Source organism: Mariniphaga anaerophila (assembly GCF_900129025.1).
In the GTDB taxonomy this organism is placed as follows: domain Bacteria; phylum Bacteroidota; class Bacteroidia; order Bacteroidales; family Prolixibacteraceae; genus Mariniphaga; species Mariniphaga anaerophila.
This window is the reverse complement of the sequence record NZ_FQUM01000003.1, coordinates 288,357-346,027: the sequence shown is the minus strand read 5'-3', so window position 1 is coordinate 346,027 and position 57,671 is coordinate 288,357. Positions and strand designations below refer to the sequence as shown.

The following is a 57,671-nucleotide window of genomic DNA, read 5'->3' as shown; positions in this document are numbered from 1 at the left end:
GTTTTCGAAAAGTATAAAACTCCGATTGACATGATTTCCACTTCGGAAGTAGCTGTTTCGTTAACCATTGACAATACAGATCATCTGAAAAGGATTAAGCACGATCTCGACGAATTTGGAACGGTGGAAGTGGACGAAAATATGACCATTATTTGTATTGTGGGGAATATTATTGCAGAAGAACGGGGTTTTGCTTCCAAGGTTTTTCATGCGCTCGACGGAATTCCAATCCGCATGATTTCGTATGGCGGAAGCCGCTATAATATTTCTGTTTTGGTGCCCCATTCGCACAAGGAGATAACTCTTCGGGCATTAAGTGAAAACTTATTGAATAACGGAAATTAGAAAGTAGTTTGGTATTCAGGTAAGAAAAAAGGCCGTCGTTTTGCGACAGCCTTTTTTTGTTTTGGGTGGTAGATGGGATTTGAACCCACGACCCCTGGAACCACAATCCAGTGCTCTAACCAACTGAGCTACAACCACCATTTATTTTGAGCATGCAAATATAATATTTTATTCGTTTCAATTCTCAAATTGTGGAAATTTCTAAGGGAGATTTTTGGCGGAAAAGCCTATTTTTGGTGAAAGACTGAAAGTTATGGCAGAAGCAAAATTTAACACTATCGTTTGTTTTGGCGAAGTTCTGTGGGATATGCTGCCTGCCGGAGAAAAACCGGGCGGCGCTCCAATGAATGTTGCCATACATTTGAAGCGGCATGGAGTGAATCCTTTTATGATTAGTGCAGTTGGAAATGATGCCGAAGGACAAAAGCTCAGTCGGTTTTTAGCCCGTTCGGGATTGGATTTATCGTTTATTCAGTCCGACGAAATGTTGCCCACCAGCAAGGTGTTGGTGCATCTCGATTCGGAAAGAAATGCAACTTACGAAATTTGTCAGCCCGTTGCCTGGGACAACATTCAATACACCGATGAATTGGGCGAGCTTGCCGCAAAAACAGATTTAACCGTGTTTGGAACTCTGGCTTTGAGAAGCGAACCTACCAAAAAAACATTGCTGAAGTTTTTGGAACAGTCACCCGGAAAACGTTTTTTGGATGTAAATCTCCGCCCGCCTTTTGATAGTCGCGAAATTGTTGAAGAGATGTTGTACCTGACAGATTTTGCAAAACTGAATGACGAAGAACTGCGGAAAATTGCCGGTTGGAGAGGCGTAACAGGCGATGAACAAGAGCTGGCCGGATGGCTCTCGAATTTCTATAAATGCCCAATTGTTTGTGTAACCCGCGGTGCAAACGGAGCAGCGCTTTTTATTGATGATGTGTTTTTTGAGCACCCTGGTTTTGAAGTAACAGCCGTGGATACTGTTGGTGCCGGAGACTCCTTTCTGGCAGGTTTAATTGTTGGGCTGTCTGCCGGAAATTCGCCGGAGAAAGCCCTGGAATATGCCTGTGGCGTAGGAGCGTTTGTGGCATCGCAACACGGCGCCGTGCCTGAATACCTGCCCTGCGATGTTGAAAAAGCAATAGCGAAAAACAGCGGATCTAGAAGTTAAGAATGTCCTTCAGGTTTTTGTACCCGGTTTTGCTCACCTTCAGCTTTGTTTTGTCGTGCAGTATTACGATGTAAGACTCTTTTTCGTATTGTTGTATTTCCTGTATCTCTTCCACTTTTACAATGTACGAACGGTGTATCCTGACAAAGTTTTTGGGATCGAGTGTGTTTTCGAAATACTTCATTGTTTTTTGTTTCATGTAACGATTTTCGGGCGTGTAAATCATCACATAATCGTCCATCGATTCGATGTACCGCACCTGGTCAACCGGAATGATATGTATTTTGTAGCGGTCTTTTACCACAATTCTGTCTAGCGGTTCTTCCTTCGGATATTCACTTACTTTTTCGGCAATATCAGAGTCGGAGCCTTCTGTTTTTATGCGTTCTGCAACTTTCCCAATTGCTTCAACCAGCCGGTCTTTTGAATAGGGTTTTAGCAGGTAGTCGGCAGCGTTGTATTCAAATGCTTTTAACGCATATTGGTCGTATGCTGTGGCGAATATAATATGTGGTTTGTGGTCGAGCAGTTCCAGCAATTCAAAACCGGTAATTTTTGGCATTTGAATGTCCAGAAAAACCAGGTCGGGTTTCATTTCGTTTATTGCTTTTACTCCTTCAAACCCGTTTTCGCATTCGGCAATCAGTTCAATGTTGTCCACATCTTCCAGAAAAGACTTTAGCAGGTTGCGGGCAAGTTCTTCGTCTTCAACAATTATGGTACGTATTTTTTCTGTCATGGCAGTTTATTTTTGTGGAATAGCTAAAGTTACTTTAAATTCTTTTTTGTTGTCTTCAACTTTCATGAGCATCGGATTATTGTAAATGATTTGAAGCCGGTCGCGAATGTTGCGTAACCCGATTCCTTCGCCTTTTTTACTGATGGAGTTAGGATCGTAATTGTTTGTAATTACAATTTCCAATGCATTGTCTTTTAGTGTTGCTGTTGTAATAATGTCAACCGGTTCGGTTGCTTCGTAAACGCCGTATTTAATTGCGTTTTCATAGAGCGGCTGCAATATCATGTTCGGAATTAGGGCTTCCATACATTCCTTTTCGATGTTGAAAACCGGGTTCAGTTTTGTTCCGAACCTTACTTTTTCGATATGCAGGTAGAGCTTGTTATTGTTGAGCTCTTCGCTGAAGGGCACTTTGTCGATCTGATCGTGTTTAAGCGAATATCGCATCAACGAAGAAAGATTAATGACCATTTCCTGAGCCTTTGCCGGATCAGTCATGGTAAGCGATGAAATACTATTCAGGCTGTTAAATAAAAAATGCGGGTTGATTTGAGATTTCAGTGCGTGCAGTTCCGCTTCTTTTACCAGCGATTTCAGCTTTCCTTCGTTTCGTAATTTTTCTTTAAAACCCTGGTAATAATTCACTGCATAAAAGAAAATTACAAAAGTGAGATACAAAATGTATCCGGTAAAAATATTGGACGCCAGATTGTTGTCTATCCATTGTTCGGGGTAGGGGTGAAGAAGTTTTATAATAACCACCCCCAGATACATCCAGATAAAAACAATTATGGTTGCTGCAATAAGGTGCGAAATTATGATTCTTCCGGGAGAGTAGTTTTCCAGCGTGCTGTACCTGATGACGTACCAGATTGAAGCTCCGATAATGCCAAAAGTGAATGGTAACGCGAATGCCTCGATGACTGCCATTCCCGGATCGAATCCGTACGCAAGCCATTTAAGCAAAACGCTGCCAGCTATAAACAACAGCCAAATCAGAACATAGTAAATAGCTAGTCGAAAGTTGGAGATGAACGGGTGTTTGAAGTCCATTTTAGTGATATTTTACTTCCACTCCGCCAAAGGCACAGAATCCTTTAATTACAAGTGTTTTTGCCGGATCGCAACTTACGTCGTGCACCGAAGCGCTACGTTTGTCAGTGAAAGCACCGAAAATTGCGGTCACTTCATTTTTTACGGTCCAGTCGGGCGGTACTTTAAAACCACTCCCGCCAAAAATTGCAACGCAGTCAATAACTGCCCCGTTTTCCGAAAGGCTGGATTGCCGCAGATCGTATTCGGCGCCGCCAAAAATGGATGTTATTTTTCCTCCCAGCAAATTTCTTGAATTGACAAAAATTTCTTTTCCCCCAAATATTACAAAATCGTCGAAATAATCCATCCCACGGCCCGTTGATTCAACCTCAGGGGGTTGAAGCCCGCGCTGACGGTGTGTTATGAGCAGAGCTACACCAACACCAATTATTAGTATTGGCCAGCCGATTTGTCGCAACTGGTACGGAATTGGAACCAACTCGTCGATGAGGAAAAAGCCACCGATAAACATCAGTATTGTACCGGCCGTCCGGTTGCCGGCAATAAACGAGAATACGCCGATGCCAATCAACAGCATTTGCCACGATATTAATACATCGGTCCATATATTGGGAATAAGGTCCAGTTTAACCAGAATCCAGAAAATTCCAATAACGATTAGAAATGATCCGAATAACACCCGTTTGTTTGAAACTCCTTTGTTTTCCATCTTTTTTCTGTAATTAGAGAATCTGAAATCAGATTGATGAATTTGCTTGTATAGATTCTGTTATTCTTGTTAAATTAGTTTGGCAATAAGTGCAACTCCCGCCCCAATTAGTATTACAGGAAGAATAAATGTAAGCGAAATGTGTGGGAATGCAAGAATTTTTGGCGCCAAGAAAAGGCCGCCCAACACAATTAAAACCAGCCCCGAAGACCGTTTGCCTGCCAGTAAAACCAGCCCAACCAGAATTAATATCATTTGCCACGAGAAAATAAAACTTCCCCAGTTGACAAACAGACTTTTAAATGGTAAAATAAGATTTCTCAGGTGGAGTCCCATAACTTCGAAAACCGACCCGAGTTTATGCAGCAGCCAGAGCACCCCCAGAATGATTAGTACTACGGCAAGGGTTAACCGCGAATTTTCCTTTGTTTGTTCATTCTCCATTGTTGCTGTCTTTATAATTGATGAGAGCAAATATAATAATAACCCCGGGCTTGGTGTTTAACATTCGGTTAACATGGGGAATGAATCGGTGAATGGTTTTATATATTATAAAAAAAGCTGTTCATTTTAAACGGATGAACAGCTTTTCTTTTTGAGTTGTATTTTTATTTATTCTGCTGCGCTTTTGCCCACGAATCGCGCAATGGAACAGTGCGGTTGAATACCGGTTTTTCGGTTTTGGAATCGTAGTCGAGGCTAAAATATCCCAGTCGTTCAAACTGAAAATGATCCAGCGGTTTAGACGCTTTCACAAACGGTTCGACGTAGCAATCCGGTAAAATTTTTAATGAATCCGGATTCAGGAATTCTTTAAAATCAACGTCTTTGTGTCCTGAAGGATCTTCGTCGTTGAAAAGCCTGTCGTAAAGCCGAACTTCAGATTTTACTGCATGTTTTGCAGAAACCCAATGCAGCGTGGCTTTCACTTTTCGTCCGTCGGGCGAGTTGCCGCCTTTGGATGCCGGATCGTAAGTGCAATGCAGTTCTGTAATTTCGCCATTTTCATCTTTTACAACGTCGGTACAGGTAACAAAATAGGCGTAACGCAGCCTCACTTCGCGGCCCGGTGCCAGCCTGAAGAATTTTCTTGGCGGCTCTTCCATAAAATCGTCCCGTTCGATGTAAAGCTCTTTTGAAAACGGAACTTTCCGGGTTCCCATGCTTTCGTCTTCCGGGTTATTAATTGCATCCAGTTCTTCTTCCTGATTTTCGGGATAATTGGTAATTACAACCTTCAGCGGATTTAACACGCCCATTACCCGTTGTGCTGTTTTGTTTAAATGTTCGCGAACGCTGTATTCCAGCAACGATACATCAATCATTCCGTCAACTTTGGTAACTCCAATGCGTTCCGAAAAGTTGCGAATGGATTCCGGAGTATAGCCACGGCGGCGAAGCCCTGAAATAGTGGGCATGCGGGGATCGTCCCATCCGTTTACATAATTTTCTTTAACCAACTCCAGCAATTTTCTTTTGCTCATGATGGTGTATGTAAGGTTGAGGCGGGCAAATTCGATTTGTCGCGGGCGGTAATCCGAGTCTTTCAACTGATCAATGAACCAGTCGTAAAGCGGCCGGTGCACTTCAAACTCAAGGGTGCAGATGGAGTGTGTAATTCCTTCCCAGTAATCACACTGGCCGTGTGCAAAGTCATACATTGGGTAAACACACCATTTGTCGCCGGTTCTGTGATGGTGGGCTTTCATTATACGGTAAATAATCGGGTCACGCATGTGCATGTTTGGCGATGCCAGGTCTATTTTTGCACGCAGTACCCGCGAGCCTTCATCAAATTCGCCAAGAGTCATTCGCCGAAAGAGGTCGAGATTTTCTTCCACTGTACGATTTCGGAAAGGGCTTTCCTGTCCGGGACGGGTAGGCGTACCTTTTTGTTTACTGATGGTTTCTGCGTCCTGATCGTCCACGTAAGCTTTGCCCTCATTAATCAATTTGATGGCAAATTCATGCAGCTTTTCAAAATAGTTGGAAGCATAAAACATTCTGTCTTCCCAGTCAAATCCCAGCCACCGAACGTCCTTTTGAATCGATTCAACGTATTCCATCTCTTCTTTTGACGGGTTGGTGTCGTCAAACCTCAAATTGCATTTCCCGCCAAATTTTTCGGCAATGCCAAAGTTCAGACATATTGATTTTGCATGCCCGATGTGCAGATACCCGTTTGGTTCTGGGGGAAACCGGGTGTGTACGCGTCCGTCGTTTTTCCCTTCCTGCAAATCTTTCTCAATTTGCGAATGAATGAAGTTTGATTTTTTTACCGGTTCTTTGTTCTCGGAGTTGTCTATCATGGTGCTTAATTTTTTATCCGCTGGTTTTCAATGTTTGCAAAATTAAAAAAAGGTTTCTCAGAACGATTAACGACCCGGTAATTTCTTTGCTTTTGACAGTTATTTTTAATTTCGCTCAAAAAAGTAAATGGGAATTGTTGAAATTGAAGGAATGCGCTTTTACGCTTACCACGGTCATTTCGAGGCCGAGCGCATTGTTGGCAACGAGTTTTTGGTAGATGTGTCGCTCGAAGCGGATTGTTCTGCGGCTGCTGATTCCGACAATCTGGAAGATGCGTTGAATTACCAGGCTGTTTACGACCTGGTAAAAAGGGAGATGCAGGTGAAGTCGCACTTGCTTGAACATGTTGCCGGTCGCATTCTTGATGCCCTTTATATTCAGTTTCCGTCTATTGAAAAAGCCCGAATTAAGGTCTCAAAACTCAATCCGCCCATGGGAGGGCAAATAGAAAAAGCTAGTGTTACGCTTTTTAGATGAAAATTGTTTCATTAGAGTTTGTGGGATCAATACATTTTTTCCTACATTTGCAAACCCAAAAACAAAACAAGGTTCCTTGGCCGAGTGGCTAGGCAACGGTCTGCAAAACCGTGTACGGCGGTTCGAATCCGCCAGGGACCTCAATACATTTTTGAAAGCCTTTGTAAATTAATTTTACGGAGGCTTTTCTATTTCGGGCATAGGTTAATATGTCTGCCGGAACTTTTTCTTGTTTAGAAGAAAAGCACGCTTTAACCGTATTTTTTGCCGATGCGTGCTTGATACAGCTCCTGCTACTTTTAGAAAGTAATCCAGTGTCCCATCAATTTTAAAATGTAAGGAGAGAGAATAGCTGTAAATATTCCGTTTATAATGAGCCCAATGCTTGACATTGCTCCAAAATTCGGACTAATTTCCATCGATTTGGAAGTACCAACTGCATGGGCTGCATTCCCCATCGAAAGGCTTTGTGCAATGGGGTTTTTTACTTTAGTCAGTTTCATTATGCCATAGCCGAAAATGGCTCCAAAAATTCCTACCACAATAACAACCGAAGCGGTAAGAGGCGCAATGCCGCCGATTGTTTTCGATACTTCAATGGCAATGGGCGTGGTAACCGATTTTGGCGCAAGTGAAAATATTATTTCTTTGGATGCTCCCATCATTTTGGCAATCAATACAACCGAAACAATACCGACTAAACAGCCAATCAACTGAGAAATAATGATGTGTAGTGCCTGCTTTTTTATTTTTTCCAATTGTTGATAAAGTGGTACGCCAAGGGCAACCACTGCCGGTTTAAGAAAGAATTCGATGTATTTTCCGCCTTTATTATAAACTTCGTAATCGATATGAAATACTATTAGAAATGGAATGATAATGGCAATTGTGATCAAAATAGGATTGAGTACTACAATGCCTGTCTTCTTCTGAAGTTTTTGAGCTCCAAAGTATATGATTGCCGTAAAAGCAATAATAACCAGTTCGTTTTGAAATATCCAGTTCATCTTGCAATCAGTTTTTCTCTTTTTGAACGATTCTTTTTGGTTCTTACTCTTAAGTGTTGGTGTGTCCATCCTGTTACAACCAGAACAATGATGGTGCTCCCGAACGATGCAACCAGAATTTCCCAGAACGAAGCAAAAATTAAGTCGTAATACAGCATAACAGCCACTCCGGCGGGAACAAAAAAGAAAGGCAGTGCGTTTACCAGAAAATCAGCGATTCCTTTTATCCATTCCAGTTTTATCCATTCTAATTTTAGTAGCAGTGTAAGTAGCAGCATTCCAATTATGCTCGAAGGTAGGTTTATGGACGTGAAATGAACTATTAACTCCCCAATAGCCAAACATCCAAAAATAATAGCACATTGTCGTATCATTCCTTATTTTTAATAAGACGGCGCAAAAGTATCAAAATTGTGGCCGACCGGCATTCAAAAAGCTTGTCGCAAACAATGTTCTCCGGTAATAATAATATGCTCTTTTTTAAAATTTTGTTTTATAGCGTTTTAGCGAATTTGTCGGCAGGTTAGACTAATTTAACGTACTGGAAATTGGGATGAAGAGGAGCGTTCGTCGGCGCCCCAAATGATACTTTCTGTATTTTTTAATTAACTGACGATTACTACACAAAGTAATGTATATCAGGTTTCTGTAGCCTTGTGTTTTGATGGAAACAGAGTTTTCCAACCTTTCTCCTTTTTGTTAATGCTCATTTCCCTTTGGCTGCAGCAGTTCTTGTAGAAGGGATTTCTACCGTTCCGGTTCTGCATCAAAGCGTTCGATAAAATCGGTAGAAAGCACTCTAAACTCTGTACGCCGGTTAATGGCGCGGGCAATTTCCTGTTGCTCTTCCGGCAATTTCAAAATAAATTCTTCGGTAAGTTCATCTCCTCGTTTCAGAAAATCGTACTGCCGGGCCAGGCTGCGTGTTACCGTTTTGGGCCAGGTTTCGCCGTAGCCTTTTGCCACAAGTCGTTGCGAACTGATGCCTTTTTCAATGAGGTAATCTACCACGCTTTGTGCACGTTTTTGCGAAAGTTCAAAGTTGAACTGGTCGCTGCCAACATGGTCGGTGTGCGACATAATTTCTATGGTAATTGTCGGGTTCAGCATAAGCGTGGCCACCAGCGTGTCGAGCGATGTTTTTGATTCGGGCAGCAGTTCCCAGCTACCAAATTCGTAATTAATATTTTCCAGGTTCACCGGCGCGTCGGTTGGCGTCAGGAAAAGTTCAAACCTGAAGTCTTTACTCTCTTCAAGTCCGATGGTGTTTGCAGAAGCTTTATCGCGCAGGAACCCATCTTTAAACGCAGCAAAAATGTATTCTGTTTCGGGTTTTAAAGTCATCTGAAATTTCCCGTTTTGCGTGCGCAGGCGGAGGCTGGTTCCGTCGGTGCCTATAATTCTTACATTTGCGCCATCAATCCGGGTTCTGTTTTCTTTGTTGAAAACCTCGCCTTCGACTCTGAAAATTTTGGGTGGGACCATAAAATCATACAGGTCATCGCCGCGGGAACCTTTTCTGTTTGAAGTGAACATGCCTTTGTTCTGGCCTTCCACAAATGCAATCCCAAAATCGTCGGATGGCGAATTCATCGGATATCCCATGTTTTCGACAACCCAGTTTCCTTCTTCATCTTTTACAGCTCTGAATATATCGAGGCCGCCCATTCCGAGGTGGTAGTTGGACGAGAAATAGAGTTCGCCGTTGTCGCGAATAAACGGGAACATTTCGTCGCCGGGAGTGTTTATTGGCGCTCCCAAATTTTCGGGGTTGACAAACGAACCTCCGCTTTTTTCGGCTTTCCAAATGTCTTTTCCGCCCATTCCGCCCGGCATGTCCGAAACAAAATAAAGCACTGAGCCATCAATGCTAAGCGACGGATGTGCTGCCACCAGGCTGTCGCCAACCACTTGCAGTTTTATGGGCTCAGACCACGAACCGCGCGATTGCGATGTGGTGTACAACTCTGTCCCCAGCGATTTGGTTTTGTCGTAACGGCTGCGTGTAAAAATCATTTGCTCTCCTGTTGACGAGAGGGTTGCAGCACCGTCTTCGTCGCCTGAATTAATAATCAGGTTTTCGTCCAGCAACTGCGGCTGTTCCCATTTCTGACGCTGAACACTGAACGTTGCCCGAAACAGGTCGGTGTAGTCCTGTCCGGTAATCATACTTTTCTTTTTCCCGGTAGCGGCCTGACGCGACGACGTGAAAATTATTTCGTTATCGCGGCCACCTACAAATACCGGGGAATAGTCGCTTTCCCGGGAGTTTATTTCTTTTATCGGATTAATAATATGCCGTGTGGGATTGGCAACCCATTCCTGGGTTTGTCTGATTGCTTCGAGGCTTGTCCGTGCCCTGTCGTCGCCCGGAACAGAGTCGAGAAATGCCCGGTAGGTTTCAATCGCTTCTTCGTATTTCTGTGTAAAACGAAACATTTCGGCCAGGTTGAAAAGCGCCTCAGGGTCTTCGTATCCTCTCCGAATAGCATTCTGATAATACAAGGCAGCCCTTTCGTAATCGCCAATGTAGTGGTAACATTCGGCAATGGCGTATGCATATTCTCTGCGCTTTGTTCTGTCTTTTTCTTTTCGGCTTGCTTTGTGGTACTTTTCAATGGCTTTGTAATATTCGCCTATCTGGTGCGAGAGCAACGCGTCGCGCCCCAATTTGCTGGCGCCACATGATGCCAGAACAACTGTAATGATTGAAAAAATGATTAACCTGACGTATTTGTTCATTCCCATTGTTGCTTTCGGAAAGTAAAAGTATATTATTTTTTTTATCGACTGTAAAAATAACGGGTTTATGGCATTTAAAGTATAGAATGAAAAAAAAGAGGCCCTGCAATTATTCAGAGCCCCTGTTTTAAAGAGAGTAGTTTCTTTTTAATTATCTGATAAATAATAGCTCGCGGTATTTCGCAAGTGGCCATATTTCATTATCAACAATTAATTCCAGTTTGTCGATATGGTAACGAATTTCTTCCAGGTAAGGCCTGATTGTTTCGTCGTAAGCCCTGGCTCGTTCAATGGCATCTTCAATTACATTGGCTTTCTTCCTGGCCTCAATCAGCTCTTTACCTTTTGCTTTAATAAATGAAATGTGTCTGCCAACATCTTTTATGAGGTCTAACCTTGATCCTGCCAGCTCTGCAAATTCTTCGTCAGAAAAAACTTCTTTAAGTTTTTTTACATTGTCAAGCAGTCTCGATTGGTATTCTACGGCAGTCGGAACAATGTGGTTAATTGCCAAATCGCCAAGCACGCGCGCTTCAATCTGAACTTTCAGAATGAATTTTTCATACTCCACTTCAACCCTTCCATGAAGTTCTGATTTGTTGAGCACTCCCAGCTTTTCGAACATTTTTATGATTTCTGGACGGCTGTAAACCGAAAGAGCGCCCGGCACACTGCCTATATTGGTAAGTCCCCTTTTTGCTGCCTCTTTTACCCACTCATCGCTATACCCGTCGCCGTTAAACCGAATGGGTTTCGATTTGATGATAAGGCTTTTAAGTACCTGAAATATGGCTTCGTCCTTTTTTGTTCCTTTTTCAACCAGTTTGTCTACTTCAGCCTTGAATTTATTTAGCTGGTTGGCCACTAATGTGTTCAGAACGATTAGTGCCGATGCGCAGTTTGCTGAAGAACCCACTGCCCTGAATTCAAAACGGTTTCCGGTAAAGGCAAATGGAGAGGTTCTGTTACGGTCGGTATTGTCGAGAATAATTTCTGGAATGCGGCCGATATTTAATTTGAGGGCTGTTTTTTCGTCCGGAGTCATTTTGCGATCAACAACCGATTTTTCCATCAGGTCGAGCATTTTGGAAACTTCCGAGCCTAAAAATACCGATAGAATAGAAGGCGGAGCTTCGCTTGCGCCCAGTCGCAATGCATTAGAAGCAGTAATAATGCTGGCACGCAGCAAATCCTGCCCGTCGTAAACAGCCTGCAATGTGTTTACCACAAATGTTAAAAATTGCAGGTTCGATTTTGGGTTTTTGCCCGGTTTGTAAACATTCACTCCGGTGTCAGTCAGCATCGACCAGTTGTTGTGTTTTCCAGAACCGTTTATTCCTGAAAAGGGTTTTTCGTGAAAAAGTACCCTGAATTTATGCTTCTTCGAAATTTTTTGCATGATGTCCATCAGCAGCTGGTTGTGGTCGTTTGCCAGATTGGCTTCTTCGTACAGCGCTGCAAATTCGAACTGGTTGGGAGCTACTTCGTTATGGCGTGTTTTTATGGGGATTCCAAGTTTGTACGCCTCGTTTTCCACATCCTGCATAAAATAGTTGGCACGGGTAGGAATCGACGAAAAATAGTGGTCGCCCAGTTGCTGATCTTTTGGAGAAGCATGCCCCATTAGGGTTCTTCCGGTTAAGGTCAGGTCGGGACGAGACATGAAAAACGCTTCGTCAATCAGGAAAAACTCCTGTTCCCACCCGAGGTTCACCTGTACCGATGTTACTTTTTTATCGAACAGCTGGCACACGCCGGTTGCTGCTTTGTTTACCGATTGCAAGGTGCGCAACAGCGGGGTTTTGTAATCCAGTGCTTCGCCGGTTAATGCAACAAAAATGGTTGGAATGGTAAGCGTTGATTCGCTGATAAAAGCCGGAGAGGATGGGTCCCACGCCGTGTAACCCCGTGCTTCAAAGGTTTGCCTGATTCCTCCGCTGGGAAAAGAAGACGCGTCGGGTTCCTGCTGTGCAAGCAACTTTCCCGAAAAAGCTTCTATTACTCCTCCCGAGCCGTTGTGCTCTATAAAAGCGTCATGCTTTTCTGCGGTTGAGTCGGTAAGCGGCTGAAACCAGTGAGTATAATGTGTTGCCCCGTTTTCCATCGCCCAGGATTTTATTCCCTGTGCCACCTGGTCGGCCATTTTACGGTCTATTGTTGTGCCGTTTGCAATTGCTTCTGTAACTGCGCTATATGCTTCTTTCGACAAATACTTCTGCATCTTGTATTTATCGAAAACAAGTTTCCCGAAGTAATCCGAAATAAAGGCGTCTTCCCTTTCTGTTTCAACCGGTTTTCGGTTTAAAACCTCTTTCAGCGCTTCAAATCTGAATTGTCCCATATTGTTGAAGTTCAAATACGTTTTTATGTTTTGTCCAAAAATAGTATTTATCCCTCTTCTTTCTGAGGTTGCGCTGTTCTATTATTAAAAATGATGACATTATATTTAAAAACAAACCATTGTTTTTTCGCGGAAAATCCAGATCAGAAAAACATGTGTTAAATTTGTACCCGGTTCAATTACTTTGAGGGACAATACGTTTATAAAACTACTTGGATGAATAAATCAGAGATTCTGGATAGAGTTCAAAGCCTGGAAACGAAAAAAGTAAAAATTGCATTTTCGGATATCGATGGCATTTTGCGCGGAAAATATATTCATAAAGAAAAATTTTCGGATGCCGTAAAAAACGGCATCGGCTTTTGCGATGTGATTTTCGGGTGGGATTGTAACGATAAGTGTTACGATAACTCTGAAATAACAGGTTGGCATACCGGTTATCCCGATGCCAAAGCCAGCATCGATTTGGCAACCTTCAGGGAAATTCCGTGGGAAAACAACACCCCGTTTTTTCTGGGAGATTTTGCCGACGACGCAAAATACGAAGAAGCGGTTTGCTCCAGAAGTTTGCTGAAAAGGGTTGCCCGGAACTGCCACGAAATGGGTTTTAAACCGCTGTTTTCGCAGGAGTTCGAATGGTTTAATTTTTTGGGAACCCCCAACGAAATAGCTGCCGGGAACTTTGAAAACCTGGTGCCGGCTACTCCCGGAATGTTTGGTTATTCCATCCTCCGCACATCGTTAAACAGCGATTATTTTAATGACCTTTTTTCGCTGATGGGGAAATTTGGTGTTCCGCTGGAGGGGCTGCACACAGAAACCGGCCCCGGAGTTTTGGAGGCCACAGCAATTTACGACGAAGTGCTACATGCCGCCGACAAAGCCATTCTTTTTAAAACTGCGGTTAAAGAAATATCGTACCGGCACAATTTTGTTTCAACTTTTATGGCAAAATGGAACCCTGAACTGCCGGGCAGTGGCGGGCATATACATCAGAGTTTGTGGAACCTGGAGCAGACGAATAACCTTTTTTATTCTGATGCAGATTCGGATAAAATGAGTGGGCTAATGAAACACTACATTGCCGGCCAGCTTAAATGTCTGCCCGAAATTCTTCCCATGTTTGCTCCCAATCCGAACAGCTACCGGCGTTTGAGCGGTGGCGATTGGGCGCCGTCTACGTTAACCTGGGGCGTTGATAACCGCACTGCATCTATTCGTGCAATTCCCGGAACGCCGCGTTCCGCCAGAATTGAAACCCGTGTGCCCGGTGCAGATACCAACGCTTACCTTGTAATGGCGGCTGCTCTGGCTTCGGGATTGTACGGAATTAAGAAACGCCTGCTGCCCGGTGAGGCAACTTTGGGAAATGGGTACACCGACAAATCAAAAGGTGTGTTACCCACGAGCCTCGAAGAAGCAACCGAGAAAATGGCAAAATCGGAAATTGCAAACGAGCTGTTTGGTGACGCCTTCGTAAAACATTTTACTGCTACCCGCCGGTGGGAGTGCCGTCAGGCAGATTCCGGTGATCCAAAATGGGAGTTGAAAAGGTATTTTGAAATTATTTAGTTTATTTTGGAGCACAAAAAAAACTGAAACCGAAAGATGGAAAGACTGGACTATGTGCAGATTATAAAGCTGGCCTGGAAGGAATTTGATGGCGACAGGCACGAAATAAAAAGGGTTTTTGATGTAAGTGCAAAAGTCTCTACAAATCATGTTTACAAAATTTCTTTTTACGAACGCGAACCTGTTTTTGCCAAGCTGTCGGAATACGGGCAGTTCGAAGATTTCAGGGAAGACCACATCATTATAAATAATCTGGCCAATAATCTGGAATACCCGTACCAGATGTTTCTGGCGCAGTCGCTGGTAAAACGAAACGAGCTGTTTATTTACCGCTATCATGAACCCGACCGAAGTGCCTGGCTTGTTTTTTATAACCCCATATTGATACGTGAAAAAATGCCACGCCGCCTGAACGAAAAGCAAATTCGGAAGCTTGGCCGCGAGTTGGCGCGTTTTCATAAAGCGTGTACCAATGTGTCGAATCAGCTTCCGCTATCTTCAAAAAATGTTGTTGTAGATATTCAGCGGCTGAGGCGCTCTATCAATAAGAACGAAATAAAAATGTGCGATAAGCACCGGGAAACAATTCTTCGGCAAGCCGACTGTTTTCTGGAAAATACAGACCGGATTAACGCCACTAAAGAGGTGGAGGTAATTCCGGTTTTTGTGGATTGGAACATCGGTAATTTTTCGGTAACCGGCGACGGTAAATTTTATTCGCGATGGGACTACGACTGGTTTAGAATGTCATCGAGGGTAATGGATTTTTACTTTTTCAGCCGGGTTGTATCCGATGTTGGCGACCGCACTGTTTTTAGCTACCTGGTGGATACACTCATGGAAGATCGTTTTATGATGTTCCTGAAAGAATACCACCGGATTTTCCCGCTTACAGAGGCGGAAGTTCTTCTGATAAAAGAAACATACCGCTTTTTTATCCTGAATTATGTGATAAAAGACGGACCCTATTTTTTTAGAACTTACTATTCCAATAAGCTCATAAAAGAGGCTTACGATACTTATTTCCCGGCCATGGACGCCAATTATCGTGTAGAGAAAATAATGAAGACATTAAAAATGTAATCGGATGTTGCGAGTTAAAAGTTTTAGAAATGTTGTTAGAAATTATAAAGTAGTTTTTTTTGATGCTTTTGGCGTGCTGAAAAGTCATCGGGGACTGATTCCCAATATTAAAAGCACTTTTGAGTACCTTGAGCGAAAGGGAATTTTGTATTATGTGCTAACCAACGATTCGTCGAGAAGCCCGGAAGAACTTTCCCGTTGGTACGTGGGGCACGGACTGGAGTGTATCACCACCGATAAAATTTTATCGTCGGGAATGCTGGCCATGGAATTTTTTCAGACAAAATTGCACGACGGAAATGCTGTGGGATACCTCGGAACCAGGGCTTCGGCGCATTATCTTGAAACGGCCGGGTTGAAAACCGTATCTATTTGCGACATCGATCTGGATAATCTGGATCACATCGAATCATTCGCTTTTCTAGACGATGAGGGCTTCGACTGGAATGTGGATATCAACAAAACCATTAATCTGCTACGCAAAAAAAACATGAACGTGGTGGTTGCAAATACCGATAAAAATTATCCCATCAACAAAAACGATATTTCAGTTGCCATTGGGGGTTTGGCAGATCTTGTGGAGAAAATATTGGGTAAAAAATTCATTCGCTTTGGCAAGCCCGATGCGCAAATGTTTGCACTCGCTTACGAGCGTGCTCTCCAGGATATCGATATAAAAAGGAATGAAATACTGATGGTGGGCGACACGCTTTTTACCGACATCATCGGCGGAAACAAGTTCGGAATGGATACTGCGCTCGTGCTTTCGGGAAATACCCTGCCCGAAATGGCGGCTGTCCGCATAAAAAGCTCGGGAATTATTCCTACTTATGTTTGCGAATCGGCAGTTATTGAATCCTGAAAAGACAGTTCCCGGTTTTTGCAGGGCTTGGTTTGTTTCTTTGAATTAAAAAAATGTGGCACCCGGAAAAATGGAGTCCGGTTTGAAAATTGAGCCATGCACACAGATGTCAAAATTGATTTCGTTACTGCCCGTAAAACTATTGAAAAAACCGATGCGCTAGTTTGTTCCGGAGATTTCCAATACCACAATTTCAGACCGGCTGTTGGTTCGGATGGGTGGCCCCCATGTACCATAGCCGGAAGAAACGTAAAAATGGGTGTCGTTAATTTTTCCGTATCCTTTGCCTATTTCAAACAGGGAGCTGATGATGTAATTGAACGGCCACATCTGTCCGTTGTGCGTGTGCCCCGAAACCTGCAAATCAACATTGTGTTCAGCAACTTCTGCAAGTTTGTAAGGCTGGTGGTCGAGTAACAAAAACGGCTTTTTTGCATCGGCGCTGGCAAGCAATTCGTTCAGTGTTTTTCGGGGTTTCCCGTACATTTTTTTTGCGGTAATGTCTTCGCGCCCGGCAATGGCAATTCCGTTGGGCAAAAATGCAACGCTATCCCTGAGCACGGTAATGTTGTGATTCTCCAGATACGTTTGGGCAGCAACTGCATTTCCGTAAAACTCGTGGTTTCCCAAAACAGCAAAAACACCGTATTTTGTGTTGAAGTTTTTCAGCAGGTCGCCCATGTTGTTTTGAATTACCGGACCAAGGTCTTCATCAAAAACATCACCGGCGAGCAGCACCACGTCTGCATTTTGGTTGTTAATCAGTCGAACCAGTCGCTCAAGCCGTCCGTTGGAAATCATCATCCCAAGGTGAATGTCCGAAGCCAGAACAACTTTCAGTTTGCCATCGGGGATTGCTTTGTTTATTTGAAAAGAAACCTTTTTTATGGTCGGAGTTTTTGCGTTAATGTAACCGCCAATCAGAATAACAGAAGAAAGAAGGTAAACAATAAAAGCAGCTGTTTTGCCTTTCTCTCCGGCCCAGCTGAACCGGAAAAACTCACTTATATTGAAAAGACCGTTTATCCCACGGAGCAGGTCTGCCAAAAGAAAAAGCAGGGTGAGGTACACCATTGCACCTAACCACCAGGAGCCGATTTTTATAAAGGGTTCGGCAATTGCCATTGCACCGGAACGCTCGGCAAAACGTCCGATAAAATAGGCAAAAGCAATCACCCAGAAAAGTATTGTAAAAATCCACCAGCTTGCATTTCCCGACGTAAAAATGGTGCTTGTTCTCGAAAAAATATAGAAGTTAACCAAAAGGTTGATGAAAAATACGATGACAAAAAACAGCATAAAATTTCTTCTTTCGTTCATTTAAAATTTGTTTGATAAATAAACCGGAAATTACAACAAAAGTTTATTTTTTCGGTATACGACCGGGTTTTTGAAATGAAACAACTCTGCATCGCATTTTTGTGCTGAAAGCGTTTTGTGGAAGCTTTCCCCGGGAGCCGCAATTTTTTTCTCGGCATAAAATGTACTTTTTAGAATGCAAATGTTCTGTTTCGAATTTTTGAATTGAAAGTTTTAGAAATGGCAGTTGCTTTGTCATTTGTCAGATTTACAAATCAAAACATGAAAATATTTTCGGATTTTTTGCTGCTGTTTTTTATGGTTTTAAAATATTTTCCCATTTTGCCGGCCGTTTGATTAAAACATTGAAAAACTGTAAAATATCGTTTTATGGCCGGACAACGTGAAAAATCAGGGAGCGAATTGCAATCAAAAAGTACAGGTGTACTCAGGTGGATAGAAATGCTTGGTAACAAACTGCCTCATCCGTTTTGGTTGTTTGTGTGGATAATCGGGCTAATAATTGTTTTAAGCGCAATTGCAGCATTTGCCGGAATAAGTGCGATTGATCCGGGTACCGGCGAGGTAGTCACCCCGCAAAACCTGATTTCGGGATGGGGGCTGCGGCGTTTTTTGCAGGAGATGGTAACCAATTTTGCCCATTTTGCGCCCTTTGGCCTGGTGCTCGTTATGTTAATGGGCGTTTCTGTAGCCGAACGTAGCGGGCTGCTAACCATTATTTTGCGCACCATGGCTTTTGCTGTTCCGCGAAAAATTGTTCTACCGGTTATTTTTATAATAGGGGCATGTGGAAATATTGGTTCCGATGCTGGTGTGGTGATTGTTCCGCCCATTGCAGCGCTCATTTTTTCGCAAATGGGATTGCACCCCATTGCCGGACTAATTGCAGGTTACGCCGGAGCAACTGCCGGTTTTACCGCAAATTTTTTTATTGCGGGCACCGACGTTCTTTTGGCCGGAATTAGCACTGAAGTGGTGCAGCAAATAGATCCTTCCATTGAAGTGAGTGCAACTGCCAACTGGTATTTCATGATTATTTCAACTCTGTTATTAGGAGTGGGCGGAGCATTTGTGGCTTCCCGTTTTACGATACCACGCACCAGAGCATTTGCCTGGGGAGATGTTTCTGTGGAGTCGTACAGCGAAGCGCCAAAACTTACCGCAACCGAAAAGAAAGGTTTGCGCTATGCCGGATTGGTTACTTTGGTTTACGTGGCAATAATCGCTCTGCTGGTTGTGCCGGCTAACGGGCCGTTGCGTAATCAGGAAACCGGAGGAATTGTTCCTTCTCCGTTTTTACGCGGATTGGTGCCCATTCTCTTCTTCTTTTTTGCTCTTCCGGGATATGTTTACGGGAAAATAACCGGCAGCATTAAAAAGCCCGACGACCTGTTGCAATTCATGGAGCAGGGGATGAAAGATTTGTCGGGATACATTGTACTGATGCTGGTTGTGGCGCAATTTATTAATTTGTTTAGCTGGAGCCGGCTGGACACAATTCTGGCAATTAACGGGGCCGAATTTCTGCAATCAACCGGGTTAACCGGGCCGTTAATGTTTACGTTGTACATGACTTTGGTGGCTTTTCTGAATATTTTTATTGGAAGCGGTTCTGCCAAATGGGCCATTTTTGCACCCATTTTCATTCCCATGCTTTCGCAATTGGGGTACAGTGCCGCGTTTATACAGCTGATGTACCGAGTTGGCGATTCCATTACCAATTCAATCAGTCCGTTGTATGTTTACTTTCCGCTTCTTATTGGTTGGGTACGAAAATACGACAAGAACGTGGGCATTGGCACTATTCTTTCGTTGCTTGTCCCTTATGCCGTGGTGCTTTTTATCATGTGGGTTGTACTGCTGTTTGTATGGTTCTGGCTCGATTTGCCCATTGGAGTGGGAGAGGGGATTTTTCAGTAAAAGTTTATTTTTTTGCAATTACCAGCATTTCGTAATCTTCGGTAGTTAAAGCATCGTTGCGGGAAAAAGCGCCAAGTTTTGCCCCGTAAATATCAATTTTTTTGAAGTTGAGAGATTTCAATAACCAGGTAATTTCGCTGGGAACATAATACCTTTCGTTGCAATCCAGCGTCTTTTTGTTGCCGGCGTCGTCCTCAAATTCAGTATTGTTGTGGTCGCGGAAAGTCATTAAATTGAAAGTGTTGCTTCGGTATGTCGCATTTCCTTCTTCCGAGTTTGAACTGCAAAATTCCTCCACCGAATGATACAGTGGAAACAGCCCGTTTAGCGTGGTGAAAATAAATTTGCAACTGCTTTTTAACGAGTGAGATACATTTTTCAGAATTTCAAAATTCATTTCATCGGTTTCCATAAGCGGAAAGCCGCCTTCACAAAGCATAATTGCTACGTCAAATTCATTTTTAAAAGGAAGGTTGCGTGCATCCTGCTGTTGAAAGTCGATGGAAAATCCCTGTTGCGCGGCTTTTTCTTTGGCGCGGGCAAGCTGCGATTCGGATAAATCAATGCCGGTAACAGAATAGCCCCGTTTTGTGAGTTCAATGGAATGCCGTCCTGTTCCGCAGCCCACATCCAGTATTTTTAGTGATTTATTGAACTCAAACTCTTGCTCCAGAAAATCACATTCACCAGTTGTGCCTTGCGTAAAATTTTCCTGGTCGTATTTTTTTGCATAGTTTTCAAACAGCGATTCGTACCATTTTTGCTTTTCCATCTTTTATTGCTTTAGGTAAATATTGCGCAGCGAAGCTGTGGTTGTCCACGAGCAAATGCCAAATGGCCTGGATAAATCCACCTCCGGGCGGATGGAGAGTTTCCTGCCTTTGTAACTAAAATCGACCAGTTGTTCGTCATCGATCAACACTTCAATTTTTGTTTGCGAAACTTTCAGGTGAATGTTATACCAGGTGTTGTGGTCGAATTTTTTGAGTGTTCGGGTTTCGTTTTCTGAAGCATCAAGCCCGTCGATACAACTTAATCCCACAACCGGGCCGCCCCAGCCACCGGCAATAAAAGAGCAAAAGGAATCGCCCACCGGAAAAGTCATTCCGCAGAAAAAGTCGTTGCCCGTTACTTTCTTTGCTTCCAGTTTTACTTCGTAATTCATTCTGGGGAAACTGTCCTGCCATGTGATTCCCGAACAGCCGTCGCCCATTCCCAAAACAATACTTCCTTCGGAAACCTGCACCGGGCCTTGCGTTCCAAACTGGGTAACTTCCCATCCGTCGAGCGTTTTTCCATCAAAAAGAGAAATCCACCCAGGTTCTGCATTTTTAGTTTGTGCCGCCTGGCTCTGCTGTTTCTGCGGGCGGGAAGTACATCCTTCCAAAATTAAAGTCAGAGCGAGAGCAATTACAAAAAAGTGTCTTGGATTTTTTAACAACGTTGCGGCCATGGTACTCGTTATTTGGAATTTTGTATGCAGGCAAGTTAGGCCTTCTTTTCAAAAATTACAACGGATTACGCTTTTTGATGCTCCTTTTTTCTGCACTTTTTGACCAGTGTTCAAACTGAGTCAAAATTAAAAACCGAGGTGGTAGTCGGTTTATAGTGACAAAACATTACTCTTTGGTGAATGCGTGACACAATTGCGTGACAATATTTCTATATCCGTTTTCGAAGTAATGCCGGTTCTTAAATTGCTCTGAAAAATGAGTGCTGTTTATGTTGTTGATTCATAGTGGATATTGAGCTGGTTTCTGGTAAATGAAAATTTTATTCAGCATCGAATAAACATTTAGTATTGAATTGTGTTTAAATGAGAATAATTCTTGTTTAGAGTTTATTGATATGAAAAGCAGTATCGAAATAAGGGATTTGATTTCAGGAAAAGGGCTGAAAGTTACGCCACAGAGGATGAGGGTTATGGAGGCAATTTACAAGTTGAATAATCATCCTACGGCAGATAATATTATTGCTTACATCCGAAAAAACGATCCCAATGTTGGTTCGGGAACTGTGTATAAAGTTTTGGAAACTCTGGTGGAGAATAAGCTGATTAAGAAAGTAAAAACGGAAAGAGATATAATGCGTTATGATGGCATTCTTGAAAATCACCATCATCTGTATTGCATTCAGTGCGATTATATTGAGGACTATAAAAATGAGAAATTAGATAAGCTTTTGAAAGATTTTTTTGTGGAGAATGAGATTGAAAATTTTGTGATTGAAGATGTGAAACTAAGTATCAATGGCAATTTTATTATTCATAAAAATCAGGAACATAATTAATAAACATAAAAATCAACAATTATGGCATGCGCAAATGGTGTAAAGCCGCTAAAGAAAAAACAGAACAAAGAAATTTTAGTAGAAAATTTTAAACAGGAGGAAAAAACAATGAGTACAACAATGGTAAGACAGGAAATGCCTGAATTCGAAATGGGCGCTTTTGATGCAAAAACAGGGCATTTTAAAACAGTATCCAGCAAAGACTATAAAGATAAATGGACAGTAGTTTGTTTCTATCCTGCCGATTTTACTTTTGTGTGTCCAACCGAAATAGCCGCAATGAATGCTCATTACGACGAATTTCAGGAACTGGGGGTAGATATTTTGGCCGTTTCTGTGGATTCAAAATTTTCGCATAAAAGATTTGTAGAAACAGAACCTATTTTGAAGGGACTTAAATTGACAATAGGTGCTGATACCACAATGGAAGTAAGCCGTGCATTTGGAATTTTGGTTGAAGAAGAAGGTGTTGCATTGAGGGGTCGTTTCCTTTTTAACCCTGATGGAGTTTGTGTTGCCCAGGAAGTTCAGGCAGATTCTGTTGGCAGAAACGTTAAAGAATTTCTGCGCCAGGTTAAAGCATGGCAGCATGCTAGCAAAACAGGCGAGGTTTGTCCTGCCGGCTGGAGGCCCGGAAAGAAAACGCTTCCGGTAAATACCGATATGGAAAAAATGACAGGAAGAGTAGGCGACTACATTACTTTGGATGAAATTTTGAGCTAGAAAAAACCACTAGCTTTTAAATCGTAAGATGAATACCGGGCACTCCCCGGTATTTTTTTTGCCTTTTGGGCAACATTGGCCGGAATGCCAAAATGTAGATCAGTTCAGCGTTGCAATAGTTTTTTTGATGGTGAATTTCTGAGTCCAAATTTGTCAAAATCATTACTCCCGGAATGTGGTATGGAAGGAGCCTGTTTTGTAGATTTTTATTCACTAAAAAGAAGAGAAAAATCGAGCTTAGTTGCAGGTTTTCTGTTAATTGGTCGGAAAAAAGATTAGATTTGAAAATGGCTGATGAATTGATTCCGAACAGGACACTTCCCCTGGTATTTCGATTTGTCGAATGGGGGTTCGGAAAGCAATATATCACGCAGAGGATACACGAGTTTTTGAATACAACGTGCCATTATGAACGAATACTTAAACAGGCAACTGGATCAGATTAGCAAACTCATTTCGGATCTGAAGGGAAGTAACATCGAAATGGACAGAATGATTGAACTCGATCGTTCGCTTGAGATGTTGAGCCACCGCATAAAAACGGCCCGGCTTACAGAAAAGGGAGGCCTTTCGGACGTGGTAAACAAAGGGTTGAAACAGGATGCGGCATTCTATTTCAACCGGCAGTTTCAGGTAATAAGGTTTGTGGGTTCTTACGAGAATATTATTGGAACCCGGAATCCGGATGAGCTGCCCGGTGTTAAATCATTTTTTAATCCTGCCGAATTTGAAGAACTGGTGCGAAAAACAGATTTGTTGCTCGAAACCGGAGAACCACAGTCGTTTTATTCTGATATTATTTCGAAAAACGGGTTGTTGCTGCCGGTGCATTTCCTGCTCGAAAAAATTTCTTTTGGCGCAAATACCAACGTTGTCGCGGCAGGAATGACATTCTATCTGCAAACACCTTCCGAGCTCGAAGACTACCGCGATATTTTGCTCGAAAACCTTCCCGGGGTGGATGTTTATCTTTTTGATAATCAATTCAGACATGTGTTGGCAGGCGGTCGCGAAAAAGAATATCTGGGGCTTTCCAATGCCGATTTTACCGGGAAAACGCTGTTTGAGGTATTTAACAAAAAAACACAGAAACGCCTCCTGCCTTTTTATACTGACGCACTCAACGGGGAAATTTCTGAGGGCGAGGTGCAAATAAAAGCACGAATTTACTACGTTAGCGCAACACCTGTTCAGGGCGTTGACAAGCAGGTGGTTGGAGGAGCGCTTATTCTTCAGGACATCACTAAAGAAAAGGAGATTGAAAAGAAGCTTGTTCAGGCAAAGCAACACGCGGAGGAAGCCGACAGAGCCAAATCGGTTTTTCTGGCCAGTATGAGCCACGAAATCAGAACGCCGCTGAATGCCATAATTGGTTTCACCGGATTGCTGAATAAAACAGATTTGTCGCCCAAACAGAAAAAATTCAGTTATTTAATTCAGCAGTCATCGGAGCACCTGCTCGCACTGGTAAACGACGTGCTGTTCCTTTTTAAGCTGGAAATGAGCCGTGTTTATATCGAAGAGGTTCCGTTTAATATTTACGATTTAGTAAAGAATGTGCACGAATCGCTGCTGTTTCGTGCCAACGAAAATCTGCTCGATTTTAAATATTCCATCGGTAAGACTGTGCCCGAAGTTCTGGTTGGAGACCCTTTTCGTGTTAAGCAAATTTTGATGAATCTGACCGGCAATGCCATTAAATTTACCGACGAAGGCCGGGTTGTTATTGATGTTTCCGTTGAAAAAGACAAGTCAAAAAAGATTAATCTTCGGTTTGAAGTAGAGGACACCGGGATTGGAATTGAAAAGGAAGAATTGGATAAGATTTTTGGCGAATTTTCGCAGTTGGGAAACGAAAAGAAACGAAAAGGAGCAGGGCTGGGGCTGACCATCGTGCAGAAACTGGTTGATTTGCTTAACGGGAAAATTCATGTTGAGAGTACCCCCGGCAGCGGTTCCAAATTTTCGGTTGTCATTCCTTTTGAAAAAACCGACGCAGCAGACGGTATTCAGAAAGAGAAAGATTACAGGGGTGATTTTGATTTGTTGAAAGGGAAACGCGTTTTATATGCAGATGACGACGAGCACAATATTTTGCTGGGCGAATCAATACTGAAAGACTGGAATGTTTCGTTTGAACTGGCCGGCGACGGAAAAGAGGCGCTGGAGTTGTTGAGTGATAAGAAATTTGATATTGTTTTGCTCGATATTCAAATGCCGGGTTTATCGGGAGTTGAGGTGGTGCAACGGGTGCGGGAAGATGCCAAAAATCCTAACAGGCAAACCAGAATTTTGGCCGTTACTGCCAATATCATGGAAAACGATATTCGGAAATATATGAAAATCGGTTTTGACGGTTACATTCTGAAGCCTTTCAGCGAAGAAGGACTGTACAACAAAATTTGTAATCTTTTGAATATTGAATATCCGGGGTTGGAAAAGCGCACAATTTCTGAGTCTCCCGGCCGAAAAGCAGATGAAACAGTTGTTTTTGAGACTTCGCTTTTAATGAAAACAGCAGGAGGCGACCTGGCCTTTTTTAATCAGATGATTGATACTTTTATTGATGGCGCGAAAGATACATCCGCCACATTCAGATTGGCTGCCAAAAATAAAAGCTGGAAAGAAATCGGGAAAAAAGCGCACAAGTCAATTCCCTCTTTTCGGTACTTCGGACTGGTAAAATTGGTAAACAAGCTCGTGCAACTGGAAAAGCTGACACTTCATGAAAAAAGTTTTGACCAGGTTGCCGGCATTGCACTTAGTGCATCAAAAGAAATTGACAACGTGATTCGGTTGGCAGAGAATGCCAAAATTCCGGGAGAAGGAAAATGATTGTCTAAAGTTTTACTTAGCTTTGTTAAAACAGCATCAGTTTATGGCAGGAATTTTAATTATCGACGACGATACTTTTATTTGCAAAACTATTCAGAAACAACTTGTGAATAAGGGATTTCAAGCTGATGTGGCATTCAGCGGGAATGCCGGGATTAAGTTGTTGAAAGAACGCCGTTACGATCTTGTTTTGTGCGATTTCAGACTGCCCGATAAGGATGGGCTGGAGATTTTGCACGAAGTAAAACGGATGAATATTCAGAGCCCCGTGGTAATTATTACTGCGTATGCCGATGTTCGAATGGCTGTTAAACTGATGAAACACGGCGCGCGCGATTACATGACCAAGCCTTTGCAGCAGGAAGAAATCGTGAGTCTTGCCCAAAAATTGTCAACGCAGAGCCGGAAAACGAAGGATTTTGAATCTCCCGGTGATTTTCTGATGGGAGAGACCCCGGCATTTAAACAATCCGTAAAGTATGCATCCAAAGTAGCGCCAACAAATATGTCGGTGCTCATTGAAGGTGAAACCGGAACCGGTAAAGAATATGTGGCGCGGTTTATTCACGACAAAAGTAATAGAAATAATAAACCATTTGTAGCTGTAGATTGTGGCGCTATTCCCAAAGAGCTGGCAGGTAGCGAGTTGTTTGGGCACGTGAAAGGTTCGTTTACGGGAGCGCTGGAAAACAAAACCGGCGTTTTTCAGCAGGCAAACGGCGGCACGCTTTTTCTCGATGAAATTGGGAACCTGAGTTACGAAGTGCAGATTCAACTTCTTCGGTCGCTACAGGAAAGAACAATTACCCGAATTGGTGAAAATAAACCACAAAAAGTTGACGTGCGCGTAATTACGGCAACTAACGAGAATCTGGTTCGCGAGGTTGCGGACGGCCATTTTAGAGAAGATTTGTTGCATCGAATCAACGAATTTAAAATAGTGTTGCCGCCTTTACGTCAGCGGCCGGAAGACATCCTGTTTTTTGCCAATCATTTTAGAAAAATGGCCAATCAGGAGCTGAATGCAGATGTAAAAGGTTTTTCAGATGAAGTGAATGAAATATTGATTCGGTACGAATGGCCAGGCAATATCAGGGAGTTGAAAAATGTAATTAAACGAGCGGTTCTGCTTTGTTCGGAGGCCGTGCTTTCCGCAGAAACACTTCCCGAAGAGATTGTTCAGTTCCCGGAAAAAACTGTTGCTCGTGATTCTGAACACAGGGGGACAAAGGCTTTTGTGAGTTTGAAAAATGCAGCATCCGGAGCCGAAAAGGAACTAATAATAAGGGCAATTGAAGAGGCCGGATATAATAAATCGAAAGCCGCAAGAAATCTGCAGATTGACAGAAAAACCCTTTACAATAAAATAAAGCAATACGGGATTGATATTTAGTCGGCACACAGAGTTTTGTCCTTCAGAGTTTCGTTTCATTGGCGCGTGCAAAACCAGTTTCCGTTTGTGGAAAGCATCCGGCTTCAATCCACACGTTGTAGAAAAAAATCCGCATAAAAATTATTCGTCTTTTTCTGGATTAGATTTGTATCTGCCTGAAAATTAGTAGATGTTTTCTGTTTCGGTTTCGAAGTTGAAAAGTGGAACGCTTTTCTCTTTCTTTTAATCATAGCAAACATAATTATTAACAATTAAAATAGAATGTCATGAATAAAGGAACAAGAAACGCATTGTTGGGATTTATTGCAGGAGCCGCAGCCGGGGCTTTGGCCGGTGTGTTATTCGCCCCCGAAAAAGGGGCAAAAACCCGTAAAGAGATTTCTAAAAAAGTTAAAAATGTTTCGAAAGATATTACCGAGACGTTGAGCGAGAAGGTTGATCATCTGAAAGAGCAGGTTAACGAAGTGGTTAATGAAATGCGGGAAAAAGCAAAGGAGGCCGAAACAAAAGTAAAAGATAAGGTGAAAGAAAAAACTTCAGCCGAAACGGTCTGATGCCGCTCTCTTTTAACAATGTATTAACTTATTAATCATCAGATAATGAGCAAAGATTTGACAAAGAATCTGGATGAATTAAATGATTCGGTAAAGAATTATGTACAGGTGAAAATCGATTTGGTGAAACTCCGTTTTCTGGAAAAAACCACGAAGTTTACTGCCTACTTCTTTACTTTTCTGGTTCTCCTGATGTTTTCGATGCTGATTATTGGTTTTGGCGCCACTGCTTTTGTTGTTTGGTACGGCCATACGTACGGCAGTTATGTGGAAGGGTTGCTCATTGCCGGGGGGGCGCTCATAGTGCTGGCTTTGGTTTTTGTTCTGACCAGGGAGCAGGTAATAACCAAATCGGTTTTACGAAATTTTTCGAAAATATTGTTTGAAGAGAACGAAGAAAAACAACGTTAGAATGAAAGCACTAAAAAGCATGGGTGAGCTGCAGTTGATGAAACAGAAGCTGGAATATCAGAAAAAATTACACGAAAAGGAAATAACGGGTTCCGTTGCAGATGTTGTTGAAAACCTGACGGATAGATTGCGCGATACGTTGTTTCAATTCGGCTCGCACCTGGTATTTCAGTTTTTTAGCAAAAAGCAGAAATGAGATATTCCGAAACCTGTAGAATTGAAAATAAGGCTATGTTAAAATGAAAACAAATTTATTGCTGCTCGATTCGTATAGAAATATTGAAGACCTGATTGCATACGCCTTCTCGTTTAGTTGCCGGTCGAAAAGAAGTTTGAAAATTGTTTATGTTTTTGACTTCAACTGGATGCGGCAGTCTTTTATGGCGGGAGTCGCCGGGCCGGCAGATCCGGCTTTGGTTGCTGTTGAGAAAAACGCTGAGAAAGAGTTCGAAGTAGCCGAAACAAAAATACGTGACGTGGCAAATGACTACATGAAGAAACATGTGGTGAAAGTGCCTTTCGAATTAAAAATTACAGAAGTAAACCGTATTGATGTGGCAGAGGATGAGTTGGAACGATCACCCGATTTAATTTTGTTAATCAGTAATCACCAGAGTTATTCCGAAGCATCAGGAGGGTTGGTTGGTTATCCGAATTTGGCAGAGCATGCCAGTTGTCCGGTGTTTGTTATCCCGGAGAATTCGCGTCATGCCGTAATGAAAGAAGTTGTGTTTGCAACAAGTTTCCACCGGGAGGATATTGAATTGTTAAAGCATTTGCTTGGGCTGTTTCAGGATTTTGGCGGCACCAGGGTGACTGTTTTGCACAACGAAAAAGAGTTTGGTTTTGAAGAGAAACTGAAATGGCTGGGGTTTGGTGAATTGGTAAAGCAGGAGATTGACAATGGAAATTTTGCTTTTCGCCTGAAAACAAAGAAGGATATTGTTGCTGCAATTGAGGAACTTTCAAAAGAAATTGACCCAGATCTGCTGGTTCTGCTTAAAGAAAAGCGGGGTTTTTTCGAAGAAGTCTTTTCGGCCAGCGAAACAAAAAATGTATTAACGCATTTCCATAAACCGGTATTAATTTATCACCAAAATTAGAGGTTAGTATTTATCGTTTTTTCGAAACAGGTCTGGCACCAAAAAAGCACAGACCGTTTTTTTTGCAAAAAAGCACTTTGAACGAAAAAAGATTTTGGTAATGAGAAAACAATTAATACATTTGCACGCACGAAAAACAGACGTTCTTAAAGAGACTGACAAGTTGAAGAGGCCGTATTTTCTTAGAAGGAAATTGTTTGGCAACTTCTCCAAAAAATATTTCAGGTGAGGTGGGTGAGTGGCTGAAACCAGCAGTTTGCTAAACTGCCGTACGGGTAACCGTACCGGGGGTTCGAATCCCCCCCTCACCGCATTAGAAAAAAACAACTCGGGGTATAGCGCAGTCCGGTTAGCGCACCTGCTTTGGGAGCAGGGGGTCGCAGGTTCGAATCCTGCTACCCCGACAAAACAAAAGCTTGGCAATGTTGTCAAGCTTTTTTTCGTTTTAAATACTTCTAATAAAAACCGTACTTCCCGGTCACTTGCAGTGCAAATTTCAGCCACGCTAAGCAGCCGCAAACTTCACCTTTATTGCCAATGTTATTACATAAATGGCACTGCGATGAACGGTCCTGTAATTTTATTTTGAAAAGTTATTTTGTGAAAAAAAACACATGAGATAAAACAGGTAATGCCTTGGCCTTTTGTATTATCGCCTTAGAAATACTTGTCCCCGATCAGCCGTTGTTTCGTTTGCTCCTTTCGTTGATTAAAGGTGAATGACGCCCCGATTTCCACGATCTGTCCTTCATAATCGTACACCCAGTCGCGTTGAAATACATCCATGCCATTGGCCGTAGCACCGGTATATCCACCTGCCTGGTTGGTGCCGATAATATCCAGCATTTTGGCGTAGAAGTTCCAGCCCTGAAGTTGTTTGGGTGTAAAGTTCAGAGCAGCGTTCATCATCTGAAACTTCAGGTCTTTGCCCTGCGGAGTAACCGTTCCGGATTTGTAGGAGTAATCGATGGTAAATTTCAACGGTGCAAGAATTGTCCAGCTCAGGTTCGATTTAGCATCCCAGTTTACACTATTGCTGCTACTTTGGTCGCCCAATAGTGTTTTATTCGATTCTACTGAAAACTGGTAAAGTGAGCCACCGAGAAACAGTTTTGCTTTACTCGAAATATCAAAATTTAATCCCAGTTCACCACCTGCAGCTACGTGTGTTCCTGCATTGGTAAAACTACGAAGCAATACCCCTCCTTTGTTGGCAAGGCCATAATCCAAACGGTTCACCCGGTAAATGGCATTGGTAGTTGAACGCACAAAGCCGGTAAGCGACAGGCTGTGTTTGCCCAGTAAACGACGATAAGTCAGGTCGGCATTCCAGCTGTATTCAGGCTCCAAAAGAGGGTCGCCCATTTCGAAAATCTCCTGGTGTCGACGATATAAGAAAGGAGCCATGTCTTTGGCCGGCGGACGGTTAACCCGGTGACTCGCTGCAAGTGAAATTACATCAGCTTCGGTGGCCTGATACCTTAAATGAAGCGTTGGGAAAATATCAAATTGATTTTGTTTGAATTTAGTCTCGTTAAAATCACGGCCAATTTCACCAAACACATCGTAAACCTCTTCAAAATACCTGGTGCTGCTTACATTCATTTGCTGAACGAGATATTCAAAACGCACGCCCAAAATATATTGCAGCTTATTTGCTGTTCCCGAATATTCAATAAAAGCAGCATAAATATCGCGGTTTAAATCAATGGTATTATTAAAGTAATCATAGCCTGCAAAATTACCGGTGCTTATATTTATCGTATCGTATTCATAAATTCCGTCCAAACGCACCAACTCCGATACAGCCCCAAGATTAAGCGAATTTCCGTTATCAAAATCTTTCTGATAATTCATTTCAAAACGATAAGCATCCAGTGGCGTTTCGTCGCGCTGATACGAATGAAAAACCGGATTACCGTCATCGTTGGAATTGTAGTCGTAATATTGCTGTTCGCCTGTATATGCAAACTCCTTATTATCGATGGTTTGCTCCAGGTTTGAGTCTTCGTAAAGGAACGAGATATTTAAGGCTGAGTTGTTGTTGCTTTCCCAAAAATAGTCCACCCCAATATTTTGGAAATGACCTCTCCGGTGGATTTCGTTTGGGTTATACAATTCATACAGGGTTTCATCAATGGGAGCACCAGAGGTAGTATTGCTGAAAAACGTATCATATTTATAGTGTGCAGCACGTCCGGTATGTCGCTTTGAATAAAGATAATTGGCCGATAGTTGCGAATTGCTACCCAGCTTATAATCCATTCCGATATTGGTATACAGGTTTTCATCCCACTTGGGGCGTGCTCCCAGTCCGTCGAGGATGTAATAGTTGCCTTGATAGGGTTGTGTTTCGTCCTGGTAAATATAGGTGTAAATGTCGCCAATTCCTTTGTTGTGCCGGTTGGTATAATTCACTGCTCCGTGCAGGCTGAGCTTGTCCATGTTGTAATTCAGACTTAGGCCACCGTTTCCCCTGTTGTTGTCAATATCGTGATTACTGAACACGTCGGTTGCATTTTCCCAGGGTGTTCCTCCCAGCATTCCGGTGGCCATAACAGTGAGGCCGCTATTGGTGTTGCGTTTTGTGGTGATGTTAATAATACCACCTTTCCCCTGTGCATTATACCTGGAAGAGGGCACGGTAATGATGTCGATGTTCTTTATATTTTCGCTGGGAATTTGTCCCAGCAGCACAGAAGCGGAGGTGTTGGCAGGTTTCCCGTTTAGGTATACAACAAAATCAGACGATCCGCGCACCGAAATCTCGTTTTCACTGCTCACAGATACCGAGGGAAGCTTGCTCAGCACGTCGATAGCTGTTCCTCCTCTTGCAGTTTCAAAATCAGAAGCCTGGTAGGTTTTTCGGTCTATTTTGTTTGTCGATGTTCTCGATGCAGCAACCACGTCCACGGCTTCAATACCAATAAGGTCAGGCTCAAGAGCAATTGTTCCCATGTCGATATTTTTGTTGCCGGAGGTAATTGTAATTCCCGGTAATTCCTGTGACTTGTAGCCGATAAAGGAGACCGACAGTTTATAAGATCCGTAAGGAATATCTTCAATAATAAAATGTCCATTTTTGGTTGAAACACTTCCCGCATATGCATTTTCCTCACCTGCTTTAATAAGAGCAACGGTGGCAAACGGTATATTTTCGTTTGTTGCTTTATCGCTTATCACGCCACTGAGCGAGCCCTTTTGGGCGAAACCGACAAAAGCTACCAATAAGAAAGTACATATAAGTAATATTGTCTTTTTCATGAAAATTCGTTGTTAATTTCTATAAAAGATATGCATGTCTTTAATTGGCGGCAAAAATAGTAAAATATCGTTAGGAGAGGGAAATAGCTATGGGTTATGGACAATTTTAACTTTTAATAATTAAACCCTACGATTTGCAGTAAATCAATCTGTGTGGATTAGCGGATTTATTCAGAAATTATATGAAACGAACATGAATCTTCTTCATTCAAATTTGCACTTCATTTTCAGATTGTCAGAAGCCACTATTCTGGGATTAAAAAAACAACTATTCCGTTTTTTTGCGACAAAAAAAAGAGCTAGATTTTCATCTAACTCTTCAATTTTTTATTGCTGTGGGAACTACTGGATTCGAACCAGTGACCCCCTGCTTGTAAGGCAGGTGCTCTGAACCAGCTGAGCTAAGCTCCCTATTTTTTCTTTGAACTCACCCTCGTTTTTCAGAAAGGCGCTGCAAATATAAAACCTATTTTTAGTTCTGCAAAAATATTTCACAAAATTTCTGCAACAATAAATGTGCTTCCGCCCACAAAAACCATATCATTTTTACCTGCATTGCCACGAGCAGCATCGAAAGCCTTTGAAACAGAAGAAGATGTAGAACCATGTAACCCAAAACCAGCGGCAATCCTGGCCAATTCTTTTTCTTCCATGGCACGCGGAATTCCGGCTCTTGTAAAGTAATATTCGGCATCAGTGGGCATCAGGCTCAATAATCTTTCGGGATTTTTGTCTTTCACCACGCCCAAAACGATGTGCAATTTTTCGTAAGGAGTCTGGCTCATCTGGTAAACCACCTCTTTCATTCCTTCGGCGTTGTGTCCGGTATCGCATACCAACAGAGGATTGTAACCCAACACCTGCCAGCGCCCCATCAAATTAGTCATCTTCCGGGCGCTTGCCAGGCCGCGCAACATATTCTCTTCCGAAATATCCCACCCCATGTCACGCAGCAACTCTACGGTTTTCAAAACGGGCGGCAAATTCAGCTTCTGATACATTCCTTTCAAATCCAGCTTAAGCTGATTATACAGCTTTTTCCCGTCTTTTCTGACCGACAGCAGCTGGTTCCCATCCAAATCGGTCATGCCATACATCACTTCGTATTCCTGGTCCGCAAAAAATATCGGAGCCAGTTTTAGTGCGGCAACCTCATCAAACACTTTTTTGGTTTCAACCTGGGTAGTACCAATTACCACCGGAATGCCCGCTTTTATAATACCAGCCTTTTCCTGGGCAATTTTTTCCAGCGAGTCTCCCAAAAGCGAAATATGATCCATCCCAATATTGGTAATGACACTCACTTCGGGCGTAATAATATTTGTAGAATCGAGCCGGCCTCCCAGCCCTACTTCCACAACTGCAACATCAACTTTCTCCCGCGCAAAGTAATCGAAAGCCATGGAAACGGTTAGCTCAAAAAACGACGGATCGATATTTAACAATTCATTGTTGGCACGGTACTTCTCTGTCCACGCCACTACTTCATCGGTAGAAATCATTTCTCCGTTTATTCTGATTCTTTCCCTGAAATCTTTTAAGTGGGGCGAAGTATAGAGTCCTGTTTTATATCCTGCTGCTTGCAACACCGCTGCCAGCATGTGCGAAACCGAGCCTTTGCCGTTGGTTCCTGCTACGTGTATGGTTTTGAATTTACGGGATGGATTGCCAAAAAAGTCATCCAACTTTACCGTATTATCGAGGTTATCCTTATATGCGGCCGGCCCGATCCTTTGGAACATGGGCAACCGCGAGAATAAAAATTCGAGAGTATCTGAATAGTCCAATTTTTAAAATAAATTTATTAACCGCTGCAAGTTTATTAAAAATTGAAATACGTAAGAATAAATCCTGTTAATTTATATACATTTCGGAAACATCAATAATACTACCATGTTAAGCAAAACCAGCAAAAGCAAAATTTTCATCCTCGACACGAATGTAATTTTGCACGACTACACCTGTATTTACCAGTTTCAGGATAATGATATTATCCTTCCGATAACCGTGCTGGAGGAACTGGATAAATTTAAAAGGGGGAATGATCTAATCAACTATCAGGCCCGGGAATTTGTGCGTGTACTGGACGAAATTGTGGGCGACGAACTTTTTAACGGGGGCAAGTCTCTTGGAAAAGGAAAAGGGAAACTGCGGATTGAAACAGGAAAACCTTTTTCGGAACAAATGAAAGAGTCGTTCCGGGAAGATATTCCCGACCACCGTATTCTGGCTATTGCAGACTACATGACCAAAACTTATCCGAAACGGAAATCGATTTTGGTGAGCAAGGACATTAACCTGCGCATGAAGGCCAAATCGCTGGGAATTTCGGCAGAAGATTACAAAACAGATCAAGTTACCGATGAAAATGTTCTGGACAAAACGCTAAAAACGATTGAAAATTTTGATGATAATTTAATAAGCCTGCTTTACGAGCAAAGCTCAGTTGAATCAAATCAACTAAAGCTCAATTTTGAGCCCGAAGCCAATGAATGTTTTATTCTGAAGGGAAATAATTCCAGCGTACTGGCGAGGTTCGATTCAAAAAATAACCGCGTTTTACGGGTTGAAAAAAAGCCTGCCTACGGAATTAAGCCGCGCAATGCAGAACAAACATTCAGCTTAAATGTATTAATGGATCCCGACATACAACTGGTTGCTCTCACAGGGAAAGCCGGAACCGGAAAAACACTGTTGGCGCTGGCTGCAGCCATTGAGCTGAACAAATCGTTCGATCAGATTCTGCTGGCGCGCCCCATTGTTGCATTGAGCAATCGCGATTTGGGCTACCTGCCGGGCGATGCTTCGGAAAAAATTAATCCGTACATGCAACCGCTTTTCGATAACCTTTCGGTCATAAAACATGCATTTAACCCCAGGAGCCAGGAATACCAACGGATAGAAGAACTGCAGAAGGACGAAAAACTCGTTATCACACCGTTGGCATACATACGTGGGCGCAGTTTGTCCAATTCGTTTTTTATCATTGACGAAGCTCAAAACCTTACTCCGCACGAAATAAAAACCATTATTACGCGCGCCGGAGAAGGTACAAAAATGGTATTTACCGGCGACTTGCAACAGATTGACTCGCCCTACCTGGACATGAAATCCAACGGACTGGCCTACATGACCGACCGGATGCAGAACCAGGATCTGTTTGCGCACATCAATTTGGTGAAAGGAGAACGCAGTTACCTGGCCGAAATGGCAAGTAACCTGCTGTAATTTGTTTCGCCATCAGCGCCTTTTTTCTATTTTTGCATTTTATTTAGAATGATTTTAAATGGATTATAAAGGGAAAAAGGCCGCGTTCTACACTTTGGGGTGCAAACTCAACTTCTCTGAAACATCTACCATTGCCGGGGAGTTTACAGAAGTGGGGTTTGAGCGGGTAGATTTTGAAGAGAAAGCCGATGTTTATGTTATTAATACCTGCTCGGTAACGAACCAGGGCGACAAAGCCAGTCGGCACATAGTAAGGCAGGCGGTTAAAAGAAATCCCAACGCCATGGTAATTGTTGTGGGCTGCTATTCTCAGCTCAAGCCAGAGGAAGTAGGTCATATAGAAGGCGTGGACTTGGTTTTGGGAACACAGGAAAAATTCAATATTCCAGCCCATTTGGGAAATCTTGAAAAGCGCAAAACAACCGAGATAAAAACAACCCGGCTTGCCAACATAAAAAGCTACCACAAGGCATTTTCGTGGGGCGACCGCACCCGCAGCTTCCTAAAAATACAGGATGGGTGCGACTATTATTGCTCTTTCTGCACAATTCCTTACGCCCGCGGGAGGAGCCGCAACGACAGCATTGAGAATACCGTAAATGAAGCCCGGAAAGCAGTAGCAAAGGGATACAAAGAAGTTGTGCTAACCGGCGTAAATATCGGGGATTTCGGAAAAACAACCGGCGAAAACTTTCTCGATCTGCTAAAAGCGCTGGAGAATGTTGAAGGACTGCACCGTTTGAGGCTGGGGTCTATCGAACCGAATTTGCTGAAAGACGAAATTATTGAACTGGCTGCCGGCTCCAAAGTAATTATGCCCCATTTTCATATTCCGCTGCAATCGGGTTCAGACGAGGTGCTTTCCCTGATGAAACGAAGATACTCTACCGGACTGTTTGCCAAACGCATTTGTAAAATCCGCGAAGTGGTTCCGCACGCTTTTATTGGAGTTGATGTAATTGCAGGAACCAACGGCGAAACAGAAGAGCTTTTTCAGGAATCGTACGATTTTATTAACAGCATGGATATTTCGCAACTGCACGCTTTTACTTACTCGGAACGAAGCGGCACCCAGGCGCTGAAAATCCCGTGGAAAGTTGATGTGGAAGATCGGAAACACCGCACAAACATGTACATCAACCTTTCAGAAAAAAAGCTAAGGGCATTTTACGAAAAGCATTTGGGAACAAAGCAAACAGTGCTGTTCGAATCGCAAAAAAAAGGCGAAAACATGAGTGGGTTCACCGAGAATTACATCAAAGTGGACACACCTTTCCGGGAAGAATTAATAAACGAACTGGGAACAGTAGAATTAACCTCTATTCTTCCTGACGGGCATGTATCCATAAAATTCTAAAATTATTGTCCGCGCCACTGCATAAAAACAATCAAAATAAAAAAGATGACACCAGCAACCGACTACCACTCCATTTGTAACGAAGTTCAGAAAATAGCCCGCGAAGCCGGAAGCTTTATTCGGGGCGAACGCGAGAAAGTTTCAGAAAAAGATGTTCAGCTAAAAAGTGTTGCCAGCCTGGTTACCTACGTTGACAAAACTGCTGAAGCCCGCATTGTGGAAGCATTGGGGGAATTAATTCCGGGCAGCGGTTTTATCACCGAAGAAGGAACTGCATCGTATTCCGGAGAAAAATACAAATGGATTGTGGACCCGTTGGACGGCACTACAAATTTCATTCACGGCATTGCGCCACACTCGGTCAGCATTGCGCTAATGGAAGATGAAAAGGCGGTTGTAGGAGTGGTGTTTGAAATCGGACAAAACGAAATGTTTTATGCATGGAAGGGCGGCCCGGCATTTTTAAACGATCGGGAAATAAAAGTATCCACGGCAAGCAATCTGGCCGACACGCTCATCGGGACAGGATTCCCTTATTATGCATTCGAACGCGTGGACAACTACATTGGTGCCATAAAAGAACTGATGCAGCAAACACGCGGATTGCGACGGTTTGGCTCTGCTGCCGTAGATTTGGCGTACGTTGCGGCAGGCCGTTTCGATGCGTTTTTCGAACACGCGCTACATGCGTGGGATGTTGCAGCCGGGGCGTTCATCCTTCAGCAGGCAGGCGGCAGAGTTTCAGACTTTAACGGAGCCGACAACTGGCTGTATGGAGGAGAAATAGTGGCTTGCAGCGAGGCTATTTACCCCGATTTTTATTCCATCGTCAACAAATATTTGGGGCACTCCTGATTTATTTACTTCTGTTTCGGGCCATTTTTAGGTATATTGCCAGCCAATTCTACGTTAATTTGTAAATTGCATCAAAACAATATTTCAAATGGCTGATAAAGAAATTGCTTTGTTGAAAGAACAGGTAGAACGCCTTTACGACAAGAAATTCGACCTGGAGGCTTGGAAAAACCGGACGGAAATTTTTCTGGAACGCATTTTCGGAAAAGACAGTTCAAAACTGAAAATGATTCAGAATTTGCATTACGACTATTCCAGCTGGAGTTTGCGCGACACATCGGCAGGTGGATCGGCCAAAGACAAGGATCCTGTTAAGATGCAAGCCAAAGAAATTCTGGAAGCTATTATTACCGAATTGGAAACGCTGGGGCTTCCGCACGCAAAAAAAGAACAGCAAAAATTAAAGGAACTGCTGGCAGACGAGCTTACAGGAAAACAGGTAAAAGAAATCGACAATCTTTTAAACACTGAGGATCCGGAGAAAACTGAAAAATTAGCTCAGATTCTGGAACCGATTTCAAAAGAGAGCCTGGCTGCAGTCATCTCCAAACTACTTATTACTTAACCATACTCATGCCCGAAAACAACAAAATTGCCATTGTAATTCTCAACTGGAACGGGGAAAAACTGTTCCCAAAATTTCTGCCCTCGGTTATTCGCAACTCAAAATCTGCTGACACCCAAATTTACGTTGCTGACAACGGCTCTACCGACAATTCGGTAAAAGTTATAAAAGAAAAATTTCCCGAAGTCAGTGTTATCGAACTTCAAAACAATTACGGTTTTGCCGAAGGTTACAACCAGGCACTTAAAAATATTGATGCAACATTTTTTATTCTGCTGAACTCAGATGTGGAAGTTACCCCAAACTGGATAACTCCCTGCATAAAAATGCTGGAAGAAGATGAATATCTGGCCGCTATTCAGCCAAAAATCCTCAGTTACGAAAAACCGCACCAACTGGAATATGCCGGAGCTGCCGGTGGTTTTATCGACATGTTTGGCTACCCGTTTTGCCGTGGCCGGATTCTAAACCAAATGGAGGCCGATTTGGGCCAATACAATACTTCTACTCCCATTTTCTGGGCAAGCGGAGCTTGCATGTTCATAAAGGCGGATGTGTTTAAAAAAGCAGGTGGTTTCGATGGCGATTTTTGGGCACACATGGAAGAAATTGACCTTTGCTGGCGATTGAAAAATCAGGGTTTCAAAATTGCGTACCAGCCCGAGAGTGTTGTTTTTCATCTGGGCGGAGGAACATTGTCGTACGACAGCCCTCAAAAAGTTTACCTGAACTTCAGGAACAACCTGTTCGTGCTTTTCAAAAACCTTCCCCGCAGCTACTTTTTCCGCATCTTTTTTGCCCGGATGGTTCTGGATGGCGTTGCAGCCGTAAACTTTTTAGTCAGGCTCTATTTCCATGGCTCGTGGGCGGTGTTAAAAGCTCACGTTTCGTTTTACCGTAATCTGGGCAAACTTATCAAAAAAAGAAAAAGCTTACTTCCGCTTGCAGTGGCAAAACATCACCCCGAGGTGTACCGAAAAAGTATTATGTGGAATTTTTTCATTCAGCGGAAAAGCAAATTTTCAGAATTGAATTTTAATCCCGAAAAATGAAAGAGAAATTAGTTTTCGAAGAAAAAATCTATACTTATCATATCGATTTTGTAGGACACGTTAACAACATTATTTACATACAGTGGCTCGAAAACGGCCGCGTAAAACTGCTTGAAGCGGCGGGACTGCCTGCTTTTGATTTGGCTGCTTCCGAAGGCATTTTGCCCGTTATTACCGAAACACACATCCGGTATAAAAAACCGCTTTACCTAAACAACACAGTTACCATTGAAATCTGGGTTTCGCAAATGTTTAACGCTTCGCTTATTCTGGATTTCCGTTTTTTAAACGAAAAAGGCGAAGTGTGCACTGTCGCCCAACAAAAAGGTTTGTTTGTCGATAAAAAAACAATGAAGCCGGCCAGGATTAAAGAAGAATACAAAAAAGCAATCGAGAAATTTTTCGTTAAGGAATAGGGGTGTAGTATATAAGTCAAATTTGTCTTTTTCAAATATTTTCTACCTTTGCCGCCGATATTTATGCAATGGGGGTGCCTTAACATTAAGGGCTGAGATTATACCCACAGAACCTGATCCGGGTAATGCCGGCGAAGGGAGGGCAAAAGGGATGCGTCCCACTCCATTGGTTAGTTTAATAACCAAATTTTCTAAAAATGAAACGTTTAAGTTTTTGGCTGCTTTTGCAGCTGATGGTTATTGCCGCTATGGGGCAATACAATTTGAAAGGGACTATTAAAGGCGACGGAGAACCGCTTCCCGGCGCAAGTGTAATGGTTGAAAACACTTTTTTAGGGGTGTCGGCACAAAGCGATGGCAGCTTCGAATTTAGTAATCTGAAAAAAGGTAAGTACACGCTAAAAGCATCGTTTGTTGGTTTCGAAACCCAGGAGCTGACTGTAAATGTTCCTGAAGAACAAGTATCCAACTTCAATCTGGAGCCGGCTTCTGTTATGACCGGCGAAGTGCTGGTTTCGGCCACCCGGGCCAAAGACAAAACACCGGTTGCGTACACCAACATTACCGGCGAAGAAATAGCAGAACGCAACATGGGGCAGGATATTCCTTATTTGTTGCAGCTAACCCCGTCGTTTGTCCCTACATCCGACGCCGGTGCGGGCGTGGGTTATACGAACTTTCGCATTCGCGGAACCGACCTGAACCGCATAAATGTTACGGTAAACGGAATCCCGCTGAACGATGCCGAATCGCACGGAACATGGTTTGTAGACCAGCCCGACCTGGCTTCCTCTCTGGAAAATGTGCAGATACAGCGCGGGGTGGGAACATCGACAAACGGGGCTGCGGCATTTGGAGCCACCATCAACCTGCAAACCAACACCCTGAAAAAAGAGCCTTATGCTGAATATAAAACAGCAGGAGGTTCGTTTAATACGTTCAAAAACACAGTGTCGGCAGGCTCCGGGCTGCTGAACGGAAAATTTACGCTGGACGCTCGGCTTTCGAAAGTAAATTCCGATGGCTTTATTGACCGCGCCTCTTCCGATTTAAAATCGTTTTTTGTTTCTGGTGGCTACTATTCGGGAAACACCGTTTTAAAAGCAAATATTTTTTCAGGCGTTGAAACAACTTACCAATCGTGGAATGGCGTTCCGTCTGTTCGTTTGAATAACGATTTGGAAGGAATGCAGCGATATGGAGACCACTGGCTTTATTCGGCCAAGCAAACCGAGGAGATGATAAATTCCGACAGCCGGACATACAACCTGTACACCTACGAAAACCAGGTGGATTTCTACCAGCAGGATCATTACCAGTTGCATTTTTCGCACAAATTCAGCCAGGAGTTGAACCTGAATGCATCGGGCTTTTACACCAGGGGAAAAGGTTATTATGAAAACTTTAAAGAAGACGACAAACTGAAAAAATATCAGATTCCGGAGATAATTTATGGCACTGACACCATCAGAAAAAGTGATTTGATTAACAGGAAATGGCTGGATAACCATTTTTACGGACTCACATTTTCGTTAAACTTTCAAAACGAAAAAAACGATTTTACTTTTGGCGGTGGATGGAATACTTACGACGGCGACCATTACGGGAATGTGCTTTGGTCGAAGGTTTCAAAAAACACAACATATAACCACGAGTGGTATAACAACAACGGACTAAAAAAGGATTTCAACCTGTTTGCGAAATATAACTACCAACTGGCTGAAATGCTGAACCTGTTTGCCGATGTACAATACCGCCGTATTGATTATACCATCGACGGAATTGACGACGACTTGCGCGACATTTCGCAGGAACATGAATTCAATTTTTTCAACCCGAAACTGGGAATTTTCTACCAACCGGCCAACAACCAGAATTTGTACCTTTCGTTTGCCACAGCCAACCGCGAGCCCAACCGCTCTGCATACATTGACAACCGGCAAGGCGACGAACCTCCTGTTTTTGAAACATTGTACGATTGGGAATTGGGATATGGAATAAAAACATCCGGCTTTTCAGGCGACTTAAATTTTTATTTCATGAATTACAAAAACCAGTTGGTACTTACCGGAGAAATCAACGACGTTGGCAATGCCATTACCGCAAACGTAGATGAAAGCTACCGCGCCGGCATGGAAATTCAACTTGGGGCTGTTATTGCGCACAATTTGCAATGGATGGGGAATGCCACTTTTAGCCGGAATAAAATTAAAAACTTTACGGAATACGTGGAAAGCTGGGACACCGGAGGACACGAAAAATTTGAACTGGGAACAACAAACATTGCTTTTTCTCCTAACGTAGTTGCAAACAGCCAAGTGGCTTACGAACCGGTAAAAAACCTCAATTTTAGTTTTATTTCTTCTTTTGTGGGGAAACAGTACATCGATAATTCTTCGAACAACGACCGAAGCCTGGATGCTTACTTTGTTAACAACCTGAAAGTGGACTATTCATTCAAAACAAATTTGTTTGAAGAGGTAGCGCTTCACTTTATGGTAAACAACCTTTTTAACGAAGAGTACGAAAGTAATGCCTGGGTATATTCGTACATTTTTGGCGGCGAACGCTACAAAATGGATGGGTATTTTCCCCAGGCCGGCCGCCATTTTATGGTAGGAGTTGATTTAAAGTTTTAATCTTGATTTATGCCACAAACAAAAAGTCCGGTGAGTAAGGCTCATCGGACTTTTTGCGTTTATGTGGTTAGTAAGAAATTATTGGAAGTATCGAATGAAGCTTTATTCCTTTCATCTTGTTGCCTGAAATTGTCGCTACCCTATTTTTGCTTGTAACTAATTTCCAAATCATTATCTCTAACTTCCTCCAATTTCTCTCGCAATTTTGCTTGAAATTCTTTTACCACATGCTGGAATTTAGGGTTGTACGCCAAATTATTATACTGTTTCGAATCATACTCCATATTGAACAATTCCATCCCAGCACTGGCGTCTTCATCATACTGTATATAAGCCCACTTACGGGTTCGCAACAAAAAGGCCGTTTCGTCTCCGCGAACCGATATAGAAAATGCCATGTCTCTCACCTTTTTCGATGGATTGTCCAGCGTTTTAACCAGACTCTTGCCCTGGAGGTGGGGTGATGCGTTGAGCCCAGCTAAATCGGCAACAGTTGGATACAAATCCAATAATTCCGCAAAGGAATGGCAAACGCCCGGAGCCTTTCCCGGCACTTTTATAATTAGCGGAACCCGAACTGATTCTTCGTGCAGGCTTACCTTCATCCAGAAGCGATGCTCTCCCAGATGAAAGCCATGATCTGATGTAAAAACTACAATTGTATTTTCCTCTAAACCTTCTTCTTCGAGCGTTCTCAGCACTTTACCAACCTGGGCGTCCATGAACGAAACAGAAGCATAATATCCTGCAACAGCCTTTTTTTCCTGTTCTTCTGACATTTTTGCGTTAACGCTGGTAACATAATTAATCCCTCTTTCAGGAATATCGTCCCAGTCATTCTCTACCATTGGAGGCAAAACCATTTGCTCATGAGGGTAAGGTTCAAAATAAGACCGCGGAGCAACAAAAGGTACATGTGGCCGCACAAAACCCACAGCAAGAAAAAAAGGGTCATTTTTATGGTTCCGAATCAGCTCACAAGCTTTTGCTGCCGTTTTTCCATCAGAATGGGCAAGGTCATCTCCATCGGCTTTTACAATGGTCATCACGTTTCCTCCTCGCCTTGGTTTGCTGCCATAAGGATTGTTTTGCACCAATTCGCCTTCACCTTCGGCTTTCCACTCCGGCCCTGGGCTGTTAAAACGTTCTGTCCAGGATGCTTCGTCGTCTGTCCCATTCGAACCTTTTTCAATATCCCCGGGCACTCCCATGTGATAAATTTTGCTCACTCGGGAAGTATAATAACCGTTCTCTTTAAAGAGTTCAGCCCAGGAGTATCTTTCGGTGCCTACATTTTTTCGCCCGCTAACATACCCGTATGTTTCGGTAGCATTAGGATAGTACCCAAACATCATTGATGCCCGCGACGGACCGCAAACCGGAAATTGACTATACGCATGGGTATAAACCATTCCTTCAGCAGCCAAGCGGTCAATATGCGGTGTCTGACACGTGGTATTTTCATATGCAGATAAAGCTGTAGTGGTTAAATCGTCTGAAATAATAAATAGTACATTCATTTTTTCTGCGGGTTGCCCTTTTAATGTAAAAACATTTAAAAGACATACCAAAAGAACAACGAATATGTTCTGAAGGAGCATTGGTTTTTGTAAAGAAATTAGATAATGTTTCATCTCATTAAAATTGTACGTTTTCAAATGCATTTATCTCATTCTATCATCTATATCAAAGGCATTCGATAGAATTTGCAAGTTTATTTATATGGAACTATAGTTTAAATTATTCTTGTTTGTGAAACATAGCTACATGTTAGTTTCATCTGTTTTGTTTTTGAGTTAGTCATCAGGTCTTTTCTGCTAATCGTTTTCTAATTTGGAGTCACCTTTATTTATTGCCATGCCGGAAAGGTTGTATCACCATACTGTTCCTGTAACTTTTTCAGTTCTTTTTTCAGGCGGGCAACTGTAGCAACATGCTGTTCAGAGTGAATCAGATTATTCATTTCGTCGGGATCAGTTTCCAGATCATATAACTCCCACTCATCAATATCGTCATAAAAGTGAATCAACTTGTAGCGTTCGGTCCGGATGCCATAATGTTTTTTCACCATGTGTTCATTGGGAAAGTCATAATAATGATAGTACACTGCATCACGCCATGCAGACGCCTTATTTCCTTGCAATAGTTCCTTTAATGATTTTCCTTGAACCTCTCCTGGAACTTCAACTCCGGCCATATCAAGAAATGTAGGAGCATAATCAATATTTTGTACTAACTCCTGTATTTCACCTTTTTGTTCATATCCTTTCGGAAGATGCATTAGCAGGGGTGTACGCAACGACTGCTCGTACATAAATCTTTTATCAAACCACCCATGTTCGCCCATGTAAAATCCCTGATCGGAAGTATACACAACCAGTGTATTATCCAGCAATCCATTTTTTTCTAAGTAATTCAACACACGTCCTACATTTTCATCAACAGAACGGATGCAGGCAAGATAGTCCCTCATGTAGCGCTGATACTTCCACAGGCTCAATTCGTCTCCTTCTGGTTTGTTCTCCAAAAAATTCTTTTTAATGGGATCGTAATACGCTTCCCATGCTTTTTTTTGTGACTCATTCATTCGCGCGATATGGTTCATTTCAGGAAAATGAGAGTTAATTTGCTCATCTTGCATCTTTAAGTCGTAACGAATATCCATATCGTTGGTTCTGATACTCATATGTTGCGCTGCTGCCGCGCTGCGCCCGGGGTAATCATCGAAAAAATTCTCGGGAACAGGGTATGTTTTATCTTTAAACTCTTCAAAATAAATGGCATTTGGTTGCCACGTACGATGCGGCGCTTTGTGGTGTAACAACAGGCAAAAAGGCTTGTCTTCATCTCTATTACCCAGCCAGTTTAAAGCCAGTTCTGTGGTAATATCAGTACAGTATCCGTCATACTTTTTTTCTCTCCCATCTCAATGAAGTCCGGATTATAATACTCCCCCTGCCCCGGCAATACATTCCAATAGTCGAATCCGGTTGGAGAACTCCGCAAATGCCATTTTCCAACCAACGCAGTTTGATAACCTGCATCTTTCAGCAACTTTGGAAATGTAACCTGGGTTCCGTCAAATGTATTGCTGTTAGTCATTTGTCCGTTTTTATGACTATGCTTACCGGTTAGCATGGTTGCCCTACTGGGAGCACAAATTGAATTACCAACAAAACTGTTTGCGAAAATGACGCCGTCTTCGGCAATGCGGTCAAGATTCGGAGTTTCAATCAACGAATTATCGTAAGCACTAATGGTCTGGTAAGAATGATCGTCGGTCATAATAAAAAGAATATTCGGTCTTTCCGATGGCTCTTCTTTTTGTTTACAACTAAGTTGAAATATTAACATACTCAACAACATGAGCCCTACTTTGCTGTTCATTCCAAAACAGCCCAAAAAATTGCGATGTAACATATTTTTCAAATTTCAATACAATGTAGTCCGCATCCTTTTAAAAACGCCAAAATTCGGGGGATATAGGTTGATAGCATTCTTTCTTGGAGCCTGATGTCTTTTTGGAAACGAAAACATAACACTTTAAAGGGGCACCACGCGGCACCCCTTTTTATAACTAACCAGAGAATTACCAACCCGGATTTTGTTCCAAATTCGGGTTCAGCGTAATTTCCGTTGTTGGAATCGGAGACAAATAATCTCGTGTCTCTTTAAACTTAAACCCATTAGGCAATGAATTTTTGTACCTGTCGATATAACGATCTTCATCTACCAGAATATCGCTAATTTGATTTTCGATACCAGGGAAAGATTTCCCTAAAATAAACCTTGCTCCTTTCAGGCGTTTTCCTTTTATCAGACTGGTGGCAGCCCAGCGCATTAAATCGTCGTGCCGATAGCCTTCAAATGCAAACTCAACCCGGCGTTCTCTTCTTATTTCGTTAATAATCGGGCTCAACTCCGGAAATTCCCAATTAGGATCAGTATATCCGACTTTCAGGTCTAACCCGGGCATTCCAACCCGCGCTCGTATCAGGTTGACAGATTTATCTAAATCCTCCTGTTTAAGAGTTCCCAACTCAGCTTTGGCTTCGGCATAGATCAACAGTGCTTCGGCATATCGGAACACCATGCCATCCACTTTTCCGTACCGATCTGAAGACGATCCGGTATTTTGTGACGGGTCAGGAGTTGAACCTTTTCGAACCATATAACCAGTTGATGCCCCGTCGGTAGCTCCCTTTTGTAGCGGAGGAGCGCTAAAAACAACCGGAGGGTTGGAAGCAATCTGTATCATGCCCGGCACCCAAATCGACTGCTTCAATCGCGGGTCTCTGTTTTGAATCACCTGTGTCAATGTTGTATCACCTTTATACAAATTACTCAGACTTATGGGTAAACCGTCTTCTGCAAGGTATGAATCGATCATCGATTTTGTAATACCGGTGGCATTTCCACGCGTTCCATTCAGGTAGCTCCAGGTCCATGTCCCCAACTCCTGTGAAGGATCTACGGTCTCAATTAATATCGCTTCATTAACTCCACGCAAATCGTCGTGGCTAAAGAGCTGCCAGTAGTCATCACCGGGGTTTCCGGTTGAATACAGTGACAAGTTTCCTTCGCTGATTAGTGTGCCGGAAGCCTGAACCGCAAGTGACAGATACTCGCCTCCATCTGACCCATTTACTCCGAAAACTGTACCTGCATGATACTTTTCCCATGTTCCTTCGTATAAGCAAATTCTTGATTTTAATAGCAAAGCTGCTTCTCTGTTAATCCTGTTTGGGCTTACTTCACTTTTGTCTTTCAAAAGAGAAATAGCCATATCCAAATCTTCAATAATATGATTCACTACCACATTCCGAGGTTCCCTTGCTGCATATAGTTCTTCCGAATCAATATTCAACACGTTATTGTACCAGGGGACATCTCCAAATTGTCGTACTTTATCGAAATACAAGTAAGCTCTGAGAAAATATCCTTCGCCTTTATAATGGTTCAATTCGTGCTTAATCCCTTCTGTTACTTTATCTGCATTCTCCAAGAAATAATTTATCCTCCGTATGTTTGACCAGTTCCAGCCTCCACCGGTAGCAGGTACAGACCGCGTTCCATTTAGTACTACATTGGGAGTAACCGGCTGAAAATTATCGCTGTTATTATCCAACTCATGGTAATTAACCGTTCCTCTAAAACCAGGATAAAACCTGTTCATGTATAATTCCAGATCTGAAGCAGAAGTCCAGTATGTTTTTTCTGTAATTTCATCCAATGGAACTTTATCCAGAACATCAGTACAGGCGAAAAGTATATTTATTAAAAATATAAATAGAAATATTTTTTTCATAACCTAAGTATTTAATATTTGTTCTTAAAAGGTAATATTTACTCCAAAGCCATAAACGCTGGCTAAAGGATAAGCCCGGCTATCACCAATCCATCCGTCTCCGGTAACCTGGGCCAATTCAGGATCGAAATTTTTCCACAGCTTGGTAAATGTCAGCAGATTTTCGCCATTAAAATAGACTCTCATTCTTTTTACACTTTTTACGCGATTAACTATTGACTGGGGGATAGTATACCCTATTGAAAGACTTTTAAGCCTTACATATGATGAACTTTGCAAGTAGCGGGTTGAAGCGTACCTGTCTTTTCCGGAACCACTGCTACTTCTGTTATCCAAAGGAATAGGAAGGTAACCATCCGGATTCTCTTTACTCCAGAAATCAAGCACAGGTTCTGTAATATTTGAATGTCCTCTGCCATTCCACCCCCAAAACAAAGTTGCATAATCACTCGGGAAATAATCCCGTTTTCCAATACCTTGAAAAAGGAAATTAACGTCAACATTTTTCCATGTAAATCCTCCGTTTAAAGAAAAACGATAACGGGGCGAGCTGTTGCCAATAATCCTTTTATCGCCCGGCTTATCCTTTGTGTTATCGCCAATATTTACCTTTCCGTCATCTGTCAAATCTTTATATTTGACATCTCCCGGCTGCCAACCTGAACCGAAATAGGAAAGGTCTACTTCAGAGAGGTATTCTTCCACTTCAGTCTCTGTCTGGAACAGTTCATCCACTTCAAATCCCCATATTTCTCCGATAACCTGTCCTTCATAATAAGTAGTCAGCACTTTATTCGGATTATGATACTTGGTTATCTTTGAGGTATTGTCAGACAACATAAAATTTAATCGATAAGAAAAGTCATTGATCTTTTCTCTCCATCCAACAGTAAACTCCCATCCGGTGGTTTTTAGCGAAGCGCTGTTGGTTCGCGGAGGATTGGCACCCAAAACGGCAGGCAGTGCACCAGATGGTCCAAACATGTTATCTGTTTGCCTTTCGTAAATATCAAACGAAGCAGAAAGTCTGTTATTCAGGAACGACAAATCTGCGCCCAGGTTCTTAGTCAAAGATGTTTCCCAGGTAATATCGGGGCTGACAATGCCTGGCATATCTGAATAATTTGGTCTGGTACCGTCAACAACCCAATTCAATCTTGTTTCGATCGGAATACTTGACAGATACAAATAACTACTAACATTTTGGTTCCCCAGTTTCCCGTATGAAGCACGAAGTTTAAAGGTATTTATGAATTCACTTACTCCGGATTTCCAGAAATTCTCTTTATGCACGTTGTATCCGAATGATGCAGATGGGAAAAACCCGAACCGGTCTCCTTCTTCAAACTTGGAAGAACCATCGTAACGACCATTAAATTCGAACAAATACTTTTCTTTATAATTATAACTTAACCTTCCAAATGCTCCCAAAGTAGCCCAGGAGGTTATAGGATTATCGGGGCCGATAACATCGCCAATCGCCACATTTAACGAGTTCAGGTTGCTGGATAAAACATTCTGACGAGACGTTGCCAGCATGAAGTAATTGTTTTCTTCCTGCTGATAGCCTGCAATTAAGCCAAAGTTATGATCTTCGCCAATCGACTTGTGATAGTCGGCATAGACGTTGAAAGATATATAATCTGTTTTTCGGATATCTTTTAGAATTCGGTTATTATTTGCCTGGTATGTTATTGAAGGTTTACCATCAGGGCCTAAAAGTGACCATTTTTTGTAATTCAAAGTACGGTCGTAAAAAATCTTTTTAAACGAGAAATCTCCTTTTAGTACTAACCCTTTTGTGAGATTTACCTCTGCTTTAAAAGTGGAAACCAAGTTGTTTTCGTTGTATGCGTTGAATCCATTATTCTCGAGCCAGGCAGGCAATAATGCCAATTGTTCGGGAACGACAGTATTTCCCTGATCATCTTTAACAGCCGGTGTTTTGTATGGCGCAAGCGGAGAAAAACGCATTGCATCGTGGTATAACCGTCCTCTGCTTCCTCCTTCCAGGGTAGCCGGAAAACTATTGTTCTCCTGGTAAAAACGGGTATTATTCGAAATCTTCAGCCAATCGGTAATGTTTGCACTTATGTAACTATCGAAATTATACCTTTTAAAATACTCATTTTCATCTCCGTACTTCAAACCACCATTATCATTAAAAAAGCTGCCCGAAATATGATAAGCAATTGATTCTGTTCCTCCGCTGGCGCTGATATCATGTTTTTGTGCGAATTCCTGATCCTTGAAAATAACATCCCACCAATTGGAATTTGCATAACCAGAGAACCAACCGTTGGAAGTTCCCGATTGAATTCCAAGCCATTGATTTGGATTATTAGGATCGGCTTCGGTTTGCTCCTGTATTCGTCCCTCGTAGTAGGCACGAATCTTCTCCATTTGCTCTTCGCCAATTGCCACCTGCCCGCTGTAGTTTTTAGTTGCGATATTAAGAACTTCTGCGTATTTGACTGAATTAACAAAATCGGGGACAAAAATTCGCTTTTTTATCCTCAAGTTATTTGAATAGCTAATCTCAAATTCTTTATTTGTACTTCCCTTTTTTGTTTCTATCAAAATAACTCCGTAGGCCGCTTGCGCTCCGTATATCGCTGTTGATGCGGCATCTTTCAATACCGATATATTTTGGATATCGTTCGGATTCAATGCAGAAAGTTCTGAATCAGAAGCCCGCACTCCGTTAATCAAAATATACGGACTTGATGTTGATAACGAACCGAGTCCTCGTATATTGATTTTCATTGATGCGTCGGCAGAGCCGCCGGTGTTATTAACATCAATATTCAAATTTGAAGCTAGTCCTTGAAGCGCCTGGGCGGTGCTGTTTGCAGCCCGCATTTCTATTTGATCCGATTTAATTTCGGAAACAGAGCCGGTTAAGTTTGTTTTTTTCTGAACACCGTATCCTACTGCAACAACCTCGTCCAACCCAATTACATTCTCTTCCATAATAACGTTTATCCGCGTTTGCCCGTTTATGGGAACTTCTTTGGGGCGCATTCCTACAAAAGAAAAAACAAGAACATCATCCTCACTGATTCCGACAATGGTATATTCGCCTTCAGAATTAGTAATAGTGCCTTGTATTCCTCCTTTTACAACTATAGTTACACCTGGCAGGGGGCGCTTTTCTACATCCACTACTTGCCCCGAAACAGACTTCTGCAGTCCGTCGTTGCCTTTTTGAGCTGCCGCGAATTCATCACCAAAATCATTACCTTTTTTCTTCACAACAATATAACGGTCAATTACAGTGTAATCAAACTGCGTTCCTTTCGTTACTTCGTCAAGAATTTCCATGACTGTGGCATTGCGAAACTTAACGGTCATGTCCTCCAGCTCATTGAGCTCTTCTTTTTGGTAATAGAAAAAAAACTCACTCTTCTCTTCTATTTGTTGAATGAGTTCTACCATATTACCATTTTCTAATGAAATGCTAAGGTGTGTGTTCTGGGAGTAGGTAGAAGCCGATACTCCGGCAAGACAGAACAATAATACGGTTAATGTTAGCTTCATTTTTAACAATAGTTTTTCAAATTGCCGTCTTATTTCGGCATACTTTGTCTGGTTTTTCATAAATTTAAAAACTTTTAAAGATTACTACATTTTGTTTTAATCGAGACGGCGGATATGTGGGGCATATTCGCCGTTTTTTTCATAGGTTCTTAATTTTTCATAAGCTATTATTTTGATATGGTTATTACATCCTTTGTATTGAGGTTGTTCTGGTATTCTGCGTTTATCGAAAGAAGCATACAAATAGCTTTCATTGATTGATCAATGGGCTTGTTCTTCAACACCGTTCCGGTGAATCGAACAGCACTAACTTCCTCGCTTTCAAAAAAAATTTCCACATTATACCAACGCTCCATCCTGCGGGCAACATCGACCAATTTTTCATTATCAAATTTAATTTCACCATTTATCCAACTTTCATAAAAAGCAGTATTTACTTCTGTAGTTGTTATCTTCTTTTTTACATCATCAGGAAGGTTCACCTGTTGTTTGGGCTTAAGATGCGTTAATGCCCGTCCCTGCCTATCATTTATTTGAACCGAACCTTCAACAAGAGTAACCTGACTAAAAATCTCATCAGGATAAGCTATTGCAGCAAAGGAAGTTCCCAAAACCTCTATTTCATTGTTTTTTATTTTCACACGAAACGGAATTTCGCTTTTCATTACCTTAAAAAAAGCTTCGCCAATCAACTCCACTTTTCTGTCGGATGTTCCAAAGCTGTCGGAATAGCGCAAAGTAGTACCCGAATTGAGCCAAACACGCGTACCGTCGTACAACGTAATTTCAGACATTTGCCCAAACGGAACACGAACCTCAGTATACACAGGTGAAGTTGTTGGCTTAAAACTCCAATATTTCTGAAATAAGATTCCAACACCAAATGCAAATATTATAATTGCGGCATATTTTAAAAGGGTGAGATGCAACTTGATTTGTTTTTTTCGGAGATGCTGACTGATCTTTTCCCAAGAAAGTAGGGAAGAGCTATTTTGCAGCGAACCAGTATTGCCGAGCTTTTCTCTGATTCCAGCAATGCTTTCTTTTACTTTTTCATTATCAGCATTTTCAGAAAGAAGCTTTAGTTCTTCTTTCTCCTCTTTACCGGCTTCATTGTATATATTAGCCACACCCAGCTCCCAGATTCTATCTTGATTAGTTTTATTCATTCAATATTCTATTTTGCACAAAAACGACTGGCGGCAGCCACTCATAAGATTAATCTACTCTAAACGAAAAAAGTCAAACTTCGTTTTATCTGTCATTTTATAAAGGACGAAAAAAAGGACAGCCCAGGGTGACAAAAACACAATTTTTTTTTGAGTGTTTTTGAAAACAGAATTTACAACATTGATAATCAGCCGAACAAAAAAAACAATTTCTGGAAGTTGCTCTTTCACGAAGGTCTAAAACAGGCCCTCGCAAACCATCAAAAAGAAATTGAAATCCTTTGGGTCAAGCATCTCTTTTAGCTGCTTATATGCTCTCCCCATTTGAGTTTTTACCGTATTCTTTGAAATTTGCAAACTATCTGCAATTTCCTGGTAAGATAAAGATTCGAAGGCTGCCAACTCCAATACTCTGCGACATTGCTCAGGTAATTTCTTTACGGCCATGTACAAACGCACATATTGTCTCTGATCATCAAAATCTTTTTCGTCTCCCGGCGCCATTATATCCATAGGGATTGGTTCTGTAAACACTTTCTGTTTTCTGAGGTGATCAATGATTCCGTTGCGCAAAATGATAAAAAGATAGTGTTTTACAGAGGTCTCGATATTCAATTTTTTCCGGTTTTCCCAAATTTTTATAAAACAATCCGACACTAATTCTTCGGCCAATCCGGAATCGCCATCTACCGATTTAAATGCATACAAATACATTTGATGAAAGTACTTGTCATGCAACTCCTTAAATCTATTTCGATCTCCCTTTTTTATATTTTCCCAAAGATTGTTATCTTCCACTTTCGGTCTGTTAGCTCAAAAGCAAATATAGTTTTTTCTTTTGTTTTCTTGTGGTGCCGCAAATCTCCTTTATTTTTATTCTGTTAACTTACATGTTGCAAAAAGCGATTTTTTTTGCCAATATAAACATGGAGAAAACAGAAATTATGAGATACTTAAAGAACGAAAAACTCAATACTAAAGAAGTAGAATTACTGCTTTCAAAAAAATTGGGTGCTGAAGTCAAAATCATTTCTTCGGATCCATTGGGAGGAGGTTGCATTAATAATGCTTCAAAGATTGACACAAATGCAGGTACTTTTTTCTTGAAATGGAACCACGACTGCGAAGCTAATATATTTTTGAGGGAAGCAGAAAGCCTGGAAGAATTGCGAAAGGCTGCGAGCGGACAATTGTGCGTACCAAAAGTTTTTGCAGCGAAAAAAGTCGGCTCCACGCCAGGATTTCTTGTTTTGGAGTACCTGAATCCCGGATATGCCAATGACAACTCTGATGAGCTTTTGGGGCAAGGGCTGGCAATAATTCACAAATGCTCCGCTGATAAATTTGGGTTTAACGCAGATAATTACTGCGGGGCAACTCCTCAGAACAATTCGTGGAAAAATAACTGGGCGGAGTTCTTTGGTGAAAACCGTCTTCGTTTTCTACTCGAACTTATTCAAAAAGAAAGGCCTCTTCCTTCAAGCGAGGTAAAAACATACGATCAGTTGCTGAAAAAAATTCCGGTGCTTGTTCCGGAAGAATCTTCGCCATCTCTTATTCATGGCGATTTATGGTCGGGAAATTACATGCATACAGTTAACGGTCCGGCGCTGATAGACCCCGCTTCTTATTATGCAGACCGCGAAATGGAAATGGGAATTATGACATTGTTTGGTGGCTTTTCTCAGCGCTTTTACGATGCATACAACAGTGTATTTCCTTTGCCTCACGACTGGGAAGATCGGAATTTGCTCTATCAACTGTATCATGTATTGAACCACTACTATCTTTTTGGAGGCGGATACAGAAGTCAGGCTCTGCAAATAGCAAAAAAATACATCTGACTCCAGAAGCGAAACGACGAATCAAAAAGGGAACTAAAATTAGCGCATACTTTTTCAGATATCGTAAAAAAAAACCGGTAGCTTTAACCTCAAAAACCAAAAATGTTACCAGAAAGAGTTAAACACATTTCTCCATTTATAGTGATGGAAGTGATGGAGAAAGCCGCAGAGATGGAAAAGAAAGGAATTTCTGTTATCCACCTGGAAGTAGGAGAACCTGATTTTGATGTTCCTAAATGTGTGGCGACTGCTGTTCAGCAAGCATACTTAGAAGGAAAAACACATTACACCCACAGTTTGGGTGATCCTGAGTTGCGCGACGCATTGGCCGAACGGTACGAAACAGAGTATGGCGTAAAAGTATCGCCGGAACAGCTACTTGTTACCTCCGGGAGTTCGCCGGCTATTCTACTTTCGCTGGGCGTATTGTGCGACCCGGGAGACGAAGTAATTTTGTCCGATCCGGGATACGCTTGTTATGCAAACTTCCTGCGTTTTCTGGGAATTAAACCCAATAGGGTTCCGGTTCGCGAAGAAGACGGTTTTCAATACCGGCCGGAAGAAATTTGTAAACGAATTTCAAAAAAAACAAAGGCCATAATTATTAACAGCCCAATGAACCCGACAGGGAACCTTCTTTCGCCGGAAGTAATGCAGCAACTTACCTCGTTCAATATTCCAATTATTTCCGACGAAATTTATCACGGATTGGTTTACGAAGGAAAAGCGCACTCGATGCTGGAGTACACAAAAAACACCTTCGTACTAAACGGATTCTCCAAGCTTTTTGCCATGACAGGCTTGCGCCTGGGGTACGTAGTTGCCCCGCAAGAATACATTCGTCCGATGCAGAAACTCCAGCAAAACCTTTTTATCTGCGCAGGCTCAACGGCCCAAAGAGCCGGAGTTGCCGCCTTGCGGTTAGCAGGCTCCGATGTTTCGCGGATGAAAGAGATTTACAACCAGCGAAGGAAATATCTGGTAGAGCGTCTTACAAAAATGGGGTTCGATATAAAAGTCATTCCCACCGGGGCTTTTTATGTTTTTGTAAATGCCCGCCATTTGTCAACCGACAGTTACAAGCTTGCCTTTGATATTTTAGAAAAAGCCAAAGTAGGAGTTACTCCGGGCATTGATTTTGGCGAAAATGGAGAAGGTTTTCTGCGTTTTTCCTACGCCAACTCTATAGAAAACATTAAAAAGGGAATGAATCGGTTGGAGCAGTATCTCAATAATTTTCCCAATGAACAATCTCACTAAGAGGTTTTCTTTTTTTGGGAGGAATTTCGTCGGAGGCCGGGTAGCCTAACGGAATCATGGCAATTGGCTCGATACAGCCTGGAAGTTTAAGTGCTTCGGCACAACTTTCGGTGTCGAAATTACAAACCCAGCAGGTTCCCAATCCTAATTCTGCAGCCTGGAGCGTAATGTGATCTATCGCAATAGCCACATCAATTTCTCCCGAGTCTTTACCATCAATACTGCGTTTCCATGACTGTGAATGATCGGCACAGGCGATTATAATAACCGGCGCTGTCCGAAACCAGTCCCGATGATATGTTTGATGCAGTTTAGCCAGATTGTCGACCTGCTGTACAACAATAAAGTGCCAGGGCTGAAAGTTAACGGCAGAAGGTGCCATGCGGGCTGCTTCCAATACTTGCTCAAGCTTCTGAGTGTCGACAGGTGTGCTTTTAAAGTTTCGTACCGAATAACGTCGGGTTAATAGCTGACTAAATTTCATTTATTTTTACTTTTTTTCATTAAAAACTGCATTCGAAACTGAAAGGGGAAAATAAACTTTGCAAAATAAATCAGGGCAAAATCAATCTCCAAATTTCAAATATTCAAATTTTATTGAAGAAAAACTATTTTTTAAAATTTGCAAGTGTTTTCGCCCTATCTGCGCTGTGTTAAAGAACAGATGTTTCTATTGTAACTGTTCCTTTATTTGCACGTCTTTTTGATACAAACAAGTTCAAAAAACAAAGCTATTGTTTAATTTAAATTTTAGAGTCATGAAAAAAATAAGGATGTTTAGCGCATTTGTAGTTTGCTTTTTAGTTGCTTCATTTTCTGTTAATGCCTCTGGATACACAACCGAACTCCTCGAATATGAAATTACAGCTGTTGACAACCTGAACTTAGGTAAAAGTGTTGCAAAAGTTTGGAACCTTACATACAGCGAAGGAGGAAAATCAGTAACCGTAATAAAACGTAATACTTCTGAAGGAGCTGTTTATGTTGTAAACTCAGATTTTTTTGAAGTATGCTATGCTTCAACAACCAAAGGATTTGGTACCCGTACTATGAAAAAATCATGGTCGAAAGTACCTTTTCAAATAAACGATGTTGTAATTAACTCGGATGAAGTAAAAAAACAGCAGATAATTACTCCTGAAAAGGTAGATGATAAAAAAGCATTAGGATTGATTGCAAGTTATTTGCCGGTACTTTTGAACGAGCAATATACGCATCTGTTAAATTAAACAGCAAAAATAAACAGAGTGAGTAAAACCGCAGGAAACTGCGGTTTTTTTTATATGCAACCGCAGACCAACCCGTCGGCTAAACTATCCAAATACTCTTCAACTTTTTTCTTTTCGTTTTCGGTTCCCTTACACCGCGGGCACACCGCCAACAGCACTTCGCTATTTATCTCAAAATCATCATTCTCGATAACCGCACTGCAAACAAAACAGATCCGCTTTTTTCCCATTTTTTAAGTTTGTCGGGTAAAAATAATTGAATTTCCTGATTATTTAGTGATATCAATGATGGTCGTTAATATGCCCACTACAAGAAGGTTGCAAAAAAAAGCCTGACAATATTGCCAAGCTTTTGTTTTGTCGGGGTAGCCGGATTTGAACCGACGACCTCGTCGTCCCGAACGACGCGCGCTACCGGGCTGCGCTATACCCCGTTTTTAAAATCGCTGCAAATTTAAACTTTTTTGAATAAACTGAAACTATTATTTCATAAAAAGTAAGTAGCCTTTATAAAACGTTATTTCTGTTAACGTTGTTTGGCTGCAATCGTTTCTCAGGGCAACGTGTTTATTGATGTTGATAATAAACTTTAGTTCATTATTGTATTTTTATTTTGAACATTATCTCTATATTTGTCACATTGAAACTTTATTCAAAAAAGTAAATTAATTAAGTATGAAAGTGGCAATTACATCTGTTGGGAACAGCCTGAAGTCGAAACTTGATTTGAGGTTCGGCCGTTCTGTATGGCTGTGTATTTACGACACAGAAACAAAGCAGGCGGAGTTTCGGCAAAACGAAAATAAAGATGCCAACGGAGGAGCCGGCACCAAAACTGCCGAAAAAGTTGCCGAGCTGGGTGCCGAGCAGGTGGTCTCCGGAGACTTCGGCCCAAAGGCAAAGGCGCTTCTCGAAAAACTAAAAATACAAATGGTCATTTTCGATGAACCCAATCAGACAGTAGGGGGGATAATCGAAAAAATGGG

The 57,671-nt window shown here is 42.1% G+C and carries 49 protein-coding genes, 6 tRNA genes and 1 riboswitch (2 of these 56 cut by a window edge); of the genes, 29 read left to right on the top strand and 26 right to left on the bottom strand.

Annotated features, from left to right (window positions below):
* Window positions 1–345, top strand: partial view of an aspartate kinase gene (locus tag BUB08_RS07535; protein WP_073000386.1) — the 3' portion only. It extends 978 nt beyond the left edge of the window; 345 of the gene's 1,323 nt are visible here — the last part of the coding sequence; its start codon lies beyond the left edge, outside the window; the stop codon is at window positions 343–345.
* Between the two features lie 63 nt (window positions 346–408).
* Here BUB08_RS07535 and BUB08_RS07530 read toward each other — a convergent pair.
* Window positions 409–484, bottom strand: a tRNA-His gene (locus BUB08_RS07530).
* A gap of 114 nt (window positions 485–598) precedes the next feature.
* On the opposite strand from BUB08_RS07530, the gene BUB08_RS07525 reads away from it, so the two are divergent.
* On the top strand, window positions 599–1,513 hold the full coding sequence (locus tag BUB08_RS07525; protein ID WP_073000385.1) for a carbohydrate kinase family protein: 915 nt from the start codon (window positions 599–601) through the stop codon (window positions 1,511–1,513).
* Here the strand turns inward: BUB08_RS07525 and BUB08_RS07520 are convergent.
* From BUB08_RS07520 to BUB08_RS07500, 5 genes are all read right to left on the bottom strand, one after another.
* The gene (locus BUB08_RS07520; RefSeq protein ID WP_073000384.1) at window positions 1,503–2,252 is read right to left on the bottom strand and encodes a LytR/AlgR family response regulator transcription factor; all 750 of its coding nucleotides are present in this window, start codon (window positions 2,250–2,252) and stop codon (window positions 1,503–1,505) included. The two genes, BUB08_RS07525 and BUB08_RS07520, sit on opposite strands and share 11 nt — an antisense overlap.
* A 6-nt stretch (window positions 2,253–2,258) precedes the next feature.
* Entirely contained in the window at window positions 2,259–3,305 is a 1,047-nt protein-coding gene (locus BUB08_RS07515; RefSeq protein ID WP_073000382.1) for a sensor histidine kinase, read from the bottom strand.
* Window position 3,306: 1 nt separating this feature from the next.
* On the bottom strand, window positions 3,307–4,017 hold the full coding sequence (locus tag BUB08_RS07510) for a LiaF transmembrane domain-containing protein (RefSeq protein ID WP_073000380.1): 711 nt from the start codon (window positions 4,015–4,017) through the stop codon (window positions 3,307–3,309).
* Between the two features lie 69 nt (window positions 4,018–4,086).
* Window positions 4,087–4,461 carry a LiaF transmembrane domain-containing protein gene (locus BUB08_RS07505; protein WP_073000378.1) on the bottom strand — a complete coding sequence of 125 codons (375 nt, stop codon included), beginning with the start codon at window positions 4,459–4,461 and terminating at the stop codon, window positions 4,087–4,089.
* Between the two features lie 164 nt (window positions 4,462–4,625).
* Window positions 4,626–6,326: a glutamine--tRNA ligase/YqeY domain fusion protein gene (locus BUB08_RS07500; RefSeq protein ID WP_073000376.1), complete on the bottom strand. Its 1,701-nt coding sequence runs from the start codon at window positions 6,324–6,326 to the stop codon at window positions 4,626–4,628.
* Window positions 6,327–6,453: 127 nt separating this feature from the next.
* Here BUB08_RS07500 and folB point away from each other — a divergent pair, with 127 nt between their 5' ends.
* Both folB and BUB08_RS07490 read left to right on the top strand, forming a co-directional pair.
* Window positions 6,454–6,804: a dihydroneopterin aldolase gene (folB, locus tag BUB08_RS07495; protein WP_073000374.1), complete on the top strand. Its 351-nt coding sequence runs from the start codon at window positions 6,454–6,456 to the stop codon at window positions 6,802–6,804.
* A 70-nt stretch (window positions 6,805–6,874) separates the two neighbouring features.
* Window positions 6,875–6,945, top strand: a tRNA-Cys gene (locus BUB08_RS07490).
* A gap of 158 nt (window positions 6,946–7,103) precedes the next feature.
* Here BUB08_RS07490 and BUB08_RS07485 read toward each other — a convergent pair.
* The 4 genes from BUB08_RS07485 to BUB08_RS07470 all read right to left on the bottom strand — a co-directional run bounded on the left by BUB08_RS07485 (window position 7,104) and on the right by BUB08_RS07470 (window position 12,894).
* Window positions 7,104–7,811 carry an LrgB family protein gene (locus BUB08_RS07485; RefSeq protein ID WP_073000372.1) on the bottom strand — a complete coding sequence of 236 codons (708 nt, stop codon included), beginning with the start codon at window positions 7,809–7,811 and terminating at the stop codon, window positions 7,104–7,106.
* Complete coding sequence (locus tag BUB08_RS07480; RefSeq protein ID WP_073000370.1) at window positions 7,808–8,185, bottom strand: CidA/LrgA family protein; 378 nt, start codon at window positions 8,183–8,185, stop codon at window positions 7,808–7,810. The genes BUB08_RS07485 and BUB08_RS07480 overlap by 4 nt, the downstream gene beginning before the upstream one ends.
* A gap of 373 nt (window positions 8,186–8,558) precedes the next feature.
* A complete protein-coding gene (gene porE, locus BUB08_RS07475) occupies window positions 8,559–10,553 on the bottom strand; it encodes a PorE family type IX secretion system protein (RefSeq protein ID WP_073000869.1) in 1,995 nt (664 codons plus the stop codon).
* A gap of 151 nt (window positions 10,554–10,704) precedes the next feature.
* The gene (locus BUB08_RS07470) at window positions 10,705–12,894 is read right to left on the bottom strand and encodes a glutamine synthetase III family protein (RefSeq protein WP_073000368.1); all 2,190 of its coding nucleotides are present in this window, start codon (window positions 12,892–12,894) and stop codon (window positions 10,705–10,707) included.
* A gap of 216 nt (window positions 12,895–13,110) precedes the next feature.
* Here BUB08_RS07470 and BUB08_RS07465 point away from each other — a divergent pair, with 216 nt between their 5' ends.
* The 3 genes from BUB08_RS07465 to BUB08_RS07455 are packed head-to-tail and all read left to right on the top strand — an operon-like array spanning window position 13,111 to window position 16,411.
* The gene (locus BUB08_RS07465; protein ID WP_073000366.1) at window positions 13,111–14,466 is read left to right on the top strand and encodes a glutamine synthetase family protein; all 1,356 of its coding nucleotides are present in this window, start codon (window positions 13,111–13,113) and stop codon (window positions 14,464–14,466) included.
* Between the two features lie 36 nt (window positions 14,467–14,502).
* A complete protein-coding gene (locus BUB08_RS07460) occupies window positions 14,503–15,549 on the top strand; it encodes a hypothetical protein (protein ID WP_073000364.1) in 1,047 nt (348 codons plus the stop codon).
* A gap of 4 nt (window positions 15,550–15,553) precedes the next feature.
* Window positions 15,554–16,411 (top strand): HAD-IIA family hydrolase, encoded by an 858-nt coding sequence (locus BUB08_RS07455; RefSeq protein WP_217651573.1) that lies wholly within the window; start codon window positions 15,554–15,556, stop codon window positions 16,409–16,411.
* A gap of 159 nt (window positions 16,412–16,570) precedes the next feature.
* Here the strand turns inward: BUB08_RS07455 and BUB08_RS07450 are convergent, their stop codons facing one another.
* Window positions 16,571–17,731, bottom strand: a complete 1,161-nt coding sequence (locus BUB08_RS07450) for a metallophosphoesterase (protein WP_073000362.1) — start codon at window positions 17,729–17,731, stop codon at window positions 16,571–16,573.
* Window positions 17,732–18,100: 369 nt separating this feature from the next.
* Between BUB08_RS07450 and BUB08_RS07445 the strand changes: the two genes are divergently transcribed.
* Window positions 18,101–19,651, top strand: a complete 1,551-nt coding sequence (locus BUB08_RS07445) for an AbgT family transporter (protein WP_073000361.1) — start codon at window positions 18,101–18,103, stop codon at window positions 19,649–19,651.
* A gap of 4 nt (window positions 19,652–19,655) precedes the next feature.
* On the opposite strand, the gene BUB08_RS07440 is transcribed toward BUB08_RS07445, so the two are convergent.
* Window positions 19,656–20,423 carry a class I SAM-dependent methyltransferase gene (locus tag BUB08_RS07440; protein ID WP_073000359.1) on the bottom strand — a complete coding sequence of 256 codons (768 nt, stop codon included), beginning with the start codon at window positions 20,421–20,423 and terminating at the stop codon, window positions 19,656–19,658.
* A 3-nt stretch (window positions 20,424–20,426) separates the two neighbouring features.
* Window positions 20,427–21,104 carry a 3-keto-disaccharide hydrolase gene (locus tag BUB08_RS07435; protein ID WP_073000357.1) on the bottom strand — a complete coding sequence of 226 codons (678 nt, stop codon included), beginning with the start codon at window positions 21,102–21,104 and terminating at the stop codon, window positions 20,427–20,429.
* A gap of 395 nt (window positions 21,105–21,499) precedes the next feature.
* On the opposite strand from BUB08_RS07435, the gene BUB08_RS07430 reads away from it, so the two are divergent.
* The 10 genes from BUB08_RS07430 (at window position 21,500) to BUB08_RS07385 (ending at window position 29,363) form a co-directional block, all read left to right on the top strand.
* A complete protein-coding gene (locus BUB08_RS07430; RefSeq protein ID WP_073000355.1) occupies window positions 21,500–21,940 on the top strand; it encodes a Fur family transcriptional regulator in 441 nt (146 codons plus the stop codon).
* A 21-nt stretch (window positions 21,941–21,961) separates the two neighbouring features.
* Window positions 21,962–22,663: a peroxiredoxin gene (locus BUB08_RS07425; RefSeq protein ID WP_073000353.1), complete on the top strand. Its 702-nt coding sequence runs from the start codon at window positions 21,962–21,964 to the stop codon at window positions 22,661–22,663.
* A 408-nt stretch (window positions 22,664–23,071) separates the two neighbouring features.
* A complete protein-coding gene (locus BUB08_RS07420; protein ID WP_073000351.1) occupies window positions 23,072–25,498 on the top strand; it encodes an ATP-binding protein in 2,427 nt (808 codons plus the stop codon).
* Window positions 25,499–25,541: 43 nt separating this feature from the next.
* Complete coding sequence (locus tag BUB08_RS07415; RefSeq protein ID WP_073000349.1) at window positions 25,542–26,891, top strand: sigma-54-dependent transcriptional regulator; 1,350 nt, start codon at window positions 25,542–25,544, stop codon at window positions 26,889–26,891.
* A 266-nt stretch (window positions 26,892–27,157) separates the two neighbouring features.
* Window positions 27,158–27,445, top strand: a complete 288-nt coding sequence (locus BUB08_RS07410) for a YtxH domain-containing protein (protein ID WP_073000347.1) — start codon at window positions 27,158–27,160, stop codon at window positions 27,443–27,445.
* Between the two features lie 45 nt (window positions 27,446–27,490).
* Complete coding sequence (locus BUB08_RS07405; RefSeq protein WP_073000345.1) at window positions 27,491–27,856, top strand: hypothetical protein; 366 nt, start codon at window positions 27,491–27,493, stop codon at window positions 27,854–27,856.
* A gap of 1 nt (window position 27,857) precedes the next feature.
* The gene (locus BUB08_RS07400) at window positions 27,858–28,052 is read left to right on the top strand and encodes a hypothetical protein (RefSeq protein WP_073000340.1); all 195 of its coding nucleotides are present in this window, start codon (window positions 27,858–27,860) and stop codon (window positions 28,050–28,052) included.
* A gap of 43 nt (window positions 28,053–28,095) precedes the next feature.
* Window positions 28,096–28,959: a universal stress protein gene (locus BUB08_RS07395; RefSeq protein ID WP_073000339.1), complete on the top strand. Its 864-nt coding sequence runs from the start codon at window positions 28,096–28,098 to the stop codon at window positions 28,957–28,959.
* A gap of 224 nt (window positions 28,960–29,183) precedes the next feature.
* A tRNA-Ser gene (locus tag BUB08_RS07390) sits at window positions 29,184–29,270 on the top strand.
* 18 nt (window positions 29,271–29,288) lie between these two features.
* A tRNA-Pro gene (locus BUB08_RS07385) sits at window positions 29,289–29,363 on the top strand.
* A gap of 253 nt (window positions 29,364–29,616) precedes the next feature.
* Here BUB08_RS07385 and BUB08_RS07380 read toward each other — a convergent pair.
* The 3 genes from BUB08_RS07380 to BUB08_RS07370 all read right to left on the bottom strand — a co-directional run bounded on the left by BUB08_RS07380 (window position 29,617) and on the right by BUB08_RS07370 (window position 34,010).
* Window positions 29,617–32,223, bottom strand: coding sequence for a TonB-dependent receptor (locus tag BUB08_RS07380; protein ID WP_083570640.1), 2,607 nt, complete (start codon window positions 32,221–32,223; stop codon window positions 29,617–29,619).
* Window positions 32,224–32,559: 336 nt separating this feature from the next.
* Window positions 32,560–32,634: transfer RNA gene (locus tag BUB08_RS07375), tRNA-Val, on the bottom strand.
* A gap of 80 nt (window positions 32,635–32,714) precedes the next feature.
* Window positions 32,715–34,010 carry a bifunctional folylpolyglutamate synthase/dihydrofolate synthase gene (locus tag BUB08_RS07370; protein WP_073000335.1) on the bottom strand — a complete coding sequence of 432 codons (1,296 nt, stop codon included), beginning with the start codon at window positions 34,008–34,010 and terminating at the stop codon, window positions 32,715–32,717.
* A gap of 106 nt (window positions 34,011–34,116) precedes the next feature.
* Between BUB08_RS07370 and BUB08_RS07365 the strand changes: the two genes are divergently transcribed.
* The 7 genes from BUB08_RS07365 (at window position 34,117) to BUB08_RS07335 (ending at window position 42,335) form a co-directional block, all read left to right on the top strand.
* Window positions 34,117–35,451 (top strand): PhoH family protein, encoded by a 1,335-nt coding sequence (locus tag BUB08_RS07365; protein ID WP_073000333.1) that lies wholly within the window; start codon window positions 34,117–34,119, stop codon window positions 35,449–35,451.
* 58 nt (window positions 35,452–35,509) lie between these two features.
* Window positions 35,510–36,808: a tRNA (N(6)-L-threonylcarbamoyladenosine(37)-C(2))-methylthiotransferase MtaB gene (gene mtaB / locus BUB08_RS07360; protein ID WP_073000332.1), complete on the top strand. Its 1,299-nt coding sequence runs from the start codon at window positions 35,510–35,512 to the stop codon at window positions 36,806–36,808.
* A gap of 45 nt (window positions 36,809–36,853) precedes the next feature.
* Window positions 36,854–37,663, top strand: coding sequence for an inositol monophosphatase family protein (locus BUB08_RS07355; RefSeq protein WP_073000330.1), 810 nt, complete (start codon window positions 36,854–36,856; stop codon window positions 37,661–37,663).
* An 88-nt stretch (window positions 37,664–37,751) separates the two neighbouring features.
* The gene (locus BUB08_RS07350) at window positions 37,752–38,228 is read left to right on the top strand and encodes a hypothetical protein (protein WP_073000329.1); all 477 of its coding nucleotides are present in this window, start codon (window positions 37,752–37,754) and stop codon (window positions 38,226–38,228) included.
* Window positions 38,229–38,236: 8 nt separating this feature from the next.
* Window positions 38,237–39,280, top strand: coding sequence for a glycosyltransferase family 2 protein (locus BUB08_RS07345; RefSeq protein ID WP_073000327.1), 1,044 nt, complete (start codon window positions 38,237–38,239; stop codon window positions 39,278–39,280).
* On the top strand, window positions 39,277–39,696 hold the full coding sequence (locus tag BUB08_RS07340) for an acyl-CoA thioesterase (protein ID WP_073000325.1): 420 nt from the start codon (window positions 39,277–39,279) through the stop codon (window positions 39,694–39,696). The genes BUB08_RS07345 and BUB08_RS07340 overlap by 4 nt, the downstream gene beginning before the upstream one ends.
* A 60-nt stretch (window positions 39,697–39,756) precedes the next feature.
* Window positions 39,757–39,852, top strand: a riboswitch (TPP riboswitch).
* 41 nt (window positions 39,853–39,893) lie between these two features.
* Window positions 39,894–42,335, top strand: coding sequence for a TonB-dependent receptor (locus tag BUB08_RS07335; protein ID WP_073000324.1), 2,442 nt, complete (start codon window positions 39,894–39,896; stop codon window positions 42,333–42,335).
* Between the two features lie 140 nt (window positions 42,336–42,475).
* Here BUB08_RS07335 and BUB08_RS07330 read toward each other — a convergent pair whose 3' ends face one another.
* From BUB08_RS07330 to BUB08_RS07305, 7 genes are all read right to left on the bottom strand, one after another.
* The gene (locus tag BUB08_RS07330; RefSeq protein ID WP_217651572.1) at window positions 42,476–43,855 is read right to left on the bottom strand and encodes a sulfatase; all 1,380 of its coding nucleotides are present in this window, start codon (window positions 43,853–43,855) and stop codon (window positions 42,476–42,478) included.
* 329 nt (window positions 43,856–44,184) lie between these two features.
* Window positions 44,185–45,195: a sulfatase/phosphatase domain-containing protein gene (locus BUB08_RS20675; RefSeq protein WP_262493943.1), complete on the bottom strand. Its 1,011-nt coding sequence runs from the start codon at window positions 45,193–45,195 to the stop codon at window positions 44,185–44,187.
* Window positions 45,196–45,200: 5 nt separating this feature from the next.
* Window positions 45,201–45,755 (bottom strand): sulfatase-like hydrolase/transferase, encoded by a 555-nt coding sequence (locus BUB08_RS20670; protein ID WP_262493941.1) that lies wholly within the window; start codon window positions 45,753–45,755, stop codon window positions 45,201–45,203.
* 169 nt (window positions 45,756–45,924) lie between these two features.
* Window positions 45,925–47,643: a RagB/SusD family nutrient uptake outer membrane protein gene (locus BUB08_RS07320; protein ID WP_073000323.1), complete on the bottom strand. Its 1,719-nt coding sequence runs from the start codon at window positions 47,641–47,643 to the stop codon at window positions 45,925–45,927.
* Between the two features lie 24 nt (window positions 47,644–47,667).
* Window positions 47,668–51,243: a TonB-dependent receptor gene (locus BUB08_RS07315; RefSeq protein WP_073000322.1), complete on the bottom strand. Its 3,576-nt coding sequence runs from the start codon at window positions 51,241–51,243 to the stop codon at window positions 47,668–47,670.
* 107 nt (window positions 51,244–51,350) lie between these two features.
* Window positions 51,351–52,352: a FecR family protein gene (locus tag BUB08_RS07310; RefSeq protein WP_073000320.1), complete on the bottom strand. Its 1,002-nt coding sequence runs from the start codon at window positions 52,350–52,352 to the stop codon at window positions 51,351–51,353.
* A gap of 237 nt (window positions 52,353–52,589) precedes the next feature.
* The gene (locus BUB08_RS07305; RefSeq protein ID WP_073000318.1) at window positions 52,590–53,150 is read right to left on the bottom strand and encodes an RNA polymerase sigma factor; all 561 of its coding nucleotides are present in this window, start codon (window positions 53,148–53,150) and stop codon (window positions 52,590–52,592) included.
* A 146-nt stretch (window positions 53,151–53,296) separates the two neighbouring features.
* Between BUB08_RS07305 and BUB08_RS07300 the strand changes: the two genes are divergently transcribed.
* Window positions 53,297–54,196, top strand: coding sequence for a fructosamine kinase family protein (locus BUB08_RS07300; RefSeq protein WP_073000864.1), 900 nt, complete (start codon window positions 53,297–53,299; stop codon window positions 54,194–54,196).
* Between the two features lie 102 nt (window positions 54,197–54,298).
* On the top strand, window positions 54,299–55,456 hold the full coding sequence (locus BUB08_RS07295; RefSeq protein ID WP_073000316.1) for a pyridoxal phosphate-dependent aminotransferase: 1,158 nt from the start codon (window positions 54,299–54,301) through the stop codon (window positions 55,454–55,456).
* On the opposite strand, the gene BUB08_RS07290 is transcribed toward BUB08_RS07295, so the two are convergent.
* Window positions 55,425–55,940 (bottom strand): nitroreductase family protein, encoded by a 516-nt coding sequence (locus BUB08_RS07290; RefSeq protein WP_073000314.1) that lies wholly within the window; start codon window positions 55,938–55,940, stop codon window positions 55,425–55,427. The genes BUB08_RS07295 and BUB08_RS07290 overlap by 32 nt on opposite strands.
* A gap of 274 nt (window positions 55,941–56,214) precedes the next feature.
* Here BUB08_RS07290 and BUB08_RS07285 point away from each other — a divergent pair, with 274 nt between their 5' ends.
* The gene (locus BUB08_RS07285; protein WP_073000312.1) at window positions 56,215–56,685 is read left to right on the top strand and encodes a hypothetical protein; all 471 of its coding nucleotides are present in this window, start codon (window positions 56,215–56,217) and stop codon (window positions 56,683–56,685) included.
* Window positions 56,686–56,735: 50 nt separating this feature from the next.
* On the opposite strand, the gene BUB08_RS07280 is transcribed toward BUB08_RS07285, so the two are convergent.
* Window positions 56,736–56,915, bottom strand: coding sequence for a hypothetical protein (locus tag BUB08_RS07280; protein ID WP_073000310.1), 180 nt, complete (start codon window positions 56,913–56,915; stop codon window positions 56,736–56,738).
* A gap of 130 nt (window positions 56,916–57,045) precedes the next feature.
* Window positions 57,046–57,119 (bottom strand) — tRNA-Pro (locus tag BUB08_RS07275).
* 241 nt (window positions 57,120–57,360) lie between these two features.
* Here BUB08_RS07275 and BUB08_RS07270 point away from each other — a divergent pair.
* Window positions 57,361–57,671 carry the 5' portion of a NifB/NifX family molybdenum-iron cluster-binding protein gene (locus tag BUB08_RS07270; protein WP_073000308.1) on the top strand. It continues 28 nt past the right edge of the window, so 311 of the gene's 339 nt are visible here — the first part of the coding sequence; its start codon is at window positions 57,361–57,363; its stop codon lies off the right edge, out of view.

What these genes read in the sequence shown, in the direction of transcription:
- BUB08_RS07330 (WP_217651572.1), bottom strand. Translation starts at nt 43,855, where the DNA reads ATGAATGTACTATTTATTATTTCAGACGATTTAACCACTACAGCTTTA.
- BUB08_RS07420 (WP_073000351.1), top strand. Translation starts at nt 23,072, where the DNA reads ATGAACGAATACTTAAACAGGCAACTGGATCAGATTAGCAAACTCATT.
- BUB08_RS07335 (WP_073000324.1), top strand. Translation starts at nt 39,894, where the DNA reads ATGAAACGTTTAAGTTTTTGGCTGCTTTTGCAGCTGATGGTTATTGCC.
- BUB08_RS07440 (WP_073000359.1), bottom strand. Translation starts at nt 20,423, where the DNA reads ATGGAAAAGCAAAAATGGTACGAATCGCTGTTTGAAAACTATGCAAAA.
- BUB08_RS07465 (WP_073000366.1), top strand. Translation starts at nt 13,111, where the DNA reads ATGAATAAATCAGAGATTCTGGATAGAGTTCAAAGCCTGGAAACGAAA.
- BUB08_RS07460 (WP_073000364.1), top strand. Translation starts at nt 14,503, where the DNA reads ATGGAAAGACTGGACTATGTGCAGATTATAAAGCTGGCCTGGAAGGAA.
- BUB08_RS07435 (WP_073000357.1), bottom strand. Translation starts at nt 21,104, where the DNA reads ATGGCCGCAACGTTGTTAAAAAATCCAAGACACTTTTTTGTAATTGCT.
- BUB08_RS07430 (WP_073000355.1), top strand. Translation starts at nt 21,500, where the DNA reads ATGAAAAGCAGTATCGAAATAAGGGATTTGATTTCAGGAAAAGGGCTG.
- BUB08_RS07485 (WP_073000372.1), bottom strand. Translation starts at nt 7,811, where the DNA reads ATGAACTGGATATTTCAAAACGAACTGGTTATTATTGCTTTTACGGCA.
- BUB08_RS07345 (WP_073000327.1), top strand. Translation starts at nt 38,237, where the DNA reads ATGCCCGAAAACAACAAAATTGCCATTGTAATTCTCAACTGGAACGGG.
- BUB08_RS07480 (WP_073000370.1), bottom strand. Translation starts at nt 8,185, where the DNA reads ATGATACGACAATGTGCTATTATTTTTGGATGTTTGGCTATTGGGGAG.
- BUB08_RS07405 (WP_073000345.1), top strand. Translation starts at nt 27,491, where the DNA reads ATGAGCAAAGATTTGACAAAGAATCTGGATGAATTAAATGATTCGGTA.
- BUB08_RS07500 (WP_073000376.1), bottom strand. Translation starts at nt 6,326, where the DNA reads ATGATAGACAACTCCGAGAACAAAGAACCGGTAAAAAAATCAAACTTC.
- BUB08_RS07525 (WP_073000385.1), top strand. Translation starts at nt 599, where the DNA reads ATGGCAGAAGCAAAATTTAACACTATCGTTTGTTTTGGCGAAGTTCTG.
- BUB08_RS07455 (WP_217651573.1), top strand. Translation starts at nt 15,554, where the DNA reads ATGTTGCGAGTTAAAAGTTTTAGAAATGTTGTTAGAAATTATAAAGTA.
- BUB08_RS07510 (WP_073000380.1), bottom strand. Translation starts at nt 4,017, where the DNA reads ATGGAAAACAAAGGAGTTTCAAACAAACGGGTGTTATTCGGATCATTT.
- BUB08_RS07415 (WP_073000349.1), top strand. Translation starts at nt 25,542, where the DNA reads ATGGCAGGAATTTTAATTATCGACGACGATACTTTTATTTGCAAAACT.
- BUB08_RS07295 (WP_073000316.1), top strand. Translation starts at nt 54,299, where the DNA reads ATGTTACCAGAAAGAGTTAAACACATTTCTCCATTTATAGTGATGGAA.
- BUB08_RS07340 (WP_073000325.1), top strand. Translation starts at nt 39,277, where the DNA reads ATGAAAGAGAAATTAGTTTTCGAAGAAAAAATCTATACTTATCATATC.
- BUB08_RS07350 (WP_073000329.1), top strand. Translation starts at nt 37,752, where the DNA reads ATGGCTGATAAAGAAATTGCTTTGTTGAAAGAACAGGTAGAACGCCTT.
- BUB08_RS07450 (WP_073000362.1), bottom strand. Translation starts at nt 17,731, where the DNA reads ATGAACGAAAGAAGAAATTTTATGCTGTTTTTTGTCATCGTATTTTTC.
- BUB08_RS07470 (WP_073000368.1), bottom strand. Translation starts at nt 12,894, where the DNA reads ATGGGACAATTCAGATTTGAAGCGCTGAAAGAGGTTTTAAACCGAAAA.
- folB (WP_073000374.1), top strand. Translation starts at nt 6,454, where the DNA reads ATGGGAATTGTTGAAATTGAAGGAATGCGCTTTTACGCTTACCACGGT.
- BUB08_RS07425 (WP_073000353.1), top strand. Translation starts at nt 21,962, where the DNA reads ATGGCATGCGCAAATGGTGTAAAGCCGCTAAAGAAAAAACAGAACAAA.
- BUB08_RS07380 (WP_083570640.1), bottom strand. Translation starts at nt 32,223, where the DNA reads ATGAAAAAGACAATATTACTTATATGTACTTTCTTATTGGTAGCTTTT.
- BUB08_RS07285 (WP_073000312.1), top strand. Translation starts at nt 56,215, where the DNA reads ATGAAAAAAATAAGGATGTTTAGCGCATTTGTAGTTTGCTTTTTAGTT.
- BUB08_RS07395 (WP_073000339.1), top strand. Translation starts at nt 28,096, where the DNA reads ATGAAAACAAATTTATTGCTGCTCGATTCGTATAGAAATATTGAAGAC.
- mtaB (WP_073000332.1), top strand. Translation starts at nt 35,510, where the DNA reads ATGGATTATAAAGGGAAAAAGGCCGCGTTCTACACTTTGGGGTGCAAA.
- BUB08_RS20670 (WP_262493941.1), bottom strand. Translation starts at nt 45,755, where the DNA reads ATGTTACATCGCAATTTTTTGGGCTGTTTTGGAATGAACAGCAAAGTA.
- BUB08_RS07520 (WP_073000384.1), bottom strand. Translation starts at nt 2,252, where the DNA reads ATGACAGAAAAAATACGTACCATAATTGTTGAAGACGAAGAACTTGCC.
- BUB08_RS07410 (WP_073000347.1), top strand. Translation starts at nt 27,158, where the DNA reads ATGAATAAAGGAACAAGAAACGCATTGTTGGGATTTATTGCAGGAGCC.
- BUB08_RS07310 (WP_073000320.1), bottom strand. Translation starts at nt 52,352, where the DNA reads ATGAATAAAACTAATCAAGATAGAATCTGGGAGCTGGGTGTGGCTAAT.
- BUB08_RS07280 (WP_073000310.1), bottom strand. Translation starts at nt 56,915, where the DNA reads ATGGGAAAAAAGCGGATCTGTTTTGTTTGCAGTGCGGTTATCGAGAAT.
- BUB08_RS07290 (WP_073000314.1), bottom strand. Translation starts at nt 55,940, where the DNA reads ATGAAATTTAGTCAGCTATTAACCCGACGTTATTCGGTACGAAACTTT.
- porE (WP_073000869.1), bottom strand. Translation starts at nt 10,553, where the DNA reads ATGAACAAATACGTCAGGTTAATCATTTTTTCAATCATTACAGTTGTT.
- BUB08_RS07365 (WP_073000333.1), top strand. Translation starts at nt 34,117, where the DNA reads ATGTTAAGCAAAACCAGCAAAAGCAAAATTTTCATCCTCGACACGAAT.
- BUB08_RS07400 (WP_073000340.1), top strand. Translation starts at nt 27,858, where the DNA reads ATGAAAGCACTAAAAAGCATGGGTGAGCTGCAGTTGATGAAACAGAAG.
- BUB08_RS07505 (WP_073000378.1), bottom strand. Translation starts at nt 4,461, where the DNA reads ATGGAGAATGAACAAACAAAGGAAAATTCGCGGTTAACCCTTGCCGTA.
- BUB08_RS07445 (WP_073000361.1), top strand. Translation starts at nt 18,101, where the DNA reads ATGGCCGGACAACGTGAAAAATCAGGGAGCGAATTGCAATCAAAAAGT.
- BUB08_RS07300 (WP_073000864.1), top strand. Translation starts at nt 53,297, where the DNA reads ATGAGATACTTAAAGAACGAAAAACTCAATACTAAAGAAGTAGAATTA.
- BUB08_RS07355 (WP_073000330.1), top strand. Translation starts at nt 36,854, where the DNA reads ATGACACCAGCAACCGACTACCACTCCATTTGTAACGAAGTTCAGAAA.
- BUB08_RS07515 (WP_073000382.1), bottom strand. Translation starts at nt 3,305, where the DNA reads ATGGACTTCAAACACCCGTTCATCTCCAACTTTCGACTAGCTATTTAC.
- BUB08_RS07320 (WP_073000323.1), bottom strand. Translation starts at nt 47,643, where the DNA reads ATGAAAAAAATATTTCTATTTATATTTTTAATAAATATACTTTTCGCC.
- BUB08_RS07315 (WP_073000322.1), bottom strand. Translation starts at nt 51,243, where the DNA reads ATGAAAAACCAGACAAAGTATGCCGAAATAAGACGGCAATTTGAAAAA.